This window comes from Ligilactobacillus pobuzihii E100301 = KCTC 13174 (assembly GCF_000349725.1).
In the GTDB taxonomy this organism is placed as follows: Bacteria; Bacillota; Bacilli; order Lactobacillales; family Lactobacillaceae; genus Ligilactobacillus; species Ligilactobacillus pobuzihii.
Genome location: NZ_KB714698.1, coordinates 34,567 through 88,106, shown reverse-complemented (window position 1 = coordinate 88,106; position 53,540 = coordinate 34,567). Strand labels below are relative to the sequence as shown.

Genomic DNA, 53,540 nt, shown 5'->3' with positions numbered 1-53,540 from the left:
AACTGGCCGAATGATCGAGCCATTAATGGCAGGCGGTGGTCAGGAAAAAAACCAACGGAGTGGGACTGAAAATCTACCTGCAGTCGCCGGAATGGCAAAGGCTTTACGTTTGTTACTTACTAATGAGTCGGATAATGTCGCCAAAGAACGGAAAATCAAACAAAAAATATATGATCATGTTGTGGCAGAATCAAATGTCACTGTTTTTTCAAAAGTTGATCAAACTTCGTCACCACATATTTTGTGTTTTACTATTGATGGAGTTAGGGGAGAAACGATCGTTCACGCATTTGAAGAACAAGGGATCTATATTTCAACGACAAGTGCTTGCTCATCTAAAAAAGGGGTTATTTCAGGAACGCTAAATGCAATGCATGTTCCTGAAAAAATTGCAACATCAGCTGTTCGGGTCAGTTTAGATGAAAACAATACTTTAGAGCAAGCCGACGAGTTTAATCGTGTATTTGACCAAATTTACGCACGTTTTTCAAAGATTTTTGCCAAGTAGAAAGGATAACAGATGCAATATACAGAAATCATGGTTCGTTACGGCGAATTGTCAACTAAAGGAAAAAACCGACGTTCATTCATTGATCGGTTAGGTACTAATACTAGAAATGCACTGTCAGGTTTTAAAAAGCTTGAGGTCAAAGCACAGCGTGACAGATTGCATATTCGGTTGAATGGTGAAGATTATCATCAGGTTGCAGACCGAGTAGGTAAAATCTTTGGTATTCAGAGCTTTTCGCCCGTCATTAAAGTTACACGTGACGTTGAAGAAGTTAAGAAGACGGCAATTTCGATCTTTAACGAGATTGCACAAGATGGTATGACTTTCAAAATTAATACGCGTCGATCAGACCATAATTTTGAATATGATACAAACCAAATGAATGACCTTTTAGGTGGAACTATTTTGAGTAATTTTCCTGGTGTTAAAGTTCAAATGAAACATCCAGATATTGTTTTACGCGTAGAGATACGTATGAATGGTATTTTTTTATCATATGAGATGCTCCCAGGAGCAGGAGGATTACCAGTTGGTACCGCAGGTAAGGGCCTCTTGATGCTATCAGGTGGTATTGATTCACCTGTTGCTGGATACCTAGCTTTGAAACGCGGGGTTGACTTGGAAATGGTCCATTTTTATAGTCCACCATATACCAGTGAACAAGCGTTGAATAAAGCCAAAGAATTAACCGCTAAACTTGCACCCTATGTGGGCAAGATAAAATTTATTCAAGTTCCGTTTACTGAGATTCAAGAAACTGTAAAACGTGACATTCCAGCCAGTTATCTAATGACGATCCAACGTCGTTTTATGTTACGACTTTGTGAAAAAATCGCCGAAAAAAGACATGCTTTAGCAATTTTTAACGGAGAATCATTAGGCCAGGTAGCTTCTCAAACAATGGAGAGCATGGCTGCTATTAATGATGTCACTTCAATGCCAGTTTTAAGACCGGTCGTTTCAATGGACAAAAATGATATCATTAAGCTTGCGGAAAAAATCGATACGTTTGAATTATCGATCAAGCCATATGAAGATTGTTGCACTGTTTTTGCTCCGACTGCTCCTAAAACGAAGCCACGGATCGATCGTTCACGCCAATATGAAGAAAAACTAGATATTGATGGTTTGATCGAACGTTCATTGTCGGGAATAAAAATAACTGAGATCAGTAGTGATGATCATTATTTGAATGCCCAAGAAGAAACATTCGCCGAATTACTCTAAGGGGCTGAATATGCACCATTTATTCTTGACGTTTGATAAACATAAGGTTAGAATTATCTCATAAAGCTTTGACCAAGAGGATCAATTGGTGCTCACTTTTAGAGAGAAATGGGTTGGTGAAACATTTCAGTGAACCATTGATTGTAGCTTGCTAGCTGTCGATTTGAATTTGTTAAGTAAGGTCGACCGGATCTTCATCCGTTAACACAGAATTTAAGTGGGGTTAAAAGCCCAATTTAGGTGGTACCACGGCACTGTCGTCCTAATTGATAGGACGGTGGTGCTTTTTATTTGCATCTTTTTATGTGTTGATTACTCATGAAGTGGTGAATGTACTTTAAACAATGGTAGACAAATAGTAAGCTTTAACGCATTGATTATTAGTTTAAAAATAGGATTAAAATAAGAAGGGATGAGAAATAAATGGCTAAAGAAGTTGAAATGTCAACGAAATACGACCCAACCGCTGTTGAACATGGACGTTATCAAGAATGGCTCGATAAAGATTTATTCAAGCCCAGTGGAGATACGACCAAAAAACCATATTCTGTTGTTATCCCACCACCAAATGTAACAGGTAAATTACATTTGGGTCATGCCTGGGACACCACCTTACAGGATATGATCGTGCGGCAAAAACGGATGCAAGGCTTTGATACATTATGGTTACCTGGTATGGATCATGCCGGTATTGCAACTCAAGCTAAAGTTGAAGCACGTTTGGCTGAAAGTGGTGTCTCACGTTACGATTTAGGCCGAGAAAAGTTTGTTGATAAGGTTTGGGAATGGAAAGATGAATATGCGGACATTATCAAACAACAATGGGCTAAATTGGGATTATCCTTAGATTATAGTCGGGAAAGGTTTACGTTTGATGACGGACTTTCTAAAGCTGTCCGCAAAGTATTCGTGGCGTTATACAAAAAAGGCTTGATTTACCGCGGAGAATACATTATTAACTGGGATCCAAAAGCACGTACTGCTCTGTCAGATATTGAAGTTATCCACCAAGATGACCAGGGCGCTTTTTATCACGTAAAATATCCATTTGTCGATGATACAACATTTAACGGTAAAAACTATATTGAGATCGCGACAACACGTCCAGAAACAATGTTGGGTGATGTTGCTATCGCGGTTAATCCAAAAGATGAACGTTATAAACAACTAGTAGGTAAAGAAGTTATTTTGCCATTGCATGGTAGACATTTGGAGATCATTGCTGATCAATACGTTGATCCTGAATTTGGGACGGGGATGGTTAAAATCACTCCTGCACATGACCCAAATGACTTTGAGGTTGGTAATAGACATGACCTTGAACGGATCAATACGATGAATGAGGATGCTACCTTAAATGATAAAGCAGGCAAGTATGCCGGTATGGATCGTTTCGAGGCGCGTAAGGCTATTGTTAAGGACTTAAAAGATCAAGGTTATCTTTTATCTAAGGAACCGATCGTGCATAGTGTTGGGCATTCTGAACGGACTGGTGTACAAGTTGAATCACGTTTGTCGACTCAGTGGTTCGTGAAGATGCAACCACTAGCTGAGGCAGCTTTAAAGAATCAGGAAACTGACGATCGTGTTAATTTTGTTCCGGAACGTTTTGAGAATACCTTTAGTCAGTGGATGGAAAATGTTCACGACTGGGTAATTTCAAGACAGCTTTGGTGGGGACATCAAATTCCAGCTTGGTACCATAAAGAAACTGGCGAGATCTACGTTGGCGAACAAGAACCAAGTGATCCAGAAAATTGGGAACAAGATCAAGATGTTTTAGATACATGGTTCTCAAGTGCCTTGTGGCCATTTTCGACAATGGGCTGGCCAAATGAGGATGCTGCTGACTTTAAACGTTACTTCCCGACCGATACTTTGGTAACTGGTTATGACATTATCTTTTTCTGGGTTTCACGAATGATCTTCCAGAGTAAAGAATTTACTGGTCGACGTCCTTTCAAAAATGTTTTGATCCATGGTTTGATCCGTGATGCTGAAGGTAAAAAAATGAGCAAGTCATTGGGAAATGGCATCGACCCGATGGATGTTATTGAAAAATATGGTGCCGATGCTTTACGTTGGTTCCTAGCAACTGGTTCGACTCCAGGACAAGATATTCGTTTCTCGTATAAAAAGATGGATTCTGCTTGGAATTTTATTAATAAGATTTGGAATGCTAGTCGTTTTGCGATCATGAACTTTGATGAGAAAACTAAAGCAGAATTACCAGATCAAAGTGAATGGCAACTAGCTGACAAGTGGATCTTAAGTCGCTTGAATTCAACTATTCGTGAAGTTACACGTTTATTCGAGGATTTTGAATTTGGTGAAGCGGGCCGTGCTTTGTACAACTTCATCTGGAATGATCTGTGTGATTGGTATATCGAAATGGCTAAAGAGGATTTTTATGGTAAGGATCGCTCTTTGAAACATAACACTCAAAACATTTTATGTTATGTTTTGGACCAAACTTTACGTTTGTTACACCCAATCATGCCATTTGTAACAGAAGAGATCTGGTTGGCTATGCCTCATGATGGTACTTCATTAGTAACTGCTGCCTACCCACAAGAACATGCTGAATTTGAAAATAAGGAAGCCGAAAAAGGCATGGACAACTTGATCGAGTTGATCAAGGCTGTCCGTAATATTCGAGCAGATGCTCATGCACCCTTATCTTCGCCAATTGATATTCAAATCAAGACCACAATGCCTGAAACGCAGTCGATTTTTGAATCAAATCAAGATTATATCGAGCGTTTTTGTCATCCAGAATCTTTGCAAATTTCAGCTGATATCAAAGCACCGACATTAGCAATGACTGCTGTTATTAGTGGAGCAGAAGTTTACATTCCACTCGCAGGTTTAATTGATTTGAACCAGGAAGTAGAAAGATTACAAAAAGAGATCGATAAATTAGAAAATGAAGTTTCACGTGGTGAAAAGAAATTAAGTAACCAAGGCTTTGTTAATAATGCACCTTCTCAAGTTGTTGATGAAGAAAAAGAAAAACTTACTGGCTATAAAGAAAAATTGAGTGCAACCCAGTCACGGCTTGCTGAGGTAAAAAAAGAAATGTAAGACGTAAAACAAGGAAAACTACGCAAAAGTTTTCCTTGTTTTTTAATGCTATCTTTTTTGGTTTCACGTATAATAAATCTGTGACATGATCAATAAAATTGCTGTGTTAATTTATGTAAGATTGATCAAAAAGATAAGGTTTAAGGAGTCAGACGTTATTGTATGATTGAAGTAAATAATTATGATGAAGCTTTAGAATATATTCATGGAAGGCATAAATTTGCTAAGGATCCATCTTTAAAAAGAATGCGGCGTTTTGCTGAAATTTTTGGAGATCCACAAGAAAGTTTGCAAATGGTTCATGTAACAGGAACTAATGGTAAAGGATCAGTCACTGCGTATTTGCGCGATTTATTGATGGGACAAGGCTATGATGTCGGAACTTTTACGTCTCCTTTTATTGAAAAGTTTAATGAACGTATCTCAGTAAATGGAAAAATGATTTGTGATGAGGAAATCTTATCCTTGGTTCAAGAAATACTTCCAGTAGTTGAGCAGTTAGATCATGAGTTTATAGACTTGGGTGGTCCAACTGAATTTGAGGTCTTAACTATGATGATGTTTGTTTATTTTGGACGATGTCACCCTGATTTTGTGATCGTTGAAGTTGGCATCGGGGGAACCTATGATTCAACTAACATTATTACTCCATTACTTTCGGTCATAACATCTGTAGGCATGGATCACATGCAGATTTTAGGAAACACTTTAACTGAAATTGCTGAAAATAAAGCAGGGATCATTAAACATGGAGTGCCAGTGGTTTGTGGTCAACTTCCAACTGAGGCTAAAAGTGTTATTGAAAAGAAAGCGCAACTGATGGACTCTGGACTATATTTGTTAAATCAAGATTTTACGGTAGTTCCCAAAAGTGTAGCCAATTTTTGGGGTGAAGTTTTTGACTTTAGCTTTCATGAATATTTAGTAAAAGACGTGCAGATACAAATGTTAGGTGGTTATCAAATTTCTAATGCTGCAGTTGCATTGACAGCATTTTTAGTAATGATGTCAAAACATCAAATTTCAGTCAAGACAAGACAGATAAAAAAATGTTTGCAACAAACTACCTGGCCTGGGCGATTTGAAAAAGTCAATGATGAACCACTAATAGTTTTGGATGGAGCACATAATGTACCTGCGATCCAAGGTTTAGCTAAGACTCTTAAAGACAAGTTTAATGACCAACACATATATATTTTGCTGGCTGTTTTAGAAGATAAACAATTTAATGAAATGATTGCTGAATTAACCAGGCTATCCCATGTTACAATTGCTTTGACGAAGTTTTTCGCACCTCGAGCTACTTTAAAAAAAGATGAATTGGATGGTAAATACGATCAGATAAAGATGTTTGACCAATGGAACGAGGGTTTTTTAACGTTGATCAATGAGATGTCAGCAAATGACATGTTGCTTATTACTGGGTCTTTATATTTTGTATCTGAAGTGCGTCGGTATTTTAAGGAAGAGTAAGGAGAAAAAATGAAACCAGAATTAGTTATTTTTGATATGGATGGAGTTGTATTTGATTCAGAAAAAGTTTATTACACCGCTAATAAAATGGCGGCGGATGAGTTAGGGATCACGTACTCGATGGATTACTATCGAAGATTTATTGGAGCCGGTAATGAACAAATGATGACAGCCATGACCGAAGATCTTGGTGATGCTAGTTTAGTCAGGAAGTTTATGGAACGGAGTTTTAGTTTAATAAATCCGTTGGTAATGGAAGGTAAGTTAGAATTAAAAAAGGGTTTTCTAGAATTGACCAGTTCCTTGCAAGCTTCACGGACGCCATATGTTTTAGCGTCTAGTAATGATCGAAAACAAATTGATTTTTACTTAAGGACCTTAAAAATGGATCTGGGGTTTAACTTGATCATTTCAGCTGATGATGTTAGTCAAGCTAAGCCGTCACCAGAAATTTTTAATCAGGCTTGGCAAAAAGCGGGCCATCCAGTTAAGGAAAAAACTTTAGTGATCGAAGATTCCCATAATGGTATCTTGGCTGCAAATCGTGCACAGATTCCAGTGGCGATGGTTCCTGACCTAATTCAACCGACCGACTATGACACACAAAATACGTTTGGTGTTTTTCATGATTTGAATGAATTAACAAATCTTTTGAATTAAAAAACATTTTTTACTCTTTTCTGCGTATATATCTTTGGAGGGGTAAAAATGACATTGATAAATTCTTATGACTTAGATTACTTGGCTTCGCAGATCCAGCATTTTGGTACACATGAACTAACCGATCGTGAACTACTGTATTGCGTTTGTTGTACTGCATTTTCGAAGCGTGAAGCTGACAAGATAATTGAACGATTTTTTGCGCAATACGAAAATTTGGAACAAATGCAGTATTTAACTGATCAGGAGGTTCGTTCTTTATTACCGAATGAAAAAAAGGCCTGGTTTTTTGAAGTTTTAAGCGAGTTTGCAAAAAGATATGAAAAAAGACCAAGCTGTGCATTGGGAACAGTTTATTCCAGTAAAAAAATTGGCGAATATATGTCTAAAATGTATGGTTCCTCAAAGCAGGAACTTTTAGTAGGTGTTTATTTAGATACTAAGAACCAAGTGGTCCTGCAAAAAAATCTGTTTAAGGGAACTTTAAATTCTGCTACGGTCCATCCACGCGAAATACTTAAAGAAGCAGTCAAGTGCAGCGCGGCACGTTTTATGGTCGTGCATAATCATCCGAGTGGAAATGTAACACCGTCCAAAAATGATTTGGCTTTAACTAAAAGACTTGTGGGTTGTGGAAAAATGTTAGGTATTACTTTATTAGATCATATTATTGTGGGGGATACTTCGTATTTAAGTATGCGTGAAGAGGAAATTATTGCATAATTGAAATAAGAGAACTAAAGACTTATTTAATGATGGTATTACCATTGTTTAGGTGAGTCTTTTTGTTTACAAAATAATAAGACTGGTCAGCAAAAGAGAATATTTATTTGAAACATTCGTAGTTATTGGTGTATTGTGGAAGGCTTTAAAATGTGGTAAACTTGCAAAAGTACAAGTGTTGAAAGGAATATAAAATGCTAACAGGAAGAGTACGTTCTTTTAATAAAGATAAAGGTTACGGTTTTATTATTCCAGATGATGGTGGCGAGGATTTTTTCGTTCACTTTTCTGCAATTTTAACTCCGGGGTATAAAGTTTTAGAGGCAGGTCAAAAGGTCAACTTTGTTTCTGTTGAAGGAATTAGAGGCCCACAAGCATGTGATGTAAGCATTATACCTGAGTAGGAGACACTTTTTTATAAATTTAGCTTTTCTTAAGAAATCCTATCTAGGTTAATAAAATGCTTATGTTATAATTTTAATATTACTTGAAAAATAAAATGGCTTATAAATTGTGAAGGGATGAAAGCAGTGTTCGGAATGGGAACAAAAAATATCGGGATCGATCTCGGTACAGCAAACACGATAGTTTATGCTGAAGGTAAAGGTATTGTTTTACGGGAACCTTCAGTTGTTGCGAAAAATACAAAGTCTGGGGAAATTGTTTCAGTCGGTTCAGAAGCACGTGATATGATCGGACGTACACCTGCAAGTATCGTTGCGATCCGTCCGATGAAAGACGGTGTGATTGCTGATTATGATACAACAGCAGCGATGATGAAATATTATATTGATAAGGGCTTAGGCAAACATGGTGGTAAGCCTTATGTTATGGTCTGTGTTCCAAGTGGCGTTACAGAAGTTGAAAAACGTGCTGTGATCGATGCTACTAGGGTAGCAGGGGCAAAGGATGCTTATGTTATCGAAGAGCCTTTTGCTGCTGCTATTGGTGCAGGGTTACCTGTTATGGATCCAACTGGTAGTATGGTAGTTGATATTGGTGGTGGTACAACTGATGTTGCCACGATTTCATTAGGTGGTATTGTTTCAAGTCGTTCTATCCGTATGGCTGGAGACCGATTGGATGAAGCTATAGTGCATTTTGTACGTAAGAACTATAATTTATTGATTGGTGAACGAACTGCTGAACAGTTGAAGATGGATCTTGCGTCTGCTTCAGTAGAGGCAGCTAAGCAGTTAGATTCACAGTCGATCCGTGGACGTGATTTGGTGACTGGCTTACCAAAAACAATTGAAATTGAGGCTGAATCAGTTGCTAATGCTATTCAAGAAGTAGTCCAAGAGGTTATTTCTGCTATTAAAGAAACTTTAGAAGAAACATCTCCTGAAATTGCAGCTGATGTGATCGATCATGGTATCGTGTTAACTGGCGGTGGAGCTTTGTTGCGCCATTTGCCAGAAGTTATTTCTGATGCTACTAAAGTTCCTGTATTTGTAGCTTCTGAACCTTTAGACTGTGTTGCTATTGGAACAGGCGAGTCGCTCAAAAGCATAGATGTTATGAAAAAGAATTAATCATTAAGAGAAAAATTAGTTGGGGGTTGGAGTCTTTTTTCTCCAACCTCTTAATTTTTTATGTAGTTTATGCTAAACAATATGACTTTTAATTAGAGCTGTTAAAATGATTAAGTGACTTTGTTTAAAATATCATTTTATAGTTTAGTCATAGTACGAGGAGGTTTGAAGTGTGCAAAAATTCTCATTCAATAAGAGGTTAGTTATCACAATGATCATTTTGATTATTGGTTTTTTATTGATAGCTTTGTCGATCAGTGTTAGAAATAATCGTAAAGCGCCGTCTTTTGTTCAACAAGTTGGTAATGATGCCGTGGGGATCGTGGATAGAGTGGTTGGTGTACCAATGAATAGTTTGGGGCATGCTACTGATTCAGTTAAGGGTTTGTATAATACTTATACAGAAAATAAAAAATTGAAAAAACAAGTAGATACCATAGCCACTCAAAAAGTTGAAAATCAAACTTTAAAAGATGAAAACAAGCATTTAAAACAACAACTAAAGTTAAATGAAACACTTAGCTCTTACAGTAAGATCAATGCTGTTGTTTTGAGTAGAACGCCGTCTTCTTGGCAAGACCAGCTAGTGATCAATAAAGGGACAGCTGCAGGTGTGAAGAAGAATGATCCAGTTTTGTCACGTAAAGGATTAGCCGGCAGAGTAACTGAAGTCAATAAGACAAATAGTAAAGTAGAATTACTTTCAACTAGCAATGGTTCAGCCAATCGTTTTGCAGTTCGTTTGAAAAGTAAAGAAGGTACAGTGATCAATGGTTTGATCACTGGCTATAATACTTCAAAAAATCAACTGATCATGGGACAAATTACTTCTAAAGCCAAAATTGCTAAAGGGGAAAAAATAATTACTTCTGGCATGGGAGGCATCACGCCTCAGGGCTTACTAATAGGAAAAGTTGTTCGTGCAGCAAATGGAAACGATGGTTTGCCGGCAAAAATTTATATTGAACCTGCTGCTGACTTTAATGATCTAGATGTTGTGACAGTAGCACGGAGAGCTGATTAGGAGTTTTGTGACATGAGAATTTCGAAAATGAGATATTTTTTCCCCATAGGTGCTTTTTTATTTCTTTTTTTAGATGGATCTTTGAGCCATCTTTTATCACAGTCTTTTTTTACTACTACTGTTGCGGTTGAAAGCCGCTTAATTTTGTTGTGGTCTGTGATGGCAATCTGTTATGGACAAGTTGACCATGTATTCATATGGTCTGCAATTATTGGACTTTTTTTCGATCTTTTCTTTACAGGCGTTTTAGGCATTTTCACATTGTTATTACCCTTTATGGTTTATTTGACTAGAAATGTTTTAACGTTTTTTAATCGCTCATTTATTGTGGTATTATTAATATATTTAATAGACATAACTGTGTTAACAACGCTATTTTATTGGGCAAATGCTCTGATAGGATTTACGTCTGTTTCGGGGGTCACATTTATTGGACGGACTTTAGGACCGACCTTGGCATACAATTTAGCTACATATGTAGTATTGTATTGGCCGCTGAAATTATTTTTCGAAAAATTTAGTTAAGGGATGTGTGGAGGAATGCAAGCAGTCGTTTTAAAGGGATATAAGAACGGCTATGAATTGATTTTAGAGCCAACTGCGAGCTTTAGTGAAATTAAAATTGAACTTGGCGAACTTATGGAAAAATTGCATAATGATGAATCAGCAGATCGAACTGAAAAATATTCTTTCAACATCAATACAGGCCAGTTGCTTTATACTGCAGAACAAAAACAAGAATTAGAAAATATTTTTGCAAATTATCCAAGGTTTTCGATTCACAAGATTCAAAGTTCGGTGATTGAAAGGCAAGAAGCACAAGAAATTTTTGACACTACCACAGTTCATGTTGATGGTGATATTATCCGGAACGGGCAGGACAAATTGATCCAAGGCGATTTACTTTTTTTGGGAACTTTACATGAAGGTGGTATTTTACGAGCCACGGGTAGTATTTTTGTTTTAGGTACTGCAAATGGTATTTTATGTGCTGGTCATGAGAATAATACTCGAGCAGTTCTTGCTGGAAATTTGAGTAATGCACAACAATTACGGATCGCTGATTTGGTAGATGTTGTAAATGAAGATGAAGAGATTGCGTCAACAGAGAAAATGAGTGCACTTTTCGTGAATGATCTGCATGCTTTGGCTCTAACACAAATTGAGGAATTAAAAGTAAAAAGGCCAAAGTTATTCATAAAGGCAGGGGGATTTTAGAATGGGAAAAGCAGTTGTTATAACGTCTGGTAAAGGTGGTGTTGGTAAAACAACGACTACCGCAAATCTAGGGACTGCACTTGCTTTGATGGACAAAAAAGTATGTTTAGTTGATTTAGATATTGGATTACGCAACTTAGATGTTGTTTTGGGCTTGGATAATAGGATCATCTACGATATTGTTGACGTTGCAGAAGGTCGAGCTAAGCTACCTCAGGCCCTCATCAAAGATAAACGATTCAATGATAAATTATTTTTATTACCAGCTGCACAAAACGCTGACAAAACATCATTGAATCCTGATCAAGTTGTTAAAATAGTAGATGAATTAAAAAGTGATTTCGACTATGTTTTTTTGGACTGTCCAGCCGGGATCGAACAGGGCTTTATGAACGCTGTGGCAGGTGCGGACAATGCTATCGTGGTTTCTACACCAGAGATTTCTGCGGTTCGTGATGCTGATCGAGTAGTTGGATTACTTGAACAGCAAAGCTTAGATAAACCACCAATGCTTGTGATCAATCGTATTCGTAAAAATATGATGAATGAGGGCAACATGATGGACGTTGACGAAATTACCAGGCATCTTTCGATTGAATTAATTGGGATCGTCTTTGATGAAGACGAAGTTATCGCAACATCTAATAAGGGTGAACCAATCGTTTTATATGAAAAAAACCCTGCAGCCCAAGGCTACCGTGATATTGCACGGCGTTTAGAGGGCGAAACGGTTCCATTAATGTCTTTGCAAGAACCCAAAAAGAACGGTTTTTTCAAAAGAATTGGAGCTTGGTTCAAAAAAGATAAATAAATTGGACATAGTGGGGTCAGAAATGACCCCTTTTTTTTATTTTAAAAATATATGTTTATTCTAGTTTAGTTATTGTTGTTTATATACATTGATAGCTAATTTTGCTATAATTTTTTTGTATCTATTTCAGATGTGGATGGTGAAATTTTGTGAATTGGATCTTTAGTATTGTTAATTTAGTCTTTTTTGTAAATACACTTTTTGCCATCGTAACAGTTTTCAAGGAAAAAAGAGATATTTCTGCTACGTGGGCATGGTTATTGGTGCTGAACCTACTTCCTGGTATCGGGTTTTTAATTTATTTATTCGCGGGCAAGAAAATTTCAAAAGAGAGAATTTTCGACATTAAAGCGCAAGAAAAATTGGGCATCGATCAGTTAGTTTCCTTGCAAAAGGAACAATGGAATGAAAAAGAGTTGTTGCCTTATGATGTTTTAACCAATGAAGCTCAACAAACTTCACGTCTGTTTTTAGAAGCCGATCAGGCAATTTTTACGAATAATAATCAAGTTAAGGTCTATACGGATGGGCAGGAAAAGTTTGCTAAATTATTAGCTGATATTGGAAACGCGGAGGATCATATACATATTGAATATTATACTTTTTATAGTGACGAGATTGGTTATCAGGTACTAGATGCTCTTGAAAAAGCCCAGACTAGAGGCGTTAATGTACGGGTAATATATGATAGCATGGGTTCACGTGGGCAAGTACGCAACTTTTTTAAGCCATTGGAGGAGTTAGGTGGACAAGCTGAACCTTTCTTTGGTTCCAAAAGATCATATTTTCATAGTCCACGCCTTAATTATCGTGATCACAGGAAAATAGTTGTGATCGATGGTGTGATCGGCTACATTGGTGGTTTTAATATTGGCGATCAGTATTTGGGACGTTTAGAGAAATTTGGATATTGGCGTGATACTCATTTACGGGTCGTAGGTAATGCAGCAGTGGCGTTGCAATCGCAATTTTTTATGGATTGGAATGCTACGGTTAAAAACTCCGCTGAATCTGCTCCTATTGAATATGCTGATCGGTATTTTCCTTTACAAAGAGGTCAAGGAACCACGGGGATCCAAATTGTTTCTTCTGGTCCGGATAACGAAACAGAAGCAATTAAGTTAGGCTATTTGAAACTGATCAGTAACGCACATGATTATATTTACATTCAAACCCCTTATTTGATCCCTGATGATTCCGTTATGGAAGCATTGAGTGTTGCGGCGTATTCGGGTGTTAAAGTCCGTATTATGATCCCTTCAAAACCTGATCATGCATTTGTTTATCGGGCTACGGAATACTATGCAAAAGAATTGTTAGAAAAAGGTATTGAAATATACAAATACGATGAAGGTTTTCTGCACTCTAAAACAATGATGGTTGATGGACAAATGTGTTCAGTAGGTTCTGCCAATCTTGATTTTCGAAGTTTCAAATTGAACTTTGAGGTCAATGCTTTTTGCTATGATCGTAAATTGGCAGTTGAATTAACTGATATTTTTAAACAGGATCTTAAATTTTGTACACAGTTAAGTACAGAGTATTTTGCACACCAGCCACGTTGGTTGAGATTTAAACAGTATTTTTCACGACTTCTTTCACCAATTTTATAAAAGCAATGATATACGCGTGTCTCACTAGCTAAAATTTATTTTGTGCTAGCTAGACGCGTATTTTAATCTTTCAATCAAATACGTTAGAAATGAGAAATGAAATGTCAAAAAAGAAGAAAATTATAATTGGAGTCTTAAGTACTCTCGTTGTTTTAGTCGTGATGGTATTAGGATACGCCGCTAATTATTTAGTTACATATGCATTTGACAATCCTTACCGAACTGAAAAACAATTAGCGTTAAAAGGTAGCGAAAAAGATGACCAGAAGTGGCTTAAACAACAGGGTCAACAAGATAAATGGACGTTACGTGCGCAAGATACAGGTCAGAATTTAGTCGCCTTTTATTATCCTGCAAAAAAAGTAACAAATAAAACCATTGTGATTGCGCATGGTTATCAAGGCAGCCATTATACCATGGCTCCCTATATCAGAATGTTTCATGAACAAGGGTATAATGTATTAGCTCCAGATGATCGTGGTAGTGGCCAAAGTTCAGGAAAATATGTAACTTTTGGGTATCCAGACAGTCGAGATTATCTGGGATGGCTTGATCAAGTTATTGATAAGAGCGGTGAAAATTCTCAAATTGGTTTATTTGGAGTTAGTATGGGCGGAGCAACAGTGATGATGATGAGTGGGTTAAATTTACCACCTCAGGTTAAAGCTATTGTGGAAGATTGTGGTTATGATACGGTTGAAAATGAGTTAGCTTTTCAATTAAAACAACAATTTAATATGCCGAAAGAACCTTTGATCACTATGAGTTTATGGTTAGCTGAATTTAGAGTGGGGCAAAACTTTAAAAAAGGCAGTTCAGTTGATGCGTTGCGCAATAATAAATTGCCAACATTCTTTATTCACGGACAAGACGATAAATTTGTGCCAACGGAAATGGTTTATAAAAATTATCATGCGACACAAGGGAAAAAACAGTTGTGGGTAACACACGATACGAAACATGCAGATTCTCGAAAAAATTATCCACAACAATATAGAAAAAAAGTAGAGGCCTTTTTTAATAAAGCTTGGCAATAAAAAAGAGAGGGCGAAAGTCGTTTTGAAGCCGGTGTGTAACGTCGTTTACGCCATTTCTGATCGGAGCAAAGCGCAGGACACAAATGGCGTAAATGGTATTACATTGAGGATTCAGACTTTTGAAACGCGTTTGTACTATAAAAATTACAAGCGATAATTTGATTATTTTTAGCAAAAGAAGAGACTGTGACATTGTTTTGTCCCAGCCTCTAAATATTATTTTCTTTTAATGGTTTATCCTAATAAGGGACCAATTGAACCTAAAATTACAGATCCAACCATGAAAATTAACATGACCCAGACAACGACCATTGTTACTTTTTGAAAAGTTGAACGTTCTTTCTTTTTACGCACCGAAACCACCCTTAAAATGTAAGTATTTTATATATCTTACATTTTAATTAGAGCTACTGTCAAATTTTATAATTAGGTATTTATAGCAGAAAGAATTAATTTTCTTAAGAGATGTATCATTCAAGGGTTTTGAATCCTAATATTATGTCTGGTACAGGATCTGCCTAAACGTGTAGTACAATGTGTAGGTGTTCAGTAATTTTTATTGTTTAAATTGTTTTAGTATTGCAAAGATAAATTATTATGATTGGAATAAGGAGAATTAAAATGTTTAAAAGTTGGTTGTTTTGGTTAGTAGTTTTTCTAGTTTGGAACATTATGATACTAACAATAAAAAAAATAATGACAGAAAAATGGCCCGGTAGAATAAAAATACTGGATTTAAATTTACCACTTTTGATTCTCGGCTTACATTTTATGTCGAAGAATTTGATGGGTCTGTCATTGTTGCCTTTTTTAATTTTTGCACTTGCATTATTTGGGATCGCAATGACGTTAATATATGCTTTTTTAGAGGGGGATATAATTTATCGTGCTTTTTTTGTGAGGTACCTTAGAGTGGCAGATATCGTCTTTTTTTGTTCTTTCATGTTTTTTTTGGTTTTAGAAATTTGTCAGACTTTTATTTAGATAAATGTTGTTGAAGAAAAAGTTTTGCATATAGCTGGTATTCCATCTTTTAAGTTGGGACACCAGTTTTTTTATGTTTTTTTAGGAACATTAGTTTGGGTATGCAATTTGCTAATTTATAAGCTTTTTTTAGTGGTTTTTAAGTGGCATTTAGTGGTTAAAAGTGGGGAGATGTGGTAATATTTATTTTAACAGGTTGATCTGGAGGTGAAGCCAGTGTTCATGGGAGAATATAGACATTCAATAGATACGAAGGGCAGGATCATTATTCCTGCTAAGTTTCGAGACGAATTAGCCGGTAAATGCATATTAACGCGTGGTTTAGACGGTTGTTTGTTTGGCTATCCAATGGACGAATGGCAAAACCTCGAGGAAAAGCTGAAAAAGCTCCCGTTAACTAAAAAAGATGCGCGTTCTTTTGTTCGATTCTTTTATTCTGCTGCGACAGAAAGTGAATTTGATAAACAGGGGAGAATTAATATTCCTCAATCCTTACGCAGTCATGCGGGTGTTGAAAAAAAATGTGTGATCGTGGGAGTATCAAATCGGTTTGAAATTTGGTCAGAGGATCGTTGGCAAGATTTCTCAGATAATGCCGAAGAGAATTTTGATGATATCGCGGAAAATATGATCGATTTTGGTTTATAACTGATTTGAAGTTGTTGTTTAGAAATTATTTCAAGGAGTCAATATGACAGAGTTTAAACATGAAACAGTCCTTTTAAATGAGGCAATAGAAAATTTACAAGTTAAACAGGATGGGTGTTATGTTGACTGTACCTTAGGTGGCGGAGGACATTCACGCCGTTTGTTAAGTGAACTGGGTAAAACGGGCCATCTTTTTTCTTTTGATCAAGATGAAACGGCCATTAGCTATAATAAGCAAAATTTGACATCTTTTATTGAAGCAGGGCAGTTGTCTTTGATAAAGAATAATTTTCGTGAGTTGAATAATTCTTTAAGTAAAAGAAATGTTACAGGTGTCGACGGGGTCGTTTATGACTTAGGTGTTTCTTCCCCACAATTTGATGTTGCTTCCCGTGGTTTTAGTTATCGACAGGACGCACCACTTGATATGAGAATGGACCAAAGCCAAGCATTGACTGCTCAAACGATCGTTAACGAGTGGAGTTATCAAGATCTAGTACGGATCTTTTTTAGATATGGTGAAGAAAAATATGCTAAATCGATCGCACGACGTATCGAAGCAAGTCGAAAAAAGCAGTTAATAACTACGACTGGGCAATTAGTTGAACTAATTAAGCAAGGTATTCCTGCTAAAGCACGACGACATGGCGGTCACCCTGCTAAAAAAGTTTTTCAGGCGCTAAGGATCGCTGTTAATGACGAGTTAGGGGCCTTAGAAGATTCTTTAGAACAAGCGTTAGAGTTACTTTTGCCTGGTGGGAGGATCAGCGTGATCACTTTCCAATCTTTAGAGGATCGGTTGGTTAAGGCATTGTTTAAAGAAAAAACAAGTCTTCCCGATTTACCTCCTGGTTTGCCAGTAATACCAGATGAAATGAAACCAGGATTTCGTTTAGTGAATCGAAAACCAATTATTCCATCAGAAGACGAAATTAGAAGAAATCATCGTTCTCACTCTGCTAAGTTAAGAGTGATAGAAAAAATCGCACAGAATTAATAAATATTTGAAGGATGTGATCAAATGGCACAGAACACAGCAAAACAAATTTTGACTGATCCTGTTTCGCAACCAATACATAAAAAACAAGGTAAAACGCAACAGCAGTCAAAAAAGGCACAATATTTAAAAGTTGAAAGATTTATGGTAGTATTAATCTCTGTTTGGATCAGTATTCTGGCTTGTTTGGTTGTGGCTTCTGCAATTAATCTAAATTCTACCCAGGTTCATTTGCAAAAAGTCAATGCACAAATATCATCAGTTCAGTCCAAAAATGCGAATACTAAGCAAGAGGTTGGAGAGTTAACAAGTCGTTCTCGCTTGGATGCAGTTGCAAAAAAGGCAGGCTTGTCAATGAATGAACAAAATACAAGGAATGTTTCAAGATGAATAATAAACAAAAGCAATCGGTGAACAAGAAGGACATAAAAAATAACCGCAAATATTTTGGAAGGCTCATTTTCTTTGTGGTCATTGCAATTTTTATCCTTTTCGCTGGGCGCTTTTTTTATATTTCAGTGATACACCGAGCGGATGGTCAAGATCTACAAAAGAAAGTTGCTAAATTGTATGATGCCGAAACAAGGCAGCCTGCTAAACGCGGTACGATCTATGATTCAAATCAACAACCAGTAGCCGAAGATACGACTACATATTCAATTTATATCGTGCTATCGAAAAAGGCAACTTATAATGGAAAAATCGATTATTTGCCTGATTCTAAAAAAAGACAGGCAGCTTCAGTGCTTAGCAAAAATTTAAACATTAGTTATCAGAAGGTTTGGCAAACGTTAAACCCTAAAAATAAGGACCTATATCAGGTAGAATTAGGGAGCCCAGGTAAAAACATCTCTCTTGAAACAAAAAAAACGATTGCGAAGTCTAAAATTCCCGGGATCAAATTTATTCCTTCTCAGTCGCGACTGTATCCTAATGGTAAATTTGCTTCTCATTTAGTCGGACTGGCTGAAAACACTGAGGGTAAATTAGAGGGCGTAATGGGGCTTGAAAAAGAATTTAACAAGAAACTAAAGGGTGTTGATGGTGTCAAAAAGTCTTCTTTTGACAGTCAGGGAACAGATATCCCTGGTCGTAATGGTAAATCACGAAAAGTCAAGAATGGTGACGATATTTATACTACGATCGACCAGCGACTACAAAATTATTTAGAATCATTAACTAATAAGGCTTCTGATAAGTATCATCCAAAGGGTGTCAGAGCCATGTTAATGAACGCTAAATCTGGAGAGATCATTGCAGCTACTCAAAGGCCAACTTTTAACCCACAAACCAGGGAAGGCATCAATGACATATGGCGTAATACTTTACTAGAAGACGCATATGAACCAGGGTCAACAATGAAGATCTTTACGACTGCGGCGGCAATTAATAGTGGTAATTTTAATCCAAATGCGACATACCATTCTGGCAGTTATGAAGTGGATAAACAAAAAATTTATGACTGGAATAAAAACGGGTGGGGTACTATCGATTATCAACAAGCTTTTATTCGTTCTTCAAATGTGGGAATGGCTCATCTTGAACAACAGATGGGTCCAGATAAATGGAAAGACTATCTCGATAAATTCGGTTTTCTAAAGAGTACTAAAGCTGGTTTAGGTGATGAATCATCCGGGTCGATCAGTTATAAATATCCAATCGACCAGGTGAATACATCATATGGTCAAGGAATCGATGTAACTGCATTTCAAATGATGCAAGGTTTTTCTGCAATTGCAAATGACGGAAAAATGGTCAAGCCACGTTTGATCTCACAAATCAAGGACCCTAATACTGGTAAAACTGTTTATTCTTCTAAACCGACTACAGTTGGTCACCCGATCAAAAAGGAAACTAGTAAGCAGGTACTTAATCTGATGGAAAGAGTCGTCACTGACAAAAATGGGACGGGACAAGATTATAAATTAAATAATTACCCAGTAGCTGTTAAAACGGGGACTGCTCAAATCGCTAATGAAAATGGTAGTGGGTATATGAATGGCGATACCAATTATACATTTTCAGTTGCTGGTATTGCTCCGGCTAATGATCCGAAATATGTCCTATATGTAACTATGGAACGTCCCAAAAGTTTTAGTAGTGAAGGAACAGCTACGAAAATGCTATCAACTATTTTCAATCCGTTAATGCAACGGACGTTGGATGATGAGGCTAATGAATCAAAAGTCTCTATGCAAAAAATTGATAATATGAATGGAATGGATACAAATGATGCTACTGAAAAACTGGAAAAGCAAGGACTTAAAGTTGAAGTAGTTGGAAGTGGCGATAAGATCAAGCGACAGTCGCAAAAACCTGGTGCTAAAGTTATCAAAGGCGAACGTGTTATTTTGGTCACCGATAAAAGATTAACGATGCCTGATTTTTCAGGTTGGTCACAAGCTGATATTGTTAATTTTGGACAAATGGTCGGCTTGAAAATAAAAATTACCGGATCAGGTTATGGTGCTAAGCAAAGCGTTGATCCAGGAAAAGATTTAACTAGTGTTAAGTCACTTGAAGTAAATTTACAAAGCCATTAAAAATATGAAAGATTTAAAGGAGTTGCTCTGATGAGTTTTTTAGCTATGTTAGGAACAGCGTTATGTAGTTTTATCCTAACGATTATTTTGACCCCATTTTTTATGAATTATGCCCATAAGAAAAAAGCAGGCCAAATGATACGTGAAGAAGGACCAAAGTGGCATGAAAAGAAATCTGGAACACCAACAATGGGAGGGTTAGTGTTTGATGTTGTGATCGTAGTTACAGCTATTGTTGTACCTTTGATCATGCAAGAAATGACCCCACAGATCTTGATCTTGGACTTTATTTTAGCCCTATATGGGTTTTTAGGCTTTTTCGATGATTCGATCAAATTATTAAAAAAACAAAACGAAGGTTTGAAAGCATGGCAAAAACTTTTGGGTCAAATTATCGGTGGGATCATATTTCTTATCGTATATCAGATTGAGGGATTGCCATTTAGTTTGAATATTTTTGGTTTTGAGATGAATGTTGCCTGGATCTATGCTTTATTTGTATTATTTTGGTTGATCGGCTTTTCGAATGCTGTCAATCTAACTGATGGCATCGATGGCCTAGTTGCAGGACAAGCCACAATTGCGTTTGGTGCTTACGCAGTAATTGCGTATGTTCAAAATCAAAATGATGTTTTAATTTTTTGTTTAGCAGTAATTGGTGCTTTATGTGGCTTTTTCTTGTTCAATAAAAAGCCTGCCAAGATATTTATGGGCGATATGGGATCATTAGCTTTAGGTGGCGGCTTAGCGGCTGTTTCTATTTTAGTTCATCATGAACTTTCTTTGCTCTTTATTGGTTTGATTTTTGTATTTGAAACAGCCAGTGTGATCTTACAGGTTATTTCCTTTAAAACTACGGGTAAAAGAATCTTCAAAATGAGTCCATTGCATCATCATTTTGAACTGAGTGGCTGGAGTGAATGGAAAATTGACACGATTTTCTGGTTAACTGGTCTGATTATGGCGGTCCTGTCACTGTGGGTAATTTTATAATAAGCTAAGTAAGTCAAGATTTTTCACTGACGAATAATTGTGGAAGCAACAGGTATGTCAGCTAGTTAACAGGCATTCTCGTTTAATGTCAGCGAAAAAAGCGAAACAAGGGAGTCAGAGAAATGAAAGATATCAAAGATTATCAAAATAAAAATGTCTTGGTTTTAGGATTAGGTAAAAGTGGTTTTAATGCCGCTAAATTATTACGGAAACTACATGCCAACGTAACAGTGAATGATAAACAAGTACCGACCGATCCGAGTCAGGTCAATGAGTTAGTTGCGGCAGGGATAAAAGTGGTTACAGGCAGTCATCCCTTGGATTTACTAGATGACTGTGACCTAATGGTTAAAAATCCCGGTATCCCATATACCAATCCTTTAGTCAAAGAAGCTCTAGCACGTGAAATCAGCGTGATAACTGAGCCTGAGTTGGCATTTGAAGTGTCAGAGGCGCCCATGATAGGGGTTACTGGCACAAATGGTAAAACGACTACGACTACCTTGATTTCTTTGATGTTAGAAAAATCTACAACTTACGATAAAGTATATTCAGCGGGTAATATTGGTACTTCGGTTTCAATGGTGGCACAACAAGCCTGCGTAAATGATGTGATCGTTACAGAGTTATCCAGTTTTCAGCTTAACGGGATAGCTGGTTTTCATCCACATATTGCTGTATTGACTAATATTTATGAAGCTCACACTGATTTTCATGGCACACATGAAAAATATGTACAGGCTAAGTTAAATATTACGAAGAATCAAACAGCAGATGATTATTTTATCGTTAATTGGGATAACGCAGAGGCAAGAGAAGCTAGCTTAGTATCTAAGGCCACCATTATCCCGTTTTCTCCTGAAAACTCAACTCAAGAGGGTTCTTATTTACGTGATGGACAACTATATTACCAAAATGAGAAGATCATGGCAGCTGATGAAATAAAGATACCTGGAGAACATAATGTTGAAAACGCATTGGCGGCTATTGCAGTTGCCAAATTGTTGGGACAAACAAATGAGCATATTACTGAAGTTTTAAAAACATTTTCTGGTGTCAAGCATCGTACACAATATTTGACGGCATTTAAAAACAGAACTTTTTATAATGATTCAAAAGCAACTAATTTGGAAGCAACAAAAAAAGCATTGGAAGGGTTTGAAAAACCTGTTGTCTTATTGGCAGGTGGATTAGATCGCGGATTGTCTTTCCAACCATTATTAACAGCTTTAAAAAGGCATGTTCATGCTTTAGTTGTCTTTGGAGAAACTGCTTCACAAATTGCTGATATAGGTAAACAGGCAGGTATTGAAAATATTCAATTTGCTCAGGATGCAGCAACAGCAGTTCCTCAAGCTTTTGAAGTAAGCAAGCCAGGAGATGTGATATTATTGTCCCCAGCATGTGCAAGTTGGGATCAGTGGCCTACTTTTGAAACTCGTGGTGATAAATATATCGAAGCAGTTGAAAAATTGATCAAACAAACGGAGGAGTAGAATATGCGATTGTTAATATCTGGTGGTGGGACTGGCGGTCATATCTATCCCGCATTGGCATTAGTTGAAGCTTTGAAAAAAAGAGATCCAAAAGCAAAAGTACTTTATGTAGGGACTAAACGCGGATTAGAAAGTAAAATAGTGCCTGATGCTGGTATTCCGTTAAAAACGATCGAGATTCAAGGATTTAAACGTTCACTTAGTCTTGAGAACTTTAAAACTGTTTATCTTTTTTTAAAAAGTGTCAAAGATTCAAAAAAAATTATTCGTGACTTTAAACCTGATGTTGTAGTTGGAACTGGTGGTTATGTTTGCGGATCAGTGGTGTATGCTGCGGCAAAATTGAATATCCCAACTTTGATCCATGAACAAAATAGTGTTTCTGGTATTACTAACAAGTTCTTAAGCCGTTATGTTAATAAGATCGGAATTTGTTTTCCGGATGTTAAACAAGATTTTCCAAAAGGAAAAGTTATTTTTACGGGAAATCCGCGTGCTCAACAAGTTGCTGGCATAAAGCCTAATCAAACTTTAGAAAAGTACGGCTTAGATCCAGCTCGGCCAACTTTGTTAGTATTTGGTGGATCACGTGGTGCTGAGAAAATAAATCAAACGACTTTAGCTGCAGCGCAATTATTTAAAGATAGTCAATATCAGGTTCTTTTTGTAACTGGACGTGTACACTATGATAAATTGATACGGCAGCCTGAAGCAAAGAAAGTCCCCGCCAATTTTATTATTCAGCCGTATATTCCTGATATGCCACAAATATTGCCAGATATTGCTGCAATTGTTGGGCGTGCCGGTGCTACTAGTTTAGCAGAAATAACGGCGATCGGGATCCCAAGTATTTTAGTACCGAGTCCTTATGTTACTAATGATCATCAAACCAAAAATGCTTTGAGTTTAGTAAACCAAAAAGCCGCGAAGTTACTTAAAGAAGAAGATATGACAGCTGAGAGACTTTTTGCTGATATTGATGAGCTAATGAGTAATAAGCAGTTAAGAGACGATATGGCAAATAACGCTAAAAAAGCTGGTGTACCAGATGCTGCTGATAAATTATTGGATGTTTTAACGGACATTAGCAAAAAATAAAGTTTTTAAGAAATTTAATTTAAAATAAATTAATATTTTGTCGGGTCAGGGGGGGCGGAAAAACGTGTCATTTAAAAGACGAAAAAAAAACAAAGCCAAGCGTTCTTCTGCTCCGTTAACTCCTTGGGAACAAGAGCAACAACGGCGACAAGAAAGATTGCAGGCTGAAAAGAAAAAAACAGAATTACGTCCAGAGTATGATAAAAATTTACCTAAGATGAAAAAGAAAAGGACACAACGTTTAAAAAAACACGAAAAAGTCCTGTTAACATTTTTTTTGATCATAGCATTGGTCACTTTGTATTTTATACTACCAATCAGTCGAGTAACATCAGTTAAAATCGATACTTCATATGCTGAAAGTAAAAATGAAATACTCCGTGCAATAAATTTGAAATATTATGAGTCGTTATTTAGTGTTTGGCCACAAACTGAGCAAATAAAGAAAAATATAAAAAAAGAAGTGCCGTCGGTTAAATCGGTTGATATTTCATATCAGGGTAGTAAGATAGCTATCAAAGCTCACGAGTACCCAATGGCAGGGTATTTAAAAAAAGGAAAGGATCAATATCGAATCACAACTTCAGGTTCGGTTTCTGTTCAAAAAATACCTAAGGACACGGGAAGGTATCCGGTTTATTATTCTTTTAAATCAAAAAAAGTCTTGACCCAAACAGCACAACAATTTAGTAAATTTTCACCAGAAATTAAGCAAAGTATTTCTGAGATACATGCCGCACCGACAAAAGTCGACCCTGTGCGTATCAAGTTATATATGAATGACGGAAATCAAATAATCGCTAAGTCATCCACAGTAGCAAAAAAAATGAAATACTATCCTAATATTTCTGTTAATATGGATAAACCTGGAATAGTTGACTTGGAAGTTGGGGCTTATTCGTATCCGTATGATGAGAAAAAATAAAATTTGTTGATTTGTTCGCAGAATCGTGGTAATTAAAACCGTTTCTATGGTAGAATTTCTTTAATAAGCTTTTTGTAATGTAAAATATTAAAATAACTAGGGGGCTGAATGATGAATAATTCTGATATATTTGTCGGTTTAGACATTGGTACTACATCTATCAAGGTCATTATCGCGGAGTTTGTAAAAAATCAGCTCAACATTATCGGATATGGAAATACTGGAGCAGCTGGCTTGAACCGTGGTGTCATAGTTGATATCGATCAAGTTGTTGCCTCTGTTAAAGATGCAGTTAAACAAGCTGAACAACGAGCTAACATTGATATTTCTGATGTTACTGTTGGGATACCGGCTAACATGTTGCAAATCGAACAATGTCATGGAATGATCGCTGTTAGCGAAGAAGACGGTAGCGCTAAAGAAATTACAGAAGATGACGTAAGGAAAGTAACACAGGCTGCGTTAGTTAAAAATTTGCCGCCCGAACGTACAGTCATTGATGTAATTCCAGATGAATTTACAGTTGATGGTTTTGACGGGATCAAGGATCCGCGTGGCATGGTTGGAGTCCGTATGGAAATGCAGGGTGTCATGTACACTGGGCCTAAAACAATTTTACATAACACAAAAAAATGTGTTGAACGTGCTGGTTTGAATGTTTCTGATATTGTCGTTGCTCCGATCGCTCTTTCCCAAGTAGCACTCAATGACGGAGAACAGGACTTTGGTGCGATCGTAGTTGATTTAGGTGGCGGAAAAACAACTGCTGCAGTCGTTCATGATCATAAGTTGAAATATACATACTTAGATCAAGAAGGCGGCGATTATGTTACACGTGATATCTCAGTTGTTTTAAATACTTCGATCGAAAATGCTGAAATGTTGAAGAGAAACTATGGTTATGCTATGTCGTCTTTAGCATCTGACGAAGAATCATTTCCTGTCCAAGTTGTTGGACGGCAGGAACCAGAAAAGGTGACTGAGGAATATCTTTCAGAGATTATTGAAGCACGCTTGAGGCAGATTTTTGAAAAATTAGCCAGTGCTTTAGAACAAATCAATGCGTTTCAATTGCCTGGTGGAGTTGTTTTGACTGGTGGGATGGCTGCTTTGCCAGGCGTGGCTGAACTTGCTGAGGAGATTTTCCAAGTCCAAGTCAAGGTTTATATTCCCCAAGAAATTAATTTACGGATCCCTTCCTTTACTCAAGTGATTGGTTTAGTGGAATATGCAACTAAACAAAGTGAAATTGATTTGATTGTTAAACAGACGCTAGGCTCTGCTAGATCAAGACGAAAGAAAATGCCATCTCAACAAAATGGCAACTCTCAACCAGAGCAAAAGCCAGTAACAAAACCAAAGAAAAATAATCATCCTAATGAGCAAAAGAAAAGCCAGAAGTCTAGCGAAGAAGGCTTTGGATATAAGCTCAAGCATATGTTTGATAACTTCTTTGACTAAACGTGACTTTAATAGGAGGGAACTATAATGGAATTTTCACTAGATGCAAATGAAAATAATACTGGAGCTACGATCAAAGTTATTGGTGTTGGTGGTGCCGGTGGGAATGCTATCAACCGTATGATCGAAGATGACGTTCAAGGTGTTGAATTTATCGTTGCTAATACTGATGTTCAAGCGCTACAGAGCTCTAAAGCAGAAACAAAAATTCAATTAGGACCTAAATTGACCAAGGGACTTGGCGCAGGTGCAAATCCTGATGTTGGTAGTAAGGCCGGCCAGGAAAGTGAAGAAGCAATTGCTGAAAGTTTAAATGGTGCTGATATGGTCTTTGTTACCGCTGGTATGGGCGGTGGTACTGGTACAGGAGCAGCACCCATCATTGCTAAAGCCGCTAAGGAACAAGGCGCTTTGACAGTTGGGGTTGTTACACGTCCATTTACTTTTGAAGGACCTAAGCGTGCACGCTTTGCTGCTGAAGGCGTTGCAAAAATGAAAGAACAAGTTGATACTTTAGTTATTATTGCTAATAATCGTTTATTGGAGATCGTTGATAAAAAGACACCGATGTTAGAGGCTTTCCAAGAAGCAGATAATGTCTTACGACAAGGTGTACAAGGCATTTCTGATTTAATTACTTCTCCCGGTTACGTTAACTTAGACTTTGCTGATGTTAAGACAGTAATGCAAGACCAAGGATCAGCTTTGATGGGCATTGGTTCTGCCAATGGTGAAAATAGAACTGAAGATGCTACTAAAAAGGCTATTTCTTCTCCATTGTTAGAAGTTTCAATTGATGGGGCAGAACAAGTACTTTTGAATATTACAGGTGGACCTGATTTGAGTTTGTTTGAAGCTCAGGCTGCTTCTGATATCGTGGCACAGGCAGCCACGAGCGACGTCAATATTATTTTTGGGACTTCGATCAATGAAAACCTTGATGATAGTGTAGTTGTAACTGTTATTGCAACTGGTATTGACAAGAAGAATTCAAAGAAGGATCAAAGACGTCAAGTTCGTGATGAACGTCCACAAGTATCACAAGAAAATTCTGATATTGCAAATACTAGGCGTGATCCATTAGGTGATTGGGATTTGAATCGTGAAATCAACGGAGATCGTCAGGCCTCACAAGAATCACGTGAAAATGAATTCAAAAACATTGAGAAGAAAGACTTTAATGTTTTTGGGTCAAGTTCAGCTGGCAATGATTCAAACAGTTCACAGGATAGTAGTGATGAAGACGAGGGATTAAATACGCCACCTTTCTTGCGTCACCGGCGTCATTAATTATTGATCGGTTAATGAAGGAGGGGGAGTAAATGTCACTGGGAGATAAAATCAATAGTTGGTTTGGCGACTATGATGATGGTTCTTCACAAAATGATTTTCAAAGTCAACAATCAGACGATGAAATACCTCGTAGTCAGCGTTCACGTGTAATGTCGCTACGTAATGGTAAGAGTGGTGAAGTTGTCGATAAGAAAATAATGTTATTTGAACCTAGTATTTTTTCTGATGTAAAAGCTATTGCTTCTCGTTTACTCGAAGGTGAGGCGGCTGTAATAAATTTTCAAAAAATGGATAACCAGCAGGCACATCGAGTAGTTGACTTTTTATCAGGAGTTACTTTTGCGATCGATGGTGAAATGTCACGTGTAGGTGAGACAATATTTTTGTGTACCCCAAAAGAATTTACTGTTGAAGGTGATATTACTGAAAATGCACGTAAGACTGAATTTTAAGGAGTTTTGGACTTGTTTTTATCAATTATACAAGGATTGTTTCATCTGTACTCCCTGGCTATCTTAATCTATGTTTTAATGTCATGGTTTCCAGGTGCATATGAAACAAAATTAGGCGAAATTTTAGCAAGGGTCTGTGAACCATATTTAAGTCTATTTGATTTTATACCACCGGTTTTTGGTATCAGTTTTGCTCCATGGGTTGCTTTGATCGTCTTAGAATTAATTCAGAGTGGTTTATTTTACCTAATTGCTTTGATTTTCTATGGAGGAGTTTAAAGATGGCTGCTAGTGATTCGATTTATCAGCATTTCCGGGTTGAAGAGGCACCATTGATCGATGCTTTAAATGATATGATCAATCAAGCTGCGAGTGAGTACCGCCCCATTCTGTCACATTTTTTAAATCCTCGCGAATTATTTATTGCACGTACCATGGTTAATATGCAAGGTAATGTTAATATGAGTTCATATGGTGGAATAGAAGATGCAGAAAGAAAACGGGCGTTGTTTTATCCAGATTACTATGAACCTGAATCGACCGATTTTCAGATCACCTTGATGGAGGTCATTTATCCCCACAAATTTGCAGTTTTGCATCATGGCAGTATTTTAGGTACTTTGGTAAATAGTGGGATTCAACGTGAAGTGTTAGGTGATATTATTACTGATTCAAAACGTTGGCAATTTTTTGTAGAAGATCCGATCGCCCCTTTTTTAAAAGGTGAAGTTGACCGGATCTCGCGAGTTAAAGTCCGTCTACAAGGCCGCCCCATTAGTGAAAGAGTGTCACAAATCAGTGAATGGGAGGAAGTTGAAGATACCGTTTCTTCTCTACGAGCTGATGCCTTGATATCTCATTTTTATAATCTATCGCGAAAACATGCAAAGGACCTTTTTCACGCACATAAGGTTCAATTAAACTGGATGGTGCTTGATAAACCAGATTATGAATTGTCAGATTATGATATTTTATCTGTTCGTGGATATGGAAGAATTCGCTTGAACGAACAAAATGGAGTATCAAAAAAAGGTAAATTAAAAATAAGTGCAGCAGTTTTAAGAAAGTAGTATGCTTTAATTAAATTAGGAGGTGTTGGTCAATGACATTGACCCCGTTGGATATTCATAATAAAGAATTTCACGTTAAGCTTCGCGGTTATGATCAGGACGAAGTGAACGATTTTTTAGATCAAATTATTAAAGATTACGAAATGACACTCCAAGAAAATGAAAAGTTAAATTCGAGCTTGGAGCAAAGTAATGAAAAGCTTAAATATTTTAATGATTTAAAGGATTCTTTAAATCAATCAATCATTGTAGCACAAGAAGCCGCTGACAAGGTCAAAGCTAATTCGCAGCGCGAGGCAGATATTATACAACGTGAAGCGCAAAAAGAAGGCCAAGACGCAATTGATCAAGCAAATGAAAAAGCTCGACATATCATTGACCAAGCCTCGCGTAAAGCAACACAATTAGCTACGGAAACTGATGGCTTAAGAAAACAAGCGCGGATTTTCCGGCAGAAACTACAAGTAATGATGGAGTCTCAGCTCGAAGTTGTTAAGGGTTCAGAATGGGATGACATTTTGAAACAAGGAGAAACAAGTAGTTATGAAGAGATTCAAGATGCCTTACGTCACGATGAGGACCTTGACAACCAAGCTGCTGCTGAAGTAGAATCAGAAGAAACGGCTAATGGAAGTACTGATGAGATTCATACAGAAGCTCAAGAATCAGACGTGGATGATGATGATACAGTTGTAATTTTTCCAGAAGCAGCTGCTGAAGAAGACGACGAAGGTCAACATTTCGCCCAGGCAGAAGAGGACGAAGAAAATAATCAATAATCAAGATCAATTGGAGAACAAGAATTTCAGTGAACATCTCAGCGAGTCGGTAACAGGTGAAAGACCGATGTTTGTCAGCTGAATATTTATCATCTCCGTATTTGTTGAATTGAATTGTACATAAACACTTAGTAGGTTCGACCGGCTGATGACCGTTAGTTCATTTGTAAGGATTTTAACGTAACGATTTTTTATAATTGAGATCATTAAAATCGAATTTGGGTGGTACCACGAAAACTTCGTCCCTTTTGGGCGGGGTTTTTTTGTTTATCGTCCGCTATTTTATCGATAGTATTATTTTAAGACACATTGCAAAGGAGCAAAATAATGAGAATAAAAGATACTTTAAATCTTGGTAAAACTAAATTCCCAATGCGTGGTAACCTGCCTGTTCGTGAAGTTGAAAGACAACAAGAATGGGAAGAAAATAAGGTTTATGAAAAACGCCAAAAGTTAAATGAAGGTAAGCCTTCTTTTATTTTGCATGACGGCCCTCCCTATGCAAATGGAAACATTCATATGGGACATGCTTTAAATAAAATTTCTAAGGACTTTATTGTTCGTTCCAAATCAATGATGGGCTTTCGCGCACCGTACGTTCCTGGTTGGGATACTCACGGTTTACCAATTGAGCAACAATTAAAAAAAGCTGGTGTTGATCGTAAGTCAATGACAGTTAATGAATTTCGTGAAAAGTGTCGTGCATATGCATTAGAACAAGTTGATAAACAGCGCACAGATTTTAAGCGTTTAGGTGTGACAGGTGAATGGGATAATCCATATGTTAGTCTTGATCCGTCATTTGAAGCACATGAAATTCGCGTTTTTGGTAAAATGGCTGAAAAGGGTTTGATTTATAAAGGAAAGAAGCCAGTTTTTTGGTCTTGGTCATCTGAATCTGCATTAGCTGAAGCTGAAGTTGAATATCATGACGTGACTTCTCCATCGGCCTTTTACGGTGAAAAAGTTATCGATGGGCAAGGAGTTTTAGAAGACAATAATACTTATATGGTAGTTTGGACAACAACACCATGGACAATTCCTGGTTCAGAAGGTATTACGATCGATGCAAATTTTGATTATGTTGTGGTTAGTCCTGAAGGTGATCAAAAGAAATATGTCTTGGCGGCTGAATTACTTAATCAAAATGCTGAATTGTTTGGTTGGAAAAATGTGAAGGTTTTGCAAACCGTTAAAGGTGATCAATTGGAAAATGTGCTTGCACAACACCCATTTTATCCTGACCGTAAGTTGGTCACGATGTTAGGAGATTTTGTGACACTTGATGCTGGGACAGGATTAGTTCATACTGCACCTGGTTTTGGTGAAGATGACTTCAATGTCGGTCAACAATATGGCTTGGATATCGTGGTGCCTGTTGATGACAAAGGTTATTTAACTGCTGAAGCAGGCGCTGAATTTAAAGGCGTCTTTTATGATGATGCTAATCAAATTGCGCTTGATAAGTTAGAAAAGGCCGGCTTGTTGTTAAAAGAAATGGATTACGAGCACTCTTACCCATTTGACTGGCGGACAAAAAAACCGATCATCTTTAGAGCTACACCACAGTGGTTTGCATCTGTAGACAAGATTAGACAGCAGATCTTAGATCAGATCGATGGAGTTAAATTTTTCCCTGAATGGGGGCAAAAACGCTTATATAATATGATCAAAGATCGCGGAGATTGGGTTATTTCACGCCAACGTGTTTGGGGAGTTCCGTTGCCAATTTTCTATGGTGAAGATGGTACTGCAATTATGGAACCAGAAACAATCGAACACGTTGCAAAATTAGTAGCTGAACATGGCTCTAATATTTGGTTTGAAAAAGACGCAAAAGATCTCTTACCAAAAGGATTTACAAGTAAACATTCACCACATGGCCAGTTTACTAAAGAATCGGACATTATGGATGTCTGGTTTGATTCAGGTTCTTCACATCAAGGAGTGTTGGCAGATCGTGATTATTTAACTTATCCTGCAGATATGTATCTTGAAGGTTCTGATCAATATCGGGGCTGGTTTAATTCTAGTTTGATCACTAGTGTTGCATTTTCTGGACAAGCTCCATACAAACAGGTCTTATCTCAAGGATTTACCTTGGATGGTAAGGGCCGTAAGATGAGTAAATCGTTAGGAAATACGATCGTTCCTGAAAAAGTTATCAAACAAATGGGTGCAGAGATCATCCGTCTTTGGGTTTCTAGTGTAGATACTTCAGCGGATGTACGTGTTTCAATGGGGAGCTTCCAACAGATCTCTGAAAGCTATCGCAAGATCCGTAATACCATTCGTTTCTTGTTAGCTAATACTACTGATTTTGATCCTGAAACTGACCGAGTTCCATACCAAGACCTAGAATCTATCGATCAATACATGCAAGTTAAGATCAATCAGTTTACGAAAGATGTTTTAGATGATTATGCAACCTACAGGTTCATGGATATTTATAAACATTTGATCAATTTCTTGACGATTGATCTCTCCGCTTTTTATCTTGATGTTGCTAAAGATATTGTTTATATTGAAGCAGCAAATAGTCATAAGAGACGTTCAATGCAAACAGTTTTATATGATGTTGCCGTTCGGTTAACTAAGCTATTAACACCGATCATTCCGCATACAACTGAAGAGATCTGGAAGTATTTGAAAGAACCAGAAGAGTTTGCTCAATTAGCTGATATGCCAACTGTTGATCATTATGATGGTGAAGCAAAATTGGTTGAAAATTGGGATAAATTTATGCAGATCCGTTCTCACGTATTCAAGACTCTGGAAGAAGCACGTGATCAAAAACTGATTGGTAAATCGTTTGAAGCACATGTTGATTTGTATGTCACAGATAGCGTTCGTCAATTATTGGATGATCTTGATACTAACGTTCGTCAAGCTCTGATCGTTTCAGGCTTAGGTATTGAGGACTTTGATGATGCACCAGAAACTGCTGACAAATTCGATAATGTAGCTGTTCAAGTTACACATGCTACTGGTGAAGTTTGTCCACGTTGCCGGATGGTTAAAAATGATGTCGGGCAGGATAAACATTTTCCTGAGCTCTGTCAAAGTTGTGCAGCAATCGTTGCCAAAAATTTCCCTGAAGCTGTACAAGACGGACTAGAAAAATAATTATATAGTTTTTTAAAGTCAAACGAGAAACCGTATTCCTCTTGTTTGACTTTTTTAAGTATTTTATTTCGCAGACTATGATAAAATTTGCTATCATTATACTGCTAGAGTCAATTTATTATCGGATAATTGAATGAATTTTGAAAATTTTTGAATGAGAGGAAAATGATGGTGAGACTATTAAAAGTTCATGGTTCGGGTAATGATTTCTTTTTACTTGACCAAATGGAAGCACAGATACAGTTAACTGAAGATCAGCTTAAACAACTGGCACAGTCTATATGTGATCGTAAAAGAGGACTTCATGGTGGTGCTGACGGTTTGTTATTAGTTTTAAAGTCCGCTCATAAAAATGTTGTTGCAAGAATGCGTGTAATAAATTCTGATGGTAGTGAAGCGAGTATGTGTGGGAACGGTCTAAGAACAGTCGCTCGTTATGTAGTAACTAAAGAAAAAATATCCCCGCAAATTAACTTTAAAATCGAGACAATGTATGCGGACCTGCAAGTTAAAGCTGCTGCAAACTTAGCTTCAGATGTGCCAGCTTATGAAGTGGAAATTTCCCCTGTCAGTTTTGCTGATTCAAAAATTGGGATGCATGTTGGTCAAGCTACTTTGCAAAATTCTTTAGTTCCCGCCTTGTCTGATTCTCTGAAGTTTTCGGCTGTAGCGGTTCCTAACCCACACTTAATCTCATTTGTTGATCAGCAGACCTTAAAAAGCAATCAACTAGTTAAAATGGCAACTTATTTAAATAGTGAGAATCCATATTTCCCAGATGGTGTGAATGTTAGTTTTGTCCAAAAGATTTCGTCAAATGAAATATTTGTTAAAACTTTTGAACGAGGTGTTGGTTTAACTAATGCTTGTGGAACGGCAATGAGTGCTTCAAGTTTAATTTATGTATTACAACAGCTGGGCCAAGCAGGATTAGAACAGACACTCAAAGTTTTAAATCCGGGTGGAATGGTGCAAACTATTGTGCATCAGCGTTTGGATGGTAGCTATTGTATCTCTTTGATCGGTAATGCAACTGTAACTGCTAGTGTTAGTCTTGATGCGAAAGAAGCTATGTTTGGTAACTTTTCACAAGTTAAATGGTCTGAAACTGGTGAACAACGAGCGTACGAAAATTTTGTTGATTCACTTAAGAAATAATTTAAAGAAGTATGGCGCTAAATAGTGAAAGGTAGTGACAGCATGGATTTTGAAGAAAAAGTTAAAAATGTACAACATATATTTAAAGGTCATGTTATTAACCTAGATATGGAAACAGTTGAATTACCAGATGGCAGACAGGCTCAAAGAGAAATCGTACGACATCATGGGGCTGTTGGAGTTGTGGCTGTTACAGCTGCGGATAAAATGGTCTTTATTCGTCAATGGCGTGCTCCTTTAGGCAAAGAGACTTTAGAGATACCAGCAGGAAAAATTGAACCAGATGAGCAAAAAAGTCCATTAGAAACTGCAAAAAGAGAAATGAATGAGGAAACCAGTTATCAAGCACAAGATTATGAATTGTTATCGACTTTTTATAGTTCACCTGGATTTTCTGACGAATTGATGTATTTATATCACGCGACTAATTTAACGCCAGTTGAAACAAAATTGCCACAGGACGCAGATGAACTCTTAAAAATCGAAGAACTATCAGGCAGTGAAGTAAAACAGGCTATTGAAAATGGTGAGATCTGTGATGCAAAAACTATTATGGCAGTTTTGTATTGGAATTTAATGGAGCAATAATATGGCAGATGAAGAAAAGTTAAGTCGGAGAAAAAACACACAAGAGCGACAGTCTTTATCTTGGTGGAAAAAATTTAAAAAAAATAAAACTCAACAAAAAGTTGAGCAAGATGACCCGACAAATAATGGTCCCAAAGAAACTCAGTCCAATGTTGAACAAGAAGATCAGCATCTTTCTCGTAGTCAAACTAGATTAGATAGGCAAGGATCTAATGAAGACGATAAACGAAAAAAATTAGGTCGACGATTAGATATTATAATTGCTATTTTGATAGTCTTGATTATTCTAGTATACGTTTTTATGCGATTTGTTAATTTTTAACAGCTATTGGAGAGTATTTCTACTTATCATATGAATTAAAAGGAGTTTTTAGTAATGAAGTACGGTATTATTTGTGCAATGGAAGAAGAAATCAAGGAATTATTAACTCATTTAGAAAATAAGCAACAAACAGAAATTGGTGGTACTGATTTTTATGAGGGGACGATCAACTCACGTCCAGTTGTCTTAGTTCGTTGTGGAATCGGTAAAGTTCAGGCTGCGATCACAACTGCATTTTTGATTGTTGATTTTAAGGTCGATGCAGTTATTAATTCGGGTTCAGCTGGCGGGATCGGAAAAGGTCTTCATGTCGGAGAGCTTGTATTGTCAACGGGTGCAGCCTACCATGATGCAAATGCTATCGCTTTTGGTTATAAAATGGGGCAATTGCCACAACAACCACAAATTTACGAAGCTGATGAAAAGTTGGTAAATAAAATTGCACAAGCTGCTCAAAAAACTGGCTTAGAAACTAAAAAAGGATTGATCGTCTCTGGTGATCAATTTATTTCTGATAGTCATGAGATCAAACGAATCAAAGAAATTTATCCTGAAGCTTTGTGTTGTGAGATGGAAGGTGGAGCAGTTGCTCAAACTGCTTACCAGTTTAACGTTCCGTTTGCGATCATTCGTGCGATGTCTGATGTTGGCGATGAAGATGCTGGACAGAGTTTCGATAAATTTATTATTGATGCTGGCAAGCGTTCAGCACAGATGATTTTGAATTTTTTAAGTTAAATGAAATGGATCTCAGATAGGTGGAAAATTCTAATTAGAGGTTTTATATAAGGAATCAGAAGGTGTAAAACAATTGAAACATATATATCTTGATAACGCAGGTACGACACCAATGGCTCCTGCTGTTATCCAAAAAATGACAGACACTATGACAGCGACTTTTGGAAATGCTTCAGCGACAAACTATTATGGTCGGCAGGCACGTTTTGTCTTGGACAATAGTCGACATGTGATCGCCCAGTCAGTGAATGCTCAAAATGATAATGAAATTATATTTACGAGTGGTGGTACAGAAAGTGATAATACAGCTATTGTTGGTACAGCATTAGCTCGCAAAGATCTTGGAAAACATGTGATCACAACTAGTATTGAACATGAAGCGGTACTTAAACCGATGCATTTTTTGGAAACGCAAGGTTTTGAAGTCACTTATTTGCCAGTGGATCAGAATGGCGAGATATCCTTAGAGGATTTAAAATGTTCTTTGCGTGATGATACTATTTTAGTTTCGATTATGACGGGTAATAATGAAGTAGGTGCGAAGATGCCTATTCATGAGATCGGTGCTATTGTGGCTGATTCAAATGCTTGGTTCCACACGGATGCCGTGCAAGCTTATGGATTATTAGATATTGATGTAAAAAGGGATAATATTGATTTATTATCAACATCGGCTCATAAGTTGAATGGACCTAAAATGTGTGGCTTTTTATATTGTCGCGCAGATCATAACTATGAATCAATACTTAAGGGTGGTGACCAGGAACTTAAAAGGCGAGCTGGTACAGAAAATATTCCTGCCATTGCGGGTTTTGCAGAAGCTGTTAAATTGAACTCTTCAGAGGTTAAGTTCGGTCATTGCCGAAATTATTATGAATTTAAGCATCAGCTAGTTGATGGTTTAAAAAATAATGGTATTGATGTTGAAGTTAATGGGAAACTTGATGAAGGTGAATTACCGCATGTCATTAATTTGTGGTTCAAACACCGTCCGTCAGATGTCTTATTGACCAATTTAGATTTAAAAGGGATCTCTGCTTCAGCAGGCTCAGCATGTACAGCAGGATCATTAGAGCCTTCTCACGTTTTGACGGCGATGTATGGAAAAGGATCTCCAAGAATTAGCGAGTCACTGCGCTTTAGTTTTGGAGCTTTTAATACAGCTGCTGATATTGAAGCAGTGATCACGGCATTAACAGCAATTATCAAAAAATAACATTATTGAAAGGTTGGAAAAGATGGCAACTGCTAAAAAGACCCAAATAAAAGGTAGTCAACAGATTTATAGTTTAGCGCAGGATATCAAGAGATATTCTTTACGTGATGCGGGTTTTACAGAAAAGAAAACTGGTAAATTCCAGTTAGAACGAGGTTTAGATCCGAATGTTTCATCCAAAGTTAGTATGAAATTAAAAATAGTTGTTGATGCAGACCTGAAAAAATTTAAAATGTCAACTACTACAGCAAATGGGCTAAAAGAGGTCAATATTTTTAAAACAGGAAATGTGGATACTCAGGTCGAACAGCTTGGCTATTTGATAAATGATCTGCAGGAACGCGAGATCTTAAAAAAGGTGTAGTTTTCTTAGTAAAGAATGCTTCAATCAATTTGCTCGTAACGGGATTGTTTTCCGCATGTTATTTATTAGTGTTTTCTAACTAATAATAAGCTTTTTGGATAAATTGCGTCGTGAAATCTTTAAAAAAACTAGCCCTTGTGCTAAACTTAAATTTACTGAATAAAACGACCTTCAAATCGTATAGATTCAGAATCTAAATGAATGATGGTGAAAAAAATGGTAGATAACAGCCATACCCGTGTTGTAGTTGGGATGAGCGGTGGCGTTGATTCATCTGTTTGTGCCTATTTATTAAAACAACAGGGTTATGATGTGGTTGGTGTGTTCATGAAAAACTGGGATGATACAAGTGATAGTGGTGTTTGTACGGCTACTGAAGACTATCAGGATGTTGCTAAAGTTGCCAGCGAGATCGGTATTCCTTATTATTCCGTTAACTTTGAAAAAGAATATTGGGATCGTGTTTTTACGTATTTTTTGGATGAATATAAAAATGGACGCACACCTAATCCAGATGTAATGTGTAATAAAGAAGTTAAATTTAAGGCATTTTTAGATTATGCTTTAGAGATTGATGCGGATTACGTTGCGATGGGACATTATGCACAAGTTTCTAAAGACGAGGACGGTACGATCCATTTGTTACGTGGGGCAGATGATAATAAAGATCAAACCTATTTCTTAAGTCAACTGAGCCAAAAACAGTTAGAGAAAGTTATGTTCCCAATTGGAGGCATGCAAAAATCAGAAGTTCGTCGTATTGCTGCAAAAGCAGGTTTAGCGACCGCAAAAAAGAAAGACTCTACAGGAATTTGCTTTATTGGGGAGAGAAATTTCCGTCAATTTTTGAGTGAATTTTTGCCAGCCCAACCAGGGAAAATGGTCACGATCGATGGTGTAGTCAAAGGTGATCATTATGGTTTAATGAATTATACGATCGGTCAGCGCCGTGGTCTAGGAATTGGTGGCGATGGTCAAAGTAATGACCCGTGGTTTGTAATTGGTAAAAACTTAGAAAAAAATGAGTTATTAGTTGGTCAGGGATATGAAAATGAACATTTATATGCGACCTCATTGGATGCTACGAAGCTAAACTTTATCGCACCGATCGATGAATATGGCACAGATTTTCACTGTACGGCTAAGTTTCGTTATCGTCAAAAAGACGAAGGTGTGACTATTCATTTGAATGATGATCTTACTAAAGTGATCGTAGACTTTGACCGACCTGTTCGTGCCATCACACCAGGGCAAGAAGTTGTTTTTTATGATGGCGAAGAATGTTTAGGTAGCGGGACGATCGACCATGCATACCAAAAAGAGCATACTTTACAATATGTGTAATTGAAAAGTGGTAAGAGGCTGGGACCAAACAATATCCCAGTCTCTTCTTTTGTTAAAAATAATCAAATTATCGCTTCTAATTTTTACAGCATAAACGCGTTTCAAAAGTCTGAATTGTAAATGGCATTACATACCGGCTTCAAAACAACTTTTGTCCCGCTCTCTTTTTGTTTAGAAAATAGCTGAAATACTGGGCTCAAAGGGATAGATATGTTGAACTTATATTCCTTTATGTGCGATAATAAGTTTATTATTCGAATAAAGGACGGCAATATATGACACAATTATTTTTTATTAGACATGGACGGACTGAATGGAATTTAGAGGGAAGATATCAAGGGGCACATGGAGATTCAGCGTTACTTCCTGAAAGTTTTAATGAAATTGACGAGTTAGCAGATTTTTTAAAAAAGTACGATTTTGCTAAGATATATTGCAGCCCGATCAAACGTGCTCGAGTTACAGCCCAAAAGTTAGAATCACAATTACCTCAATCGATCAATATCGTGGCCGATGCTGCTTTTGCAGAATTTGATTTAGGTAAAATGGAAGGTATGCTTTTTAAAGATGTAGAAAAACAATATCCCAAAGAGTTAGATGCTTTTAGACATCATCCAGAACATTATGACCCCACAGAAATTAAAGCAGAATCTTTTCAAGAATTATTTGCTCGTATGACTCCTAAAATATTAGAAATTTGTCAACGCTATCCTGAACGAAATGTCATCATTATTTCTCATGGTGCTGCACTTTGTGCTGAGATCCGTTATTTGCAGGGAATACCTTTAGAGCGTATTCGTAGTCGTGGAGGTTTGACGAATACCAGTACGACTATTTTACAGACCTTAGATGAAGGCAAACATTTTAAATGTTTGGAATGGAATAAAACTGACTATCTTTCAAGGCAGCTGACAAAAAACGATACAGTATAAAGAATTAATAATGTGTGCGAGGAGGAGTGATTATGACAGAAAGAGCAGAATTGCAACATAAAAATGATCAGATCATAAAAAAAATGGTTAAAGCTTTAGATGAAGATCCATATGACCCTAAGCGCTATTATGATTTAGGGAGTATGTTAACTAAAATACAGAGTTTCCAACAAGCTGAAGAGCTATTTTTAAAAGGATTGAATGTTTTTACAAAAGACCCTTCTAAACATGGATTGTTACATTATGGTTTAGGAAATGTGTATTATGCAACAGGCCTTTATGAAAAAGCAATTTCTGAGTATTCTAAGGTTAAGGATGCGAAATTAAAAGCAGATGCTTTATTGATGATAGCGCAAGGCTATTATGCGCAAAATCAATACCAACAAGCGATGGTTTTTTCTTTGACTGCTAGTGAAAATGCAACGCGAGATCCTGCGCCTAAAGTACTGCTAGGGGACTGCTTTTTGGCAACGGGGGATTTTCAAAATGCACAAAAATATTATGACGAATCGTTAGTTTTGAATAAAAAGGATATCCATGCTAATTTTCAAAGAGGATTAACTGCACTAGTTCAAGGACAAGAAGCAGATATTTATTTTACTAGAGTTAAGAAAAGAGATCCGCAATATTTTAAAAAACATCAAGAACGTTTGAACGATATTGCATCATTGCTTAAAAAACAAAATGGAAAAGGTGGCAGGGAGTAAAAAAGTGGCACAAGAAAATATTGAGCTGTTTGGCACTCCCCAATTGCGTGATGAGGCTTACGTAGTTGGTCAGGTCACGCAGGTCTTTTTTCAATCATCGGCAAATTTTTATAAGGTTTTATTGGTAAAAATTAAAGAGAAAAACTTTGACTGGTCTGAAAATACGATCACAGTAACAGGGAACTTTGCTGATATTAAAGAAGAAACACCTTATCGCTTTACGGGACGTTTGGTCAAACATCCAAAATATGGGCAGCAATTTCAGGCTGAAAATTACCAAACAGAGGTTCCTAATTCTAAGGAAGGTATAGTAACTTATTTATCAAGTAGTCAGTTTCCTGGTATTGGTGAAAAAACCGCACAGAAAATAGTGGGTCAGCTGGGCAATGATGCTGTTAATTTATTACTGCAAGATCCCCAAAAAGTTGAAGAATTAGGACTTAGTGATAATCAGAAAAAATCATTACTTGCTAATTTAAGGGCCGACCAAGGCATTGAGCAAATAATTATTGGATTGAATAGTTTAGGCTTTTCAAGCAATATGGCTGCCCGTATTTACGGATATTTTCAAGAAGATACTTTGAATACTATTCATGATGATCCTTATCAACTTTCGATCCATATTAATGGGATCGGTTTTTATCGTGCCGATCAGATAGCTGAACAGCTAGGGTTTGAAGCGGATGATAGCGGTCGTTTGCGTGGTGCAATTTTTCATGTCTTGTATGATTTTAGTAGTTCGGACGGAAATATCTATATTCCGGGTGATCTTTTGTTACAAAAGGTCCAGCAGTTATTAGAAGAAGGACGTAACGTTCAAATTGACCCAGATAAAATTGCGGACGAACTTATTAATTTATTGCAAAAAAGATCGTTGGTTGTTGAAAATAATAATTTTTATTTAAAAAAATACTTTTATGGTGAGTGGGATATCGCGACTGAATTAGGTCGAATAATGACGTCAGATGAAGAACAGCAAATGCCGACAAAAGAACAACTATCAAATGATCTTAGTAAGATCGAAACGCAAATGAATATAGAATATGATGAAGTCCAAAAAGAAGCAATTATAGCTGCTTTGACTTCCACAGTATTCTTGCTGACGGGCGGCCCAGGTACTGGGAAAACAACTATTATTAATGCCATTGTGGCTTTATATGCTTATGAAAATAATATCGATCTTGATAATGTAAGGCACTTGCCGATTTTGTTAGCTGCCCCAACAGGACGTGCTGCTAAACGAATGAGTGAAATGACGGGGTTGCCAGCCAGTACTATTCACCGATTATTGGGAATCAATGGACATGAAGATGGATTACCTGAAGAAGTTGATGATTTGGATGGGACTTTGTTGATCATTGATGAAACGTCAATGGTGGATACTGATTTAATGAAAGTATTAGTTCAAAGTATACCAGATAAAATGCAGGTAATTTTTGTCGGCGACCGTCATCAGTTACCCTCAGTTGGTCCGGGGCAGGTTTTTGCCGATATGTTGGAAAGTGATGTTTTACCGAAAAAGGAATTGACGAAAATTTACCGTCAAGGTGAGTTTTCATCGATCATTTCATTAGCGCATGCAGTTAATGAGGGTAAAATCCCTGCTGATTTTAGTCAGCAACAAAATGATCGTTCTTTTATCTCTTGTAGTGCGCAACAAGTTCCACAAGTTATTGCAAAAATTACAGAAGTTGCTATAAGGAAAAATAATAATAAAGATGATATCCAAGTTTTGGCTCCTATGTATCGGGGCCCAGCTGGTATAGATAACCTTAATGAGCTTTTACAGAAAATTATGAATCCACACCGCCCACGACAAAAGAAAATTGAAGTTAAAGGTCATCAGCTAAGGATCGGTGATCGAGTTTTACAATTAGTAAATGACCCAGAGAAAAATATTTATAATGGTGATATTGGTGAAGTAGTCGGAATTGATATCGGCAACAAGAAAGAGAAAGCTGGTCCTGATAGCGTGACAGTTTCTTTTGAACAAAATGAAGTAGAAATTGAGAAAAAAGATTGGAAAAATCTTACTTTAGCTTACTGTTTGTCGATTCATAAGTCACAAGGTGGAGAATTTCCGATTGTGATTTTACCAATGGTCAAACAATTTTCACGGATGTTTGCACGAAATCTTTTGTATACTGCAATTACTAGAGCTAAATCAAAACTTATTTTGGTGGGAGACATTGATTCTTTTAAGCAGAGTGTTTCAAAAGTTTCGCATAATCGGCTGACAACATTGACGCAACGTTTGCAGGCTGAATTAGGTGATGGTGATCTGGTTGAGACTGAAGATGATATAGACCAACAAAATAGTTCAGAAAGTAGTATTAATGAGAAAAAAATACCCAAGCAAAACCAAGATTTCAATATAAAAGGAAATGTTATCAAAGATAATAGTAGTCAGGATACTGAAAATACTCAAGGACCACATATCTTAACTGTAGAATTGATCGATTCACAACAAATTGATCCTATGATCGGTATGCAAGGTCTTGTTCCATATGATTTTTAAGTCAAGTTTAAAAGTATTAAAAAAGGTTTCAAGTCAATATATACATTCATGTGTATATTGGCCTTGAAACCTTTTTAATGTCTTTCTTTAACAGGAATACTTTGAACATCGATCCAGAAGGGATATTTAATGGTTTTGAAAAATAAGTCAAAATACTGATTAGGTAACTCTTCACCATCAATTTGACCAAACTCTAAAGAATTAATAACAATATGGATCTCTTTATTTTTGTAATGGTGTATACCAGGAAAGCGCCACTGTTTCCTAAAGTAAACCATGATTGCTAGTAAGAAAAATTTAAAAAAGTTCATATTGTCTGCAACTACTAGGTCAAGTTGCTTGTCAGTTGCATTTGCTTCGGGTGACAAAACCATTCTTCCAGTCATGAAAGGTTGGTTAGAAATGTTTACGATATATGAGTGCTGAAAAAATTCATAGCTATCACCAATTCGAAGTGTAACAGGAAAAGCTTCTTGATCCATATACGCTTTGAATAAGGCTGAAATGTAACTTAAAAATTTTAAATGGAATTTTCCAGATAGTTTTGAAGATTTTTTATGGTGCAGCATGCTAATAAGATAAGCATCTTGGCCAACGCTATAATCATTTAAAAAATACCCTTGTGTGTTATGGGACATTTCTTGATAATAACCAACATCGTAATAAGTAACTTCTTGGGCGTTTAAAGATTGTTTTAAGGCTGACAAAGGTTCTTTGGCTAGACCGATCCCACGAGCAAAACTATTATTATTGCCAGATGGAACGAAACCTAAAGGTATATCAATAGTTTTTGCATCCTTTATACCATTAAGGGTATCGTTCAGTGTTCCGTCACCACCAACTACAATGAGCACATTTTTGCCTTGATTTTTAGCGGATAATTCAGATACATATGAACTAGCAATTTTACGTGCGTCGCCAAGGTGATGGGTCAGTTCAAAAGAATAATTAATATTTTGAGAATCTAATTCGTTTTTAACCGCTTGCCAGATGGATTTGGCTTTTCCATTGTTAGCATGGGGATTAACGATCAGAAAAAATGTACGCAAATCTAAATACCTCCCTTCAAAAATTTTTTAGCATAAATAAAACCGGAAATACCATTTGGTAGTCCCGGTCCTTTAACTAATTTTAGACAGTGACAAACATTGGTAAGATCATAGGATGTCTTTCAGTTTGATCGAATAAAAACGATTGTAAATCTGATGTAACGGCCTCACGGATTTTCGCCTCTGTTACATTATCATCCTTTAAAGTTCGTTTGATAGTACGATTTAAAAGACGACGACCTTTATTGATCAATTCCCCAGACTCGCGCATATAAATAAAGCCACGAGATAAGAGATCTGGACCCGCCAAAATTCGTTTCTTTTGCATATCGATCGTAGCCACGACTACGACGATCCCATCTCTAGATAAGATACGACGGTCACGTAAAACTACATTTCCAATGTCTCCAACACCGGAACCATCGACATACACATCACTGGCATCAAAATGCCCCGCAACACGGGCTGAATCACTTGTTAGTGCTAATACATCACCGTTCTCTAAGATAAATGTATTTTCTATAGGAACATCACATCTTTGAGCCAACTCTGTGTGTATTTTTAACATCCGGTATTCACCATGGACAGGCATGAAATACTTAGGTTTCATTAAACGTAACATGAGTTTTTGTTCCTCTTGTCCACCATGTCCGGAAGCATGAATGTTATTGACTTTACCATGAATAACTGTCGCACCTGCTTCTTCTAATTCGTTGATCACACGGTTAACACTTAGAGTGTTACCAGGAATAGGGGAGCTAGAAAACACGACAGTATCGTTAGGCTGAATAGAAACTTGACGATGAGTACCATTTGCGATACGACTTAAAGCAGCCATTGGTTCGCCTTGAGATCCAGTACATAAGATCATGATTTTATTGGCTGGAAGTCGGTTGATCTCACGTGCATCAACTAACGCATCATCCGGAATATCTAAATATCCTAATTCGCGACCATTTGCAATCGCTGCTTCCATACTTCGCCCAAAAACAGCAATTTTACGACCACGGTTGATTGCTGCAGTCGCAGCTTGTTGTACCCGAGAAATATTTGAAGCAAAGGTGGCAAAAATAACACGACCATCTACTTTTTCAAAAATTTGTCGAATAGATTTGCCGACCCAACGTTCCGATTTAGTGAAATTGGGTATCTCAGCGTTTGTACTATCAGACAACAAACATAAAACGCCTTCTTCACCTAATTTTGCCATCTTTTGTAGGTTAGGTGGCTGATTGGTGATGGGTGTCAAATCGAATTTATAGTCTCCCGTGCAAACAATGGTTCCAGAAGGCGTTTTGACTGCAACACCCAATGTGTCAGGAATTGAGTGAGTAGTACGGAAAAAAGAAACGCTTGTTTTTCTAAATTTTAAAACTGTATCTTCATTAATTTCGTGTAATTCCGTCGTTCGTAACAAACCATGTTCTTCTAATTTGCTTTTGATCAATGCTAGAGCTAACGGTCCAGCATAAATCGGTACGTTGAGTTGCTTTAATAAGTAAGGAACTCCACCGATATGATCTTCATGTCCGTGAGTGATCACGAGCGCTTTTATTTTTTGCTTATTTGCCACCAAGTATTGGTAGTTTGGTATAACGTAATCGATCCCTAATAAGTCGTCTTCAGGAAACTTTATTCCCGCGTCGACAAGGATAATTTCATCTTGAAATTGAATGCCATAAGTGTTTTTTCCAATTTCATCCAAACCACCGACTGCAAAAACAGCCGTTTCATTGTTTTTGACATGCAGTTTTTTCATTTATTGAACTCCGTTAATTGAAAATTAACACTTTGCTGTTCATATTTCAGCGAAGCGTCATCGAGCTTTTCAATAAACTCGATATTGTGGTCCGTTTGCTCTTCGACCAAAGCCCGTGCTATCGCTTCTGAATCTGCTTCTAAATATAAAGATTCAGTAGATTCACGACGAGGATTGATCCTTTTGGTTGGTTGATAATATACTTTAAAAATCATCTAATAATCTCCTTTATTACATAATAGAACTGTTCTGCGTTTTAGTGACGCAAAAAATAAATTCCGAACATGGATCGTATACACGATATTTAGTATTATTTTAGCATAGAAAATCTAGCAAGTATAGAAGAGGGCATAATCGTTTATAATTTAATTATATTTTTAGTGTTTGGATTTTGTTTTATATAATCGATGAACTAGTGGAAGTTTAAAAAATTCTATTTTGAACAGAAGCTCATTCTTACTAGCGGGTACTGATTATTTATATATTACTATGTTAAAATAAACTTAGAGCAATACTATTTAATCGAATCAATCAAACGAAAGGCAGATTTTATGAAAATTATTTTAAGCCTAATTATAGTACTGTTAGTAGCTATTCTAGTTATTTTTCTTATTAAGAAACGTAAGGATTCTCAGTTAAAAAAGAAGCAAAAAGAATATGAATACTTAGTAACTAAGTCCATGAAGGAATCGCTTGGCCAAGTTAAAGTAGCTGGATTTAATGGAAGTGAGGTTTCTTTTGATTCAGCTACTATTTCGCCAGTTTCAAAGGTATGGGGATTAAACGTGGTGGTGTTTGATTATTCTTTTTTTGCAATTGATTTAGACAAAGAAAAAGTTAACTATATCAGGAAAGAACTGAAAAGTATGCTGGAAAAGTTTGCTAGAGAGAAAAACTTGATGATGGATAACGGCAGGTGTCCTTTAGTTGTTTCAGATATGTGGTCGCGTGAGGGCAAACTTAATGTAGAAGTCGCATACCTGATCAATGAAGAAACGCTTGGCTATGTACATGACTTAAAAAGAATCGATAATAATAAATAAAGCAGCTGACACATTACCAATGTCAGCTGCTTTCATGTATTAATTAAATAGACTTTTAATTGATCAATACTCCACCTTCGGGAGCTTCGAAACGTTTATCTTTATTGATATGATCATAAAATAATACACCGTTCAAATGATCAAATTCATGCTGTACTACGATCGCAGGGTAATCTTTTAAGCGAGTAATATGTTTATTTCCCTCCAGATCAAACCAACGTAGTTTGATCCTATCATGTCGCCAGACATAACCTGGCACATCTTCATCGACAGAAAGACAACCTTCTCCTGTACCTAAAGCAGCACCTTGCACTGATTCGCTTAAAATCGTAGGATTAACAATGATTTCTTTAAAGGCAGCGGGTTCTTCTTCATTTTCAGCTGGGACTAAAACTGCGGCCATTCTTGTTGGAGAACCAACTTGTGGGGCTGCCAATCCCACACCTGCTCGGAGATGGTATTTTTCTGCAAGTTTTTCATCTTGACTAACTTCTAAATATTCCATCATTTTATGTCCCATTTCGATTTCCTTAGTAGAAAGAGGAAAATTTAATTCTTTAGCTCGTGAACGCAAAACGGGATTTCCGTCACGAGTAATATCGTCCATTAATATCACGTGTATAATGCCTCCAAAAAAGATAATTACTATACTATTCTAGCATAATTAGAAGTGTTATGGTTAAAAAGATGAATTAGTTTTGGTTACATGAGACCTTATTTTTGAATTTTGTTTGATAGACTTTGTAATTTGAGCCAAAAGACGAAAATTTTCACTTATAATAGTTTGTGTTAGAATAGTTAAACAGAACAGTTAACGTAAATTCCATGGGAGGCGTGAACATGACTAAAAACGTTTTGATCTGTGGGAATGATCCGTTAGTGGAAGCAATCTTACAGCATAATATTATTGAAGATAAATCAATTAATTTTATTTGGTACCAAAAAGAAGTAGAACTTTCTGATGCTGTTCAAGATGTTTTGACTTCTGGAGTACTAGCTAAGAATTTAGGCTTGACAGCAACCAATACGCCAGATTGGAGCAGTATTGATTTGTTATTAATAGGTGATCTTGGTGTAACTGAAAATGCTAATTTGGAGTTTCAACAAAAGTCACGTTCTGAGATCCATTGGACGCAAGTGATCATGAACCAAGCGATGGCGAATAATTTTGCTGGTAAAGTTTGCTTTTTGACAGGGCATTGCGAAGAACAGGTCTTTTCGGCACTACACTTTTCAGGTTTACCGAACAACGCAATTTTTGGTTTAGGTACTTTTCCCTTATCAATTTTAGCTGAAAAATTGATAAGTAATATTTTAAAAATTGATGCACGTCAGGTTCATGTAAGTGTCTTGGGAACGTCTGCTAATGCCCTGCCAGCTTGGAGTAGAGGGTTAGTTGCCGGTACGCCGTTACTTTCTTTAATTGCTCAAGAAAACAGTTTATTCAGTCAAGATGAGCTGACAACTATTGAGGAACAATTAAACAGATGCTCAAAAAGAAGTTTATTGCCAGCGATTTTGGATGCTCTTGATCGTGTATTTGAGGCTTTATTTACTCCATTTGCACAGAGTATCCCATTAACACACCAAGTTGAATTAGGTGGCGAGAAAATTGCGATCAGTGAGCCTGTCTTATTATCTACGCAGGGTGTTTCTACTTTACCTACTGTTAATTTATCCGAAGATGAAAAACAGCGCTTCGTAGGAATTAAGACAGATGTTTTATCTGAAATTCAAGCTTTGGTAAGGGGACAGTAGTTATGGTTCTAGAAAATTATGAATATCCTCTAATGCCTGAATGGAATGTTTCAGGAGTTATCGTTGCTACTGATTTGTATCAAGCCGTAGAAAAATTATATACAACTGGCATCAAACGAACAGAATTTTTGGACAAATATCAAAAATTTTTGGACTTAGAGCCTGCCAAAATGATTCAAAAGCAATTAGATAAAAGATTTAAAGAGGTTTCTGGATATAGTATTTATACTGCAAGTCAGTATGTATTGAAGCATGAGCAAAAATTTGTTCATTGTCAAACATCAAAGGGGTGATCCAATGTATGATCAACAACAGATCCACCAAGAAGTCAAACAATGGTTTCGGCAAGTGCGCCCGCGAATTTTGGAAGGACGTGAAAGAGGCTTAGACATTGAAAATAAAACTTCCCGCCTAGACCTTGTTACAAACATCGATAAAGAAACAGAAAAATTTTATCGCCAGAAAATTGCAGAGAGCTTCCCGGGTTCATCGGTTTTGGGTGAAGAAGGATCAAAAGATGATATTAACAATGCGCCAGGACTTTTTTGGGTGATCGATCCAATCGATGGTACAATGAATTTTGTTAAGCAAGGTGCAAGTTTTGCCAGCATGATAGCTGTTTATTATCAGCAAAAACCACTTTTAGGTTATATTTATGATGTTGTGCATGATCATTTATATTGGGGTGGACATGGTTTGGGCGTTTATTGTGATGATAAACAATTACCAGTTCCTGAAAATACTGCCCTGAAAGATGGCTTGTTGGGGGTGAATGGTCCGATGCTGATGTCGAATTACCGTAATTTGCAAGAGGTCGTCAAACAAAGTGCAGGAGCGCGTATATATGGTAGTGCAGGTATAGAGTATATCCATGTCCTAAAAGGCAAGTGTGTTGGGTACCTATCACATCTTAGTCCATGGGATTATGCTGCCGGCAGCATTTTAGCAGAAAGTTTGAATTTGAGTGTGAAAACGATTGACGGTAAGACGCTAGACGTGGTATCATCAGGTGATGTACTGGTAGCAACGGATAAGGCTTATAACCAAATATCCTCTTTAATGGCTGCCGAATGATAGCCGATGACTGTGGCTGCATTGTCACAGTTTTTTTATGCCAGGTTATGAAAATAATGTCAAAGTTTTCACAAAAATATGAAAAAACAATGATATGTTTACTGTAGGATCTATAAGATGAAAGGAAGAAGAAATTTTGAAAACACGTGATGATATTCGTAATGTTGCTATTATCGCCCATGTCGATCATGGTAAGACTACTTTAGTTAATGAAATGTTAAAACAATCAGATACACTTGATGAACATTCACAAATCGGTGATCGTGCGCTTGACTCAAATGATATTGAAAAGGAACGTGGCATTACTATCCTTTCTAAGAACACAGCTGTTCGTTATCATGACAAGCAGATCAATATCTTGGATACGCCAGGACATGCTGACTTTGGTGGTGAAGTAGAACGGATCATGAAAATGGTCGATGGTGTAGTATTAGTCGTTGATGCTTTTGAAGGAACGATGCCACAGACCCGTTTTGTATTGAAGAAAGCCTTTGAACAACATTTGACACCAATTGTTGTTATTAATAAAGTTGATCGCCCAGGTGCGCGTCCAGACGAAGTTGTGGATGAAGTCCTCGATTTGTTTATCGAATTAGGAGCCGACGAAGACCAACTTGATTTTCCAGTTATTTATGCTTCAGCTATGAATGGGACCTCATCATTGGATCCTGATATTAATACACAAGAGCATACAATGAATCCAATCTTTGATACAATCATTGATACTATTCCTGCACCGATCGATAACTCCGATGAACCATTACAGTTCCAAGTAGCAATGCTTGATTATAATGAGTTTGTTGGTCGTGTTGGTGTTGGTCGTGTGTTCCGTGGAACTATAAAAGTTGGCGACCACGTTACGGTTATGAAACTTGACGGTAGTCAGCAAAACTTTAGAGTTACAAAGTTGTTCGGTTATTTTGGTTTACAACGACTTGAGATCAATGAAGCTAAAGCTGGTGACTTGATCGCTATTTCTGGTATGGAGGATATTTTCGTTGGTGAAACAATTTGTCCAGTTGACAAACCGGATGCTTTGCCAATCTTGCGAATCGATCCACCTACATTGCAAATGAACTTTATCACTAATAATTCACCATTTGTTGGTCGTGAAGGTGACCATGTTACTGCGCGTAAATTGGAAGACCGTTTGAAGTTACAATTGCACACCGATGTTTCGTTACGTGTTGAAGATACAGAATCTCCTGATACATGGGTCGTTTCAGGTCGTGGTGAGTTACACTTGTCAATTTTGATCGAAACTTTACGTCGTGAGGGATTTGAATTAGCTGTTTCACGTCCACGTGTTATCTTGCGTGAAGTTGAAGGCAAACTATCAGAACCATTTGAAAATGTTACGATCGATACACCAGACGAATATTCAGGTTCAATTATTGATGCTCTTGCGCAACGTAAAGGCGAAATGACTAATATGGAAACTGGAAATAATGGTCAGACACGTTTGACATTTTCAACGCCTACTCGTGGCTTGATCGGTTTTGATTCTCAATTCCTTTCAATGACACGTGGTTATGGTATTATGAACCATACTTTCGCTGAATATAAACCGGTGATCCGTAACTGGGAACCAGGACGTAGAAATGGTGCGCTTGTGTCTATTAACCAGGGTAAAGCAACAACGTATGCTATTATGGGTGTTGAAGGACGCGGTACGATCTTCGTAGATCCAGGTACAGAGATTTATGAGGGAATGATCGTTGGTGAATCAGCACGTGAACGTGATATTTCCGTGAACGTTACTAAGGGTAAAAACCTGACTAACGTGCGTCAGTCAAGTAAAGATCAAACAGCTTCGATCAAGATGCCAACTCATTTGACTTTGGAAGAATCCTTGGAATTCTTAAACGAAGATGAATTATTGGAAATTACTCCTGAATCGATTCGTTTGCGTAAGAGTATTTTGAATACTAATGCACGTGAAAAAGAAGCAAAAAAAGCAAAAAAAGCAACTAAATAGTTTTTATAGGGCTGGAAGATAAATTCCAGTCTTTTTTGTATGACTTGAAATATCGCAATAAATTTTCTTTGCTTAAAAATTGTTAAATCTGTATAAAAATAAGTTTCACACTGTTTTGTTAGCTAATTTTGCAATATACTTAATAGGTATAGGTTAAGGATCGGTATCGATAGGATCGAATTAAGATAATTGTGTCCAACTTTTTTAAGATATCTTTCTATATGATATAATTGCCCAAGTGGTGAAAGGAGAAAAGAAATGAAGCAGGCGGTAGGAAAAAAAGATGCGTTAGTTATTTTACAGGAAAGTGCTGCTAGCATTCGTCAGTTGATCGGTAACCAAAAATATGCGTTATGTATAACTGATTGTCCGGCGTTCGATGACGTGGCGGATACGCGTGTTTATGGTTTTTCTTGTCAGGTCCAATTTGCTGTTTCCTGTGGTTTATTAACAAGTACAGAAGGAGAGCAGATGGTGAATGACTTAGAAAATGACCTTGAAGTAATCAAAAAAGAAGCTGTCGATCGTTCTGCTCAGTAAAGTGCAACATGATGAAAAAAATTAGAGAGAAAATAAAATATTTTGATAATTACTTGTTTGTTCCTTATATAATTCTTTGCGGTGTCGGGGTTATTATGGTTTATTCAGCTAGCTCGATTAATCTTTCTTATGGTGGGATTCAAACTGATTCCTATTTATGGAAACAACTAATGTTTGTAATAATTGGTGTTTTAGTTTTATTGACAGTTTGTCATCTAAATCCTAAATGGTGGGCTAATACCAAGTTTCTTTTTATTAGCTATGGAGTGCTTATATTGTTGCTAGGTTTTGCTTTGCTTTTCACCAATCCAATCAACGGTGCTAGAGGTTGGATCACCTTAGGCCCTATTAGTATTCAACCCGCAGAATTTTGTAAGTTGTTTTTAACGATGTTTATGGCACGGTTAATGACACTTAGGGAAAAAGGCTTAGAACAAGGGCTGATTTATAGCCGTTCCTCTAAACTAAAACCGTATATTTTAGTTGCTGTTATGTTGGGACTTATTATAATTGCGCCCGACTTTGGTGGTTTTATGATCAATTTTATGATTGTTTTAATAATTGCTACAGTATCTACTAATAATGGACAATTGTCTTATAAAAAGAGAACATTTGCGTGGTCTGCAGTTGTTATAGCGACACTGATCGTTGTACAGCTTCTAAGATTGGGTAATCCGTTAGGTGGGACTAAATATGCTTATATGTACTCTCGCTTTGAAGCATTCTTCGATCCATTTTCAGTGGCAGATTCATCTGGGAAACAATTGGTCAATTCATACTATGCTATTAGTAATGGAGGGCTTTTTGGTCTTGGATTAGGAAACAGCATTCAAAAAAGAGGATACTTGCCCGCACCCTACACTGATTTTATTTTGTCAGTTATCAATGAAGAACTTGGATTTATTGGGGCTGTAGTGATTTTAGGATTATTGTGCTTTATCATTGCTAGGATCTTTTTGATTGGCATCAGATCTAAGAATACTTATAATACCTTGTTTTGTTATGGCATTGGTTCATATATGCTGGTTCAGTCTTGTTTTAACATAGGTGGAGTTTTAGGTCTTTTGCCTATTACAGGCGTGACCTTGCCGTTTATTTCATATGGTGGTTCCAGTATGTTGGTACTCTCTTTGTCGGTAGGGATGGTAATGAATATTTCCGCTAATCAAAACCGCGGAACAGAGATAGATATTACCGATAAGCGTATTTAAATAAAGTAGTTTGTTAATGATAATTATGTTAAAAGTTTTTTTATGAAAGTGGTGTGGTTAAATGAAAAAAATTTTAATTGCAAATCGTGGTGAGATCGCGAATAGGATCATTCGTGCGTGCCATGAATTAAAAATTAAGACAGTAGCAGTGTATGCTAAAGAAGATGAATATGGTGTACATAGGTTTAAAGCCGATGAGGCGTATTTGATAGGGGCAGGTAAAAAGCCCATCGAAGCATATTTGGATATCGATGATATTATTCATGTTGCCAAAATGACAGGTGCCGATGCAATTCATCCAGGCTATGGCTTTTTAGCTGAGAATGAAGAATTTGCACGTAGTTGTCAAGAAGCTGGGATCATTTTTATTGGACCAACTGTTGAACAACTCCACATTTTTGGTGACAAGGTAGCTGCAAAGCAAGTTGCAACCCAGGCAGGATTACACACGATCCCTGGT

The 53,540-nt window shown here is 37.0% G+C and carries 53 protein-coding genes and 1 other annotated feature; of the genes, 48 read left to right on the top strand and 5 right to left on the bottom strand.

Features of this window, described 5'->3' with window-relative positions; genetic code table 11:
* The 14 genes from LACPOB_RS12490 to LACPOB_RS0107980 all read left to right on the top strand — a co-directional run.
* Positions 1 to 508, top strand: a 508-nt coding sequence (locus LACPOB_RS12490) for an aminotransferase class V-fold PLP-dependent enzyme (RefSeq protein WP_040532996.1), incomplete at its 5' end; no start/stop codon positions are given.
* A gap of 12 nt (positions 509 to 520) precedes the next feature.
* The gene (gene thiI / locus LACPOB_RS0108040) at positions 521 to 1,738 is read left to right on the top strand and encodes a tRNA uracil 4-sulfurtransferase ThiI (protein ID WP_017868325.1); all 1,218 of its coding nucleotides are present in this window, start codon (positions 521 to 523) and stop codon (positions 1,736 to 1,738) included.
* A gap of 59 nt (positions 1,739 to 1,797) precedes the next feature.
* Positions 1,798 to 2,006 (top strand) — a binding site (T-box leader).
* A 155-nt stretch (positions 2,007 to 2,161) separates the two neighbouring features.
* Positions 2,162 to 4,822, top strand: a complete 2,661-nt coding sequence (locus LACPOB_RS0108035; protein WP_017868324.1) for a valine--tRNA ligase — start codon at positions 2,162 to 2,164, stop codon at positions 4,820 to 4,822.
* Between the two features lie 162 nt (positions 4,823 to 4,984).
* Positions 4,985 to 6,295, top strand: a complete 1,311-nt coding sequence (locus LACPOB_RS0108030) for a bifunctional folylpolyglutamate synthase/dihydrofolate synthase (protein WP_017868323.1) — start codon at positions 4,985 to 4,987, stop codon at positions 6,293 to 6,295.
* A gap of 9 nt (positions 6,296 to 6,304) precedes the next feature.
* The gene (locus tag LACPOB_RS0108025) at positions 6,305 to 6,955 is read left to right on the top strand and encodes an HAD family hydrolase (protein WP_017868322.1); all 651 of its coding nucleotides are present in this window, start codon (positions 6,305 to 6,307) and stop codon (positions 6,953 to 6,955) included.
* A 48-nt stretch (positions 6,956 to 7,003) separates the two neighbouring features.
* Entirely contained in the window at positions 7,004 to 7,678 is a 675-nt protein-coding gene (locus LACPOB_RS0108020) for a JAB domain-containing protein (RefSeq protein ID WP_017868321.1), read from the top strand.
* Between the two features lie 194 nt (positions 7,679 to 7,872).
* On the top strand, positions 7,873 to 8,082 hold the full coding sequence (locus LACPOB_RS0108015) for a cold-shock protein (RefSeq protein WP_017868320.1): 210 nt from the start codon (positions 7,873 to 7,875) through the stop codon (positions 8,080 to 8,082).
* Between the two features lie 126 nt (positions 8,083 to 8,208).
* Entirely contained in the window at positions 8,209 to 9,213 is a 1,005-nt protein-coding gene (locus tag LACPOB_RS0108010) for a rod shape-determining protein (protein ID WP_026142798.1), read from the top strand.
* A 172-nt stretch (positions 9,214 to 9,385) separates the two neighbouring features.
* Complete coding sequence (gene mreC / locus LACPOB_RS0108005; RefSeq protein WP_017868318.1) at positions 9,386 to 10,237, top strand: rod shape-determining protein MreC; 852 nt, start codon at positions 9,386 to 9,388, stop codon at positions 10,235 to 10,237.
* Positions 10,238 to 10,249: 12 nt separating this feature from the next.
* Positions 10,250 to 10,762, top strand: a complete 513-nt coding sequence (gene mreD, locus LACPOB_RS0108000) for a rod shape-determining protein MreD (RefSeq protein ID WP_017868317.1) — start codon at positions 10,250 to 10,252, stop codon at positions 10,760 to 10,762.
* Between the two features lie 15 nt (positions 10,763 to 10,777).
* Entirely contained in the window at positions 10,778 to 11,455 is a 678-nt protein-coding gene (locus tag LACPOB_RS0107995; protein ID WP_017868316.1) for a septum site-determining protein MinC, read from the top strand.
* Position 11,456: 1 nt separating this feature from the next.
* Positions 11,457 to 12,266: a septum site-determining protein MinD gene (gene minD / locus LACPOB_RS0107990; RefSeq protein WP_017868315.1), complete on the top strand. Its 810-nt coding sequence runs from the start codon at positions 11,457 to 11,459 to the stop codon at positions 12,264 to 12,266.
* Between the two features lie 149 nt (positions 12,267 to 12,415).
* A complete protein-coding gene (gene cls / locus LACPOB_RS0107985; RefSeq protein ID WP_017868314.1) occupies positions 12,416 to 13,879 on the top strand; it encodes a cardiolipin synthase in 1,464 nt (487 codons plus the stop codon).
* A gap of 101 nt (positions 13,880 to 13,980) precedes the next feature.
* Positions 13,981 to 14,916 carry an alpha/beta hydrolase gene (locus LACPOB_RS0107980; RefSeq protein ID WP_017868313.1) on the top strand — a complete coding sequence of 312 codons (936 nt, stop codon included), beginning with the start codon at positions 13,981 to 13,983 and terminating at the stop codon, positions 14,914 to 14,916.
* Between the two features lie 234 nt (positions 14,917 to 15,150).
* Here the strand turns inward: LACPOB_RS0107980 and LACPOB_RS12485 are convergent, their stop codons facing one another.
* Entirely contained in the window at positions 15,151 to 15,270 is a 120-nt protein-coding gene (locus LACPOB_RS12485) for a DUF4044 domain-containing protein (protein WP_017868312.1), read from the bottom strand.
* A gap of 267 nt (positions 15,271 to 15,537) precedes the next feature.
* Here LACPOB_RS12485 and LACPOB_RS0107970 point away from each other — a divergent pair, with 267 nt between their 5' ends.
* From LACPOB_RS0107970 to recD2, 26 genes are all read left to right on the top strand, one after another.
* The gene (locus LACPOB_RS0107970; RefSeq protein ID WP_017868311.1) at positions 15,538 to 15,900 is read left to right on the top strand and encodes a DUF3397 family protein; all 363 of its coding nucleotides are present in this window, start codon (positions 15,538 to 15,540) and stop codon (positions 15,898 to 15,900) included.
* A 216-nt stretch (positions 15,901 to 16,116) separates the two neighbouring features.
* A complete protein-coding gene (gene mraZ / locus LACPOB_RS0107965; RefSeq protein WP_017868310.1) occupies positions 16,117 to 16,548 on the top strand; it encodes a division/cell wall cluster transcriptional repressor MraZ in 432 nt (143 codons plus the stop codon).
* A 43-nt stretch (positions 16,549 to 16,591) separates the two neighbouring features.
* Entirely contained in the window at positions 16,592 to 17,545 is a 954-nt protein-coding gene (rsmH, locus tag LACPOB_RS0107960) for a 16S rRNA (cytosine(1402)-N(4))-methyltransferase RsmH (RefSeq protein WP_017868309.1), read from the top strand.
* Between the two features lie 24 nt (positions 17,546 to 17,569).
* A complete protein-coding gene (gene ftsL, locus LACPOB_RS0107955) occupies positions 17,570 to 17,935 on the top strand; it encodes a cell division protein FtsL (RefSeq protein ID WP_017868308.1) in 366 nt (121 codons plus the stop codon).
* Positions 17,932 to 20,088 (top strand): penicillin-binding transpeptidase domain-containing protein, encoded by a 2,157-nt coding sequence (locus LACPOB_RS0107950; RefSeq protein ID WP_017868307.1) that lies wholly within the window; start codon positions 17,932 to 17,934, stop codon positions 20,086 to 20,088. Before ftsL ends, LACPOB_RS0107950 begins: the two co-directional genes overlap by 4 nt.
* A 30-nt stretch (positions 20,089 to 20,118) precedes the next feature.
* Positions 20,119 to 21,081: a phospho-N-acetylmuramoyl-pentapeptide-transferase gene (gene mraY, locus LACPOB_RS0107945; protein ID WP_017868306.1), complete on the top strand. Its 963-nt coding sequence runs from the start codon at positions 20,119 to 20,121 to the stop codon at positions 21,079 to 21,081.
* A 122-nt stretch (positions 21,082 to 21,203) separates the two neighbouring features.
* Positions 21,204 to 22,577, top strand: a complete 1,374-nt coding sequence (murD, locus tag LACPOB_RS0107940) for a UDP-N-acetylmuramoyl-L-alanine--D-glutamate ligase (protein ID WP_017868305.1) — start codon at positions 21,204 to 21,206, stop codon at positions 22,575 to 22,577.
* A gap of 3 nt (positions 22,578 to 22,580) precedes the next feature.
* Positions 22,581 to 23,675 carry an undecaprenyldiphospho-muramoylpentapeptide beta-N-acetylglucosaminyltransferase gene (gene murG, locus LACPOB_RS0107935; RefSeq protein ID WP_017868304.1) on the top strand — a complete coding sequence of 365 codons (1,095 nt, stop codon included), beginning with the start codon at positions 22,581 to 22,583 and terminating at the stop codon, positions 23,673 to 23,675.
* Positions 23,676 to 23,739: 64 nt separating this feature from the next.
* Positions 23,740 to 24,600 (top strand): cell division protein FtsQ/DivIB, encoded by an 861-nt coding sequence (locus LACPOB_RS11940; RefSeq protein ID WP_017868303.1) that lies wholly within the window; start codon positions 23,740 to 23,742, stop codon positions 24,598 to 24,600.
* A 111-nt stretch (positions 24,601 to 24,711) separates the two neighbouring features.
* A complete protein-coding gene (ftsA, locus tag LACPOB_RS0107925; RefSeq protein ID WP_017868302.1) occupies positions 24,712 to 26,061 on the top strand; it encodes a cell division protein FtsA in 1,350 nt (449 codons plus the stop codon).
* Positions 26,062 to 26,088: 27 nt separating this feature from the next.
* On the top strand, positions 26,089 to 27,351 hold the full coding sequence (gene ftsZ, locus LACPOB_RS0107920) for a cell division protein FtsZ (RefSeq protein ID WP_017868301.1): 1,263 nt from the start codon (positions 26,089 to 26,091) through the stop codon (positions 27,349 to 27,351).
* 32 nt (positions 27,352 to 27,383) lie between these two features.
* On the top strand, positions 27,384 to 27,806 hold the full coding sequence (locus LACPOB_RS0107915; protein WP_017868300.1) for a cell division protein SepF: 423 nt from the start codon (positions 27,384 to 27,386) through the stop codon (positions 27,804 to 27,806).
* A 12-nt stretch (positions 27,807 to 27,818) separates the two neighbouring features.
* A complete protein-coding gene (locus LACPOB_RS0107910) occupies positions 27,819 to 28,085 on the top strand; it encodes a YggT family protein (RefSeq protein ID WP_017868299.1) in 267 nt (88 codons plus the stop codon).
* Between the two features lie 2 nt (positions 28,086 to 28,087).
* Positions 28,088 to 28,876 carry a YlmH family RNA-binding protein gene (locus LACPOB_RS0107905; RefSeq protein WP_017868298.1) on the top strand — a complete coding sequence of 263 codons (789 nt, stop codon included), beginning with the start codon at positions 28,088 to 28,090 and terminating at the stop codon, positions 28,874 to 28,876.
* Between the two features lie 32 nt (positions 28,877 to 28,908).
* Positions 28,909 to 29,655: a DivIVA domain-containing protein gene (locus LACPOB_RS0107900; protein WP_017868297.1), complete on the top strand. Its 747-nt coding sequence runs from the start codon at positions 28,909 to 28,911 to the stop codon at positions 29,653 to 29,655.
* 327 nt (positions 29,656 to 29,982) lie between these two features.
* Positions 29,983 to 32,781, top strand: coding sequence for an isoleucine--tRNA ligase (gene ileS / locus LACPOB_RS0107895; RefSeq protein WP_017868296.1), 2,799 nt, complete (start codon positions 29,983 to 29,985; stop codon positions 32,779 to 32,781).
* Positions 32,782 to 32,952: 171 nt separating this feature from the next.
* Positions 32,953 to 33,939, top strand: a complete 987-nt coding sequence (dapF, locus tag LACPOB_RS0107890) for a diaminopimelate epimerase (protein ID WP_026142796.1) — start codon at positions 32,953 to 32,955, stop codon at positions 33,937 to 33,939.
* 42 nt (positions 33,940 to 33,981) lie between these two features.
* Complete coding sequence (locus LACPOB_RS0107885; protein WP_017868294.1) at positions 33,982 to 34,527, top strand: NUDIX hydrolase; 546 nt, start codon at positions 33,982 to 33,984, stop codon at positions 34,525 to 34,527.
* Position 34,528: 1 nt separating this feature from the next.
* Complete coding sequence (locus LACPOB_RS0107880) at positions 34,529 to 34,849, top strand: hypothetical protein (protein WP_017868293.1); 321 nt, start codon at positions 34,529 to 34,531, stop codon at positions 34,847 to 34,849.
* Positions 34,850 to 34,903: 54 nt separating this feature from the next.
* Positions 34,904 to 35,587: a 5'-methylthioadenosine/adenosylhomocysteine nucleosidase gene (locus LACPOB_RS0107875; protein ID WP_017868292.1), complete on the top strand. Its 684-nt coding sequence runs from the start codon at positions 34,904 to 34,906 to the stop codon at positions 35,585 to 35,587.
* Between the two features lie 73 nt (positions 35,588 to 35,660).
* Positions 35,661 to 36,803, top strand: a complete 1,143-nt coding sequence (locus tag LACPOB_RS0107870) for a cysteine desulfurase family protein (RefSeq protein WP_017868291.1) — start codon at positions 35,661 to 35,663, stop codon at positions 36,801 to 36,803.
* Between the two features lie 22 nt (positions 36,804 to 36,825).
* Positions 36,826 to 37,167 carry a cysteine desulfurase gene (locus LACPOB_RS0107865; RefSeq protein ID WP_017868290.1) on the top strand — a complete coding sequence of 114 codons (342 nt, stop codon included), beginning with the start codon at positions 36,826 to 36,828 and terminating at the stop codon, positions 37,165 to 37,167.
* Between the two features lie 216 nt (positions 37,168 to 37,383).
* Positions 37,384 to 38,511: a tRNA 2-thiouridine(34) synthase MnmA gene (gene mnmA / locus LACPOB_RS0107860; RefSeq protein WP_017868289.1), complete on the top strand. Its 1,128-nt coding sequence runs from the start codon at positions 37,384 to 37,386 to the stop codon at positions 38,509 to 38,511.
* Positions 38,512 to 38,786: 275 nt separating this feature from the next.
* Entirely contained in the window at positions 38,787 to 39,443 is a 657-nt protein-coding gene (locus LACPOB_RS0107855) for a histidine phosphatase family protein (RefSeq protein ID WP_017868288.1), read from the top strand.
* 32 nt (positions 39,444 to 39,475) lie between these two features.
* Positions 39,476 to 40,150 (top strand): tetratricopeptide repeat protein, encoded by a 675-nt coding sequence (locus LACPOB_RS0107850; protein ID WP_017868287.1) that lies wholly within the window; start codon positions 39,476 to 39,478, stop codon positions 40,148 to 40,150.
* A gap of 4 nt (positions 40,151 to 40,154) precedes the next feature.
* Positions 40,155 to 42,668 (top strand): SF1B family DNA helicase RecD2, encoded by a 2,514-nt coding sequence (recD2, locus tag LACPOB_RS0107845; RefSeq protein ID WP_017868286.1) that lies wholly within the window; start codon positions 40,155 to 40,157, stop codon positions 42,666 to 42,668.
* Between the two features lie 74 nt (positions 42,669 to 42,742).
* On the opposite strand, the gene LACPOB_RS0107840 is transcribed toward recD2, so the two are convergent.
* The 3 genes from LACPOB_RS0107840 to LACPOB_RS0107830 form a co-directional block, all read right to left on the bottom strand.
* On the bottom strand, positions 42,743 to 43,717 hold the full coding sequence (locus LACPOB_RS0107840; protein ID WP_017868285.1) for a diacylglycerol/lipid kinase family protein: 975 nt from the start codon (positions 43,715 to 43,717) through the stop codon (positions 42,743 to 42,745).
* A gap of 82 nt (positions 43,718 to 43,799) precedes the next feature.
* The gene (gene rnjA, locus LACPOB_RS0107835; protein WP_017868284.1) at positions 43,800 to 45,476 is read right to left on the bottom strand and encodes a ribonuclease J1; all 1,677 of its coding nucleotides are present in this window, start codon (positions 45,474 to 45,476) and stop codon (positions 43,800 to 43,802) included.
* Positions 45,473 to 45,691: a DNA-directed RNA polymerase subunit epsilon gene (locus tag LACPOB_RS0107830; RefSeq protein ID WP_017868283.1), complete on the bottom strand. Its 219-nt coding sequence runs from the start codon at positions 45,689 to 45,691 to the stop codon at positions 45,473 to 45,475. The genes rnjA and LACPOB_RS0107830 overlap by 4 nt, the downstream gene beginning before the upstream one ends.
* A gap of 336 nt (positions 45,692 to 46,027) precedes the next feature.
* Between LACPOB_RS0107830 and LACPOB_RS0107825 the strand changes: the two genes are divergently transcribed.
* Positions 46,028 to 46,519, top strand: coding sequence for a hypothetical protein (locus tag LACPOB_RS0107825; protein ID WP_017868282.1), 492 nt, complete (start codon positions 46,028 to 46,030; stop codon positions 46,517 to 46,519).
* A gap of 55 nt (positions 46,520 to 46,574) precedes the next feature.
* Here LACPOB_RS0107825 and def read toward each other — a convergent pair whose 3' ends face one another.
* Complete coding sequence (gene def / locus LACPOB_RS0107820) at positions 46,575 to 47,135, bottom strand: peptide deformylase (RefSeq protein WP_026142794.1); 561 nt, start codon at positions 47,133 to 47,135, stop codon at positions 46,575 to 46,577.
* A gap of 224 nt (positions 47,136 to 47,359) precedes the next feature.
* On the opposite strand from def, the gene LACPOB_RS0107815 reads away from it, so the two are divergent.
* The 7 genes from LACPOB_RS0107815 to LACPOB_RS12480 form a co-directional block, all read left to right on the top strand.
* Positions 47,360 to 48,277, top strand: coding sequence for a Rossmann-fold NAD(P)-binding domain-containing protein (locus LACPOB_RS0107815; RefSeq protein WP_017868280.1), 918 nt, complete (start codon positions 47,360 to 47,362; stop codon positions 48,275 to 48,277).
* Positions 48,278 to 48,279: 2 nt separating this feature from the next.
* On the top strand, positions 48,280 to 48,570 hold the full coding sequence (locus tag LACPOB_RS0107810) for a UPF0223 family protein (RefSeq protein ID WP_017868279.1): 291 nt from the start codon (positions 48,280 to 48,282) through the stop codon (positions 48,568 to 48,570).
* A 4-nt stretch (positions 48,571 to 48,574) separates the two neighbouring features.
* Positions 48,575 to 49,351 (top strand): inositol monophosphatase family protein, encoded by a 777-nt coding sequence (locus LACPOB_RS0107805; protein ID WP_017868278.1) that lies wholly within the window; start codon positions 48,575 to 48,577, stop codon positions 49,349 to 49,351.
* Between the two features lie 136 nt (positions 49,352 to 49,487).
* The gene (gene typA, locus LACPOB_RS0107800) at positions 49,488 to 51,329 is read left to right on the top strand and encodes a translational GTPase TypA (protein ID WP_017868277.1); all 1,842 of its coding nucleotides are present in this window, start codon (positions 49,488 to 49,490) and stop codon (positions 51,327 to 51,329) included.
* Positions 51,330 to 51,587: 258 nt separating this feature from the next.
* Positions 51,588 to 51,869, top strand: a complete 282-nt coding sequence (locus LACPOB_RS0107795) for a DUF1507 family protein (protein WP_017868276.1) — start codon at positions 51,588 to 51,590, stop codon at positions 51,867 to 51,869.
* A gap of 8 nt (positions 51,870 to 51,877) precedes the next feature.
* Positions 51,878 to 53,080 carry an FtsW/RodA/SpoVE family cell cycle protein gene (locus tag LACPOB_RS0107790; protein ID WP_026142793.1) on the top strand — a complete coding sequence of 401 codons (1,203 nt, stop codon included), beginning with the start codon at positions 51,878 to 51,880 and terminating at the stop codon, positions 53,078 to 53,080.
* A gap of 61 nt (positions 53,081 to 53,141) precedes the next feature.
* Positions 53,142 to 53,540, top strand: a 399-nt coding sequence (locus LACPOB_RS12480; protein WP_017868274.1) for a biotin carboxylase N-terminal domain-containing protein, incomplete at its 3' end; no start/stop codon positions are given.

Bases quoted from the DNA above. Each gene is read 5' to 3' on its own strand.
- LACPOB_RS0107850 (WP_017868287.1), top strand. From the start codon at position 39,476: ATGACAGAAAGAGCAGAATTGCAACATAAAAATGATCAGATCATAAAA.
- LACPOB_RS0107980 (WP_017868313.1), top strand. From the start codon at position 13,981: ATGTCAAAAAAGAAGAAAATTATAATTGGAGTCTTAAGTACTCTCGTT.
- LACPOB_RS0107900 (WP_017868297.1), top strand. From the start codon at position 28,909: ATGACATTGACCCCGTTGGATATTCATAATAAAGAATTTCACGTTAAG.
- ftsZ (WP_017868301.1), top strand. From the start codon at position 26,089: ATGGAATTTTCACTAGATGCAAATGAAAATAATACTGGAGCTACGATC.
- LACPOB_RS0108025 (WP_017868322.1), top strand. From the start codon at position 6,305: ATGAAACCAGAATTAGTTATTTTTGATATGGATGGAGTTGTATTTGAT.
- minD (WP_017868315.1), top strand. From the start codon at position 11,457: ATGGGAAAAGCAGTTGTTATAACGTCTGGTAAAGGTGGTGTTGGTAAA.
- LACPOB_RS0107790 (WP_026142793.1), top strand. From the start codon at position 51,878: ATGATGAAAAAAATTAGAGAGAAAATAAAATATTTTGATAATTACTTG.
- LACPOB_RS0107880 (WP_017868293.1), top strand. From the start codon at position 34,529: ATGGCAGATGAAGAAAAGTTAAGTCGGAGAAAAAACACACAAGAGCGA.
- LACPOB_RS0107855 (WP_017868288.1), top strand. From the start codon at position 38,787: ATGACACAATTATTTTTTATTAGACATGGACGGACTGAATGGAATTTA.
- LACPOB_RS0107825 (WP_017868282.1), top strand. From the start codon at position 46,028: ATGAAAATTATTTTAAGCCTAATTATAGTACTGTTAGTAGCTATTCTA.
- mnmA (WP_017868289.1), top strand. From the start codon at position 37,384: ATGGTAGATAACAGCCATACCCGTGTTGTAGTTGGGATGAGCGGTGGC.
- mreD (WP_017868317.1), top strand. From the start codon at position 10,250: ATGAGAATTTCGAAAATGAGATATTTTTTCCCCATAGGTGCTTTTTTA.
- LACPOB_RS0107875 (WP_017868292.1), top strand. From the start codon at position 34,904: ATGAAGTACGGTATTATTTGTGCAATGGAAGAAGAAATCAAGGAATTA.
- LACPOB_RS0107905 (WP_017868298.1), top strand. From the start codon at position 28,088: ATGGCTGCTAGTGATTCGATTTATCAGCATTTCCGGGTTGAAGAGGCA.
- LACPOB_RS0107885 (WP_017868294.1), top strand. From the start codon at position 33,982: ATGGATTTTGAAGAAAAAGTTAAAAATGTACAACATATATTTAAAGGT.
- LACPOB_RS0107815 (WP_017868280.1), top strand. From the start codon at position 47,360: ATGACTAAAAACGTTTTGATCTGTGGGAATGATCCGTTAGTGGAAGCA.
- ileS (WP_017868296.1), top strand. From the start codon at position 29,983: ATGAGAATAAAAGATACTTTAAATCTTGGTAAAACTAAATTCCCAATG.
- LACPOB_RS0107805 (WP_017868278.1), top strand. From the start codon at position 48,575: ATGTATGATCAACAACAGATCCACCAAGAAGTCAAACAATGGTTTCGG.
- LACPOB_RS0108030 (WP_017868323.1), top strand. From the start codon at position 4,985: ATGATTGAAGTAAATAATTATGATGAAGCTTTAGAATATATTCATGGA.
- rnjA (WP_017868284.1), bottom strand. From the start codon at position 45,476: ATGAAAAAACTGCATGTCAAAAACAATGAAACGGCTGTTTTTGCAGTC.
- LACPOB_RS0107830 (WP_017868283.1), bottom strand. From the start codon at position 45,691: ATGATTTTTAAAGTATATTATCAACCAACCAAAAGGATCAATCCTCGT.
- LACPOB_RS0107915 (WP_017868300.1), top strand. From the start codon at position 27,384: ATGTCACTGGGAGATAAAATCAATAGTTGGTTTGGCGACTATGATGAT.
- murG (WP_017868304.1), top strand. From the start codon at position 22,581: ATGCGATTGTTAATATCTGGTGGTGGGACTGGCGGTCATATCTATCCC.
- rsmH (WP_017868309.1), top strand. From the start codon at position 16,592: ATGACAGAGTTTAAACATGAAACAGTCCTTTTAAATGAGGCAATAGAA.
- LACPOB_RS0107950 (WP_017868307.1), top strand. From the start codon at position 17,932: ATGAATAATAAACAAAAGCAATCGGTGAACAAGAAGGACATAAAAAAT.
- LACPOB_RS0107795 (WP_017868276.1), top strand. From the start codon at position 51,588: ATGAAGCAGGCGGTAGGAAAAAAAGATGCGTTAGTTATTTTACAGGAA.
- thiI (WP_017868325.1), top strand. From the start codon at position 521: ATGCAATATACAGAAATCATGGTTCGTTACGGCGAATTGTCAACTAAA.
- ftsL (WP_017868308.1), top strand. From the start codon at position 17,570: ATGGCACAGAACACAGCAAAACAAATTTTGACTGATCCTGTTTCGCAA.
- LACPOB_RS0107970 (WP_017868311.1), top strand. From the start codon at position 15,538: ATGTTTAAAAGTTGGTTGTTTTGGTTAGTAGTTTTTCTAGTTTGGAAC.
- LACPOB_RS0107865 (WP_017868290.1), top strand. From the start codon at position 36,826: ATGGCAACTGCTAAAAAGACCCAAATAAAAGGTAGTCAACAGATTTAT.
- LACPOB_RS0108015 (WP_017868320.1), top strand. From the start codon at position 7,873: ATGCTAACAGGAAGAGTACGTTCTTTTAATAAAGATAAAGGTTACGGT.
- ftsA (WP_017868302.1), top strand. From the start codon at position 24,712: ATGAATAATTCTGATATATTTGTCGGTTTAGACATTGGTACTACATCT.
- LACPOB_RS0108035 (WP_017868324.1), top strand. From the start codon at position 2,162: ATGGCTAAAGAAGTTGAAATGTCAACGAAATACGACCCAACCGCTGTT.
- mraY (WP_017868306.1), top strand. From the start codon at position 20,119: ATGAGTTTTTTAGCTATGTTAGGAACAGCGTTATGTAGTTTTATCCTA.
- LACPOB_RS0107995 (WP_017868316.1), top strand. From the start codon at position 10,778: ATGCAAGCAGTCGTTTTAAAGGGATATAAGAACGGCTATGAATTGATT.
- LACPOB_RS0107810 (WP_017868279.1), top strand. From the start codon at position 48,280: ATGGTTCTAGAAAATTATGAATATCCTCTAATGCCTGAATGGAATGTT.
- murD (WP_017868305.1), top strand. From the start codon at position 21,204: ATGAAAGATATCAAAGATTATCAAAATAAAAATGTCTTGGTTTTAGGA.
- LACPOB_RS0108020 (WP_017868321.1), top strand. From the start codon at position 7,004: ATGACATTGATAAATTCTTATGACTTAGATTACTTGGCTTCGCAGATC.